This window comes from Rhizobium sp. 42MFCr.1 (genome assembly GCF_000377185.1).
Lineage (GTDB): Bacteria > Pseudomonadota > Alphaproteobacteria > Rhizobiales > Rhizobiaceae > Rhizobium > Rhizobium altiplani.
Map to the genome: position 1 here is coordinate 1 of NZ_KB897840.1, position 57,095 is coordinate 57,095.

Genomic DNA, 57,095 nt, shown 5'->3' on the forward strand with positions numbered 1-57,095 from the left:
AATGTCGTCGAGCCAGTCGTAGATCACCATCCAGTTGCGGGTCGCCTCGACAACCGCATGCGAGTTCTGACGGTAGCGTTCGAGAAACCCGCCAAGCGACTGGCGGTCGTTCTTCACGCGGCCGGAGCGCAGCGTCTTGCCACCGCTCTCCTGGACCACCAGGTGGCTGTAGGATTTGTGATAGTCGACGCCGATATGATAATCATAAGAGGCAGTCATGCTTCCAACTCCCTTGTTGAGATCCGCAAAACCCCAACAGGATAAGCCGAAAGGCCGGAAGTGTGACTGTCCCTCAATCATTCGCAGTGATCCGTTCTCTCCGGAGGCGACCTCTTTCATGTCACCTCCCTTCGATGCTGACTTTATAGCGCGGCTCTCCGCAAACGCACAGATCGAGGCCGGCGAGCCGGCCTCTTAAAAGTCAGCCTGCCTCAAGCACAGCCGGGGACATCCTCGATCCGGTGCCAGACCGGGATGCCGCGTTCGCGCGCGATGCGAACATCATTGTCGGCGCCTTTCGATTCGCCCTCAAGCCGCAGCACGCCATCGCAAAGCTGCAGCAGGCGGCCGGCAACGGGGTGGAAGATTTCCTCGTAGAGATCATCGCCGACAGCCTTGCCGCCGGCCGCGTTCCACACGGGGAGCGCCACCCATTCTCCAATCATCGGTACATGGCCCGCCTGGAACAGCCTGTGCGAGGGCTGCTCCAGCCGCTGCAGATTGGCAGCCATTTTTTCCGGGTCATCACCGGTTCCGGACCTGTAGGGACCAGCAATCAAGATCAACATCATCAAGCTCCATTTCCCTCGGCTTCATGCACGAGATGGCCGATAACTGCACGATATTTCTTGATTGTCGATTCATTTCGTGCAATTTCACGATAGTTCGTGCTAATACGGGATGAAGGCATGCTTACGACCCAGCGCAGATCGTTGATCCTCGATATTCTCAGGCGAGACGGCCAGGTGATTGCCAAACGTGTCGCCGAAGACTTCTCGCTTTCGGAGGACACGATCCGCCGCGACCTCAGGGAGATGGCGGCGGAAGGTTTGCTGAAGCGTGTTCACGGCGGGGCGATGCCTGTTGCGCCCGAGCTGCCGGATTTCTCGACGCGAAAGAGTGTTTCGTCCGAGGCGAAGGCGCGGTTGGGACGAAAGGCCGCCTCGCTCGTGCAACCCGGGCAGCTGATCTTTCTGGATGGCGGGACGACGACGGCGGAGATTGCCCGGCAACTGCCGCGCGACTTTGCGTTCTCGGTCGCGACGCACAGTCCGACGATCGCTGCGGAGCTGGAACACCACCCGACGGCGAGCGTCATCCTGATCGGCGGCAAGCTCTACAAGCACTCGATGGTCGCGGTCGGCGCCGTTGCGATGGCCGCGATCTCGCAGCTTCGGCCGGGTATGTTCTTTCTCGGCGTGACGGCTGTGCATCCCGTACACGGGCTGTCGACAGGCGACTTCGAGGAGGCGGCCATCAAGCGGCACATCGCATCCTGCGCGGCCGAAACCTACGTGCCGCTAACGGAGGAGAAGTTCGACCACGTCTCTCCCTGCCAGGTCCTTCCGATCTCAGGCGTATCGGGGCTGATCGTCGCCTCTGATATCCCAGCGGCAGCCATAGAGCCCTATCGCAATCTTACTGCCGAGATCCTCGAAGCATGAACGGCGGGACGAAGCGCGCCCTGAGTTCCTCGAGGTTCTGTGGCAACAGGCTCGCAGCGAGACCGACGACAAAGACAGCGAAGACGATATAGGCGAACGTGTCGCGGCCGGCCCAGAGGGTCAGGACGTCATGCAATCCGGGCTGTAGCGCAGCAATTGACGTCGAAAGCCGCATCTCGCCAAGCACACGACCCGGGATGGTCGCGAAGGCGGGTGCTTCCGACAGCGCCAATAGCGCGCCATAGACGGCGGTGACGGAAATGATTGCGCGCAGCGCAGGCCACGCACCAAACGGCCGCCCGCCACTCTCTTCAAACGACCAGCCGATATAGGCGCAGAAGATCACAAAAAACAGGAACGCCACCGGCAGCCCATCCAGCACGGCCTCCGGCTTCAACTGGCCGGTCCAGCCGTTGGCGAGGAGCAGCGGAAACGGCGCCGATGCAACGAACCAGATTGCGACAATCACGCCCCAGATCCAGTTCATCGACAGATAGTGGATGCGGGCAAGCGTCATGACGAGGATGATGCCCCCCGCTAGGTAGACGCCCGACGGTTTCATGGAACCGGTCATGGTGACGATGATCGGCCCGCAGGAGCCGGCGATCCGCGCGCAGCCGGACAAAACGACCGTCAGCCAGGTCACGTAGTCAAAACACATGGTGAAGAAGAGGAAGATCGCGATGGCGATCAACATCCACCAAAGATAGCGGCCCGCAAACATATCCTGCCCTCATGGCGTTCGATGTACTGGGCAAAAGGGTAACTCAGCCCACAAAAACCGCATCCGTTCTCGTGGGCTGTAGTTTCACATACATTAGCAACTTCTATTTTCGCAGCGAGACTGTCCCGTTCCGGAACGGCTTATGCAGTCAACGCAGCCGTCGCGCGAATATCACCAACATGCATACCGTTCCAATTGTGCATCTGGACGGTCGCCATGGCGGCCAGGCGCGCGCGAATCGCATCCTCCTTGCCGAAGAAGCGGCTGAGGGCGGCGGCAACCATTGCCTCGGAGGCACGCGAATGGCCGTCGTCGCATTTGACTGTTATCGCGACTCCCTGCTCGGGGATCGCCGCGCAGAAGACACCCTCGGCCCCCGTCTTGGCGAAGATGCGACCAGGTGCAGCCTCCATCAGCGCGGTGCAGGCGCGGCCCGTTCCGGCCACATAGAAGGGCTCGGCCATGCAGGCATCGAACAGCCGGCGGGAAGCCTTGGCGCGGAGCGGCTCGAGGCCATTGCCGGTCGCCATCTTGGCAAAGCCCTGCGCCAGGCCGCGCAAGGGAACCGCGTAGGTCGGGATGGAGCAGCCGTCCGTGCCGCAGTTGTCACGGCCGAGCGCCGCACCCGTCAGGCTTTCCATGACGCCGCGAATTTCGGCCTGCAGCGGATGGTCGTAGCCGACATATCCCTTCGGATCGATGTCCTGATGGCAGCAAGCGCAGATGAAGCCGGCATGCTTGCCGGAGCAGTTGTTGTGCAATGCCGTCGGCTTGTCGATCGTGCGCGCCTGGTGGATCAGCACCTTCTGGCTCGAGGACCAATGAGCGCCGCATTCCAGCGTTTCGACATCGCGACCGGCTTTCGCCAGCATGGCGGCGGCGAGCGCCACATGCTCGTCCTCGCCATTGTGCGAGGAGCAGGCCAGCGCCAGTTCCTTGTCGCCGAAGCCATAGGCGTCCGCAGCACCGCTTTCCATCAGCGGCAGCGCCTGCATCGCCTTGCAGGCAGAACGCGGGAAGGTTGGCGCGTCGATGTCGCCGATCGAGAACACGATCTTTCCATCACCATCCACGGCAACGACGGCGCCGCGATGGCGGCTTTCAACGAGCGAGCCTCGGGTGACTTCGACGGTGACGGGATTGGTCATGGCTTGGTCCTGATCATGTAGGCAGATGCGTCACGCATAGCGAGTCGCGTCGATAAAGCAATTGCCTTTCGTCGACTCCTGTACCGCGGCGCCGCTCAAAGCGGCGTGACGCGATAGGCGCAACGGCGGGCGCCGAGCAGGATATGTTCCTCGCGCTCGACCTTGGCGCCGAGGACGGCGCGAAAGGTCTCCAGCTCGGAGCGGCAAAAACCGGCACAGACGCTTGCGGCGGCGCAGATCGGGCAGTGGTTTTCGACAAGCAGAAGCGAACCGTCCGCCTCTTCCCAGCTGTCGGCCATGTATCCTTCGCTAGTGCGTATGGCGGCGAGCTGCCGCACACGCGATCCCGTGTCGGCAGCGTCGACTTCCTTGCGGTAGCGCTTGAGGGTATCCGCTTCGCGGGCGGAAATGACCGCATCCAGGGCCGGCGTCCCCAGCTGCGCGACCAGCGTGCTCAGGATCGTGGCGGTGAGTTCCGCATGGCCATCGGGAAAGGTCTGGTTGCCGGCAGTGGTCAGGTTCCAGAGCTGTCTCGGTCTCCCCCTGCCGGTCGCACTTTCGTTCACTGCTTCGACCAGCCCATCCTCCGCCATCTTCGTCAATTGCTGACGGGCGGCTTCCGACGATATGCCGAGCTTTGAGCCGAGTGTCGCGGCAAGTTGAGGTCCTTCCGTTTTGATTAGCAGCAGGATTCGGTTGGCCGGGGATTGTCTCATCTATTTTTCCAAGCTTGCACTTGCTTTAATAACATGGCGGTGTATTTTTTCCAAATAATAACTTGCAAAAATAATGCATATCCCGGGAAGCACACAAGGCATTAGACATGACCGGCATTGAAGAGATTTCCGCAGACAGGCCATCCGTCTTTCACCTGTTTTCCGCGCCGCTTTTGCCCGCGACACTCATGCTCGGCGGTGGCGTCACCCTCTACGCGGTTGAGACCTACATCACCGCGACAATCGCGCCGTCGATCGTGCGCGACATCGGCGGGCTAGAACTGCTGTCATGGATGACGACGCTCTTCGTTGCCGCTGCGGTCCTGGGGTCGATCTTTGTCGCGACGCGTCCTCGAGGCATCGGCTTGCGCAGTGTCTACGTCGCAGGCGCGCTCATCTTCGGCACCGGCAGCCTGGTCTGCGCGCTTGCCCCGGCAATGCCATTTGTGCTGGCCGGGCGTACGGTACAGGGATTCGGCGCCGGTATTCTTGCCGGGCTTGCCTATGCTTTCATTCGCTTCGCCTACCCAGAGCCGCTGTGGCAGAAGGCATCAACCCTCTATGCCGCCATCTGGGGTGTCTCGACCCTGGTCGGACCCAGCCTCGGCGGCTTGTTTTCCGAAGGCAACGCGTGGCGCCACGCCTTCATGGTGCTCGTCCCGCTCTGCGTGCTGATGGCGTCGCTTGCGCCCTGGCTGCTGCCACGCGCCGAGGATGACCGCGCCCATGGCAAGACCCCGATCCTGCAGATTGCCTTGCTGCTTGCCGCCGTGATGCTGGTCAGCATTGCCGGAACGATCGATGTGACAAGCTTCAAAGCATTGTTGATTGCAGCATCGATTGTCGCGATCGTCTCCATGCTATCGGTCGAACGTCGCGGCAGGAACCGTCTCCTCCCGACAGGCGCGGTCACGCTCGCAAAGCCTGTGGCACGTGTCTACCTGACGATGTTCGTGCTACTGCTGGTGCTCACAAGCGACATCTACATACCCTATTTCCTGCAGGCCCTGCATGGCGTGACGCCGCTGGTGTCAGGCTATCTGACCGCCCTTGTCGCGCTCGGCTGGACCTTTGCCGCCTTCTTCAGCGCAACGCTGTCCGAAAAGCGTGCCAGCGCGGCGATCGCCGCCGGCTGCGTGATCGAGATGATTGCGGTTGCCTCGCTGACCATCTTCCTCGCAGCGGATAACCAATCGGGCAACCTGGCCATTCTCGGCCCGGCTGTCATCGGCATGTTCCTGATGGGTTTCGGTGTTGGCCTTGGCTGGGCGCATCTGGTGACCAAGGTCCTGAGCCTTGTCGATAACTCCGAACAGGACAAGGCTTCGGCCGCGATCTCGACGGTACAGTCCCTCGGCAGCGCCTTCGGCGCCGCCGTCGCCGGTGTGATCGTCAACAGCACCGGACTGGTGAACCCTGGCGGGGTTGCCGGCAGCGTCTCGGCTGCCCACTGGCTCTACGTCCTGATGGCCCTTCCAGGCCTGATCGCGGTCGCAACGTCTCTGACCCTCTCGTCGCCCGCCGAACGGCAGGCCCGGTGAGCGACGTGCGAGCGGTCACAGACGCAGCATGATCTGCCGATGTGACCGCTCGTTTCCATCCCAGCGATTGGGCGGATCGGCTCTTGTCGACCGGCCGCGATCACGGCATGGGACCACCCATCACGTGATTTGACCGCTGCCATCACAAACTCTGGTTATTCGAAAGCACACTACTGGTTTATATCAGGGGCATCGGGAATCACGCCATGCCATCCGCTTTTTCGTCCATCCTCCGCGATCGTCAAATCCGTGTCCCAGCGCTGACGCTGGTTGCGCTCGCCTTCACCTATGCCTCGACGATGCCTTATCAATCGATCATCGGCATCAACGAACTCGGCCTGTCCGACCGCAGCTATTCCGGGCTGATCTTCCTTGCGGCGCTGGTCAACGTCTCTACCAGCCTGACGCTCGGCATCTGGTCCGACGGGCTCAGCGATCGGCGCCCGCTGGTGCTGGCGCTGTCGGTGTGCGGCATGCTCGGCTTCGGAATGATCTACGAATTCCGCACCGCCGCAGTCTTCATGTTCGGCATATTGGTGCTGATCCCCATCAGCAATTCCACCTATTCGATCCTGTTGGCCAGTATCCGCGCGACGACGAACACGATGGACCGCGGAAAGGCTGCAGCGATCACGTCCACGGTTCGCGCGCTGTTCTCGGGCTCCTGGGCGCTGGCGCCTGGCCTGATCGGCCTGTACCTCATCAATTCGCAATCGATGACACCGGCCTATGGCATTGCGGCTCTCGCGAGCCTGACCTGCTTTTGCCTCTACCTGTTCGTGGCCAAGCCTGCGCCGGCGGGCGCAGCCTCCCCTTCCCTGAATATCGGCTTTTTCTCGTCGCTCGGCAGGATTTTTTCCCCTCATGTGCTGGTGAGGGTCTGCCTCATGGCGCTGCTGCTCGGCTTGCAGCGGTTGAACAGTGTCGTTTCGCCGTTGATCATTACCGATGCCGCAGGCGGCACGGTGGTCGATGTCGGTTTCATGGCCGGCCTCGTCGCCTTCCTGGAAATGCCGTTCATGCTGATGTGGGGCGCGCTGCAGCGGCGCTTCCGCAACGTGCATGTGCTTGCGCTCGGAGCGCTCATCTATTGTCTGTATCTGATATTGCTGAGCTTTGCCTCGGCGCCCTGGCAGATCTATGCCCTCGTGCTGGTCAACGCCTGCGGTGCTGCAGCCATCCTCAGCGTACCGATCACCTACCTGCAGGACCTGATTGCCGATCGCCCGGGACTCGGCAGTTCGCTGGTCTCGGTCAACACGTTCATCGCAAACGGCATCAGTGCGTCGATCTTCGCCGCCGGGACCGGCTTCACAGGATATTCAGGCACAGCACTGCTTGCCGCCGTGGTCGGTCTCGCTTCGGTTGGCCTACTGCTGTTCCTTGAAAGAGCCCCCCGACCGGTCCCGCGACCGGCCTAGATCCGCAGCATGATCTTTCCGATGTGACCGCTCGTTTCCATCAGCCGATGCGCCTTGGCGGCGTCCTCGAAAGGAACGACGGTATCGATAATAGGCGCAAGCTTGCCTTCATCGAGAAGCGGCCAGACCTGGGAAAGGAGATCGTCCCGGATCGCGCGCTTTTCCTCAGGCGTGCGCGGGCGCAGCGTCGAGCCGGTGATCGTCAGCCGTTTGACCATGATCGGCGCTAGATTGACCTTTTCCACGACAGCGCCGCCGAGAAAGGCGATGATCGAGAGGCAGCCGTCCTTCGCAAGCGATGCCACGTTCCGCTCAAAATAGGCAGCACCAATCATATCGAGGATGATATCGACACCGTGGCCCGTCTCGGTCTTGATGACCTCTGCAAAATCGTCGGTCTTATAGTTGATGGCCCGCTTTGCGCCGAGCCTGACGCAGGCGTCGCATTTCTCCTGCGAACCGGCGGTCGCGTAGACCTCAGCGCCGAAGGCCCGCGCAAGCTGGATGGCGGTCGTTCCGATACCACTCGAGCCGCCGTGCACGAGGACCTTCTCGCCTTCTGTCAGCCCGGCCATCTGGAACATGTTGGCCCAGACGGTGAAGTAGTTCTCCGGGAGGGCGGCCGCCTTGACCGCATCGTAGCCTTTCGGGAAACGGAGCGCCTGGCCGGCGGGCAGCAGGCAATATTCGGCATAGGCGCCGCCGTTCGTCAGGCCGCAGACTTTGTCGCCGACGGCAAAATCTCTGACGCCAGCGCCAACGCCAACGATCTCGCCCGCCATCTCAAGTCCGAGGATCGGGCTTGCGTCCTTGGGCGGGGGATAGGTGCCCTGACGCTGAGCGACGTCGGGCCGGTTGACGCCGATCGCCTCGGTGCGAATGAGAAGCTGCCCCTCGCCCGGTATCGGCAAGGGTCCGGTGGCAATCCGCATCACTTCAGGCGCGCCGAAGCTCGGCAGGTCGATGAAGCGCATCTGCGTGGGCAAAGACATGGTCCGGTCTCCTCGTTCCGAAAGCACGTGAGATAGTCCAGCGCTTCGGATTTGAGAAGGCAGGAAGAACGGATGGCGTCAATTCGTCTCGACCAGGAGGTGGAAGACGAGCCCCTCCTCGCTTTCCTTAGCCTCGGCCTTAATGTGAGCAATTTCGGCGCTGACGCGATTGGTGTCGTCGATGACAAGACCTTCCGGTAGCTCCAGCACGCCGATCGAGCAGCGCATCAGCGGGAACAGTGCCTCGACGCCTGCGCGGTCATGGCCGCGAATGCTGCCAGCGGCGCGATCCGTATCGGAATAGAGGCCGAGCACATCGTCGTGAAAATCGCTGATCAGGCGGTCGAGAATTTCTGTCAGCTCTTCCTTGGCCCAGCCGCGGACGCCGATGAAGAAATCGTCGCCGCCGACATGCCCGAGGAAATGACGTTCGGCGAAAAAATAGCGGCGCATGAGGGCGGCAAAGAGCGAAATCGCGTGGTCGCCGAGATGGAAGCCATAGGCATCGTTGAACGGCTTGAAGTTGTCGAAATCACAGTAGCAGAAGTGACGCTTCTCGTCGCCATCGAGGCTGGACTCGCGCATGAAGTCGCGGATCGCCCTGTTGCCCGGCAGTCCGGTCAGAGGGTTCTGGTCCTGGGCCGTCTTCAGCTTCTTCTCATTCATGACCTTGATGAGCGAGGCGGCTGACACGACACCCGCATAGCGCATGTTGTCGGTCAAAAGCAGGCAGTTCGTGCCTTCCATGTTGGCGAAGATCGCCATTAGCTGTTCGGTATCGGAATCAAGCCCGACGATCGGCGCCATCTCGACGAAGTGGGAGATCGTTCGCTCGTAGACCTTGTTCTTCAGGAGGTCGCGACCGAAAGGCTGGTAGATGTATTCCTTCAGATGGCGTTCGTGCAGGATACCGCGCGGCTCGCCGTTCGCATTCAGCACCGGGAAAAACGCCTGCTGCGGATTGCGGCGGAACAGCTCGAAGACACTGTCGATCGTGTCGTTTTCATAGACTGTCGGCAGCATCTCGATCTGCTTGCGGATCAGGATCTCGTCGAGCGATTGCGGATTTCGCTTGCTCTTGCCGAGGTCCAACAGGTGCGGAAACGACGGCTGCAACTCGGTGACATGGGTGGTCGGGCGGGAGACGAACCAGCCTTGGACGAGATCGACGCCGAACTCGCGGCAGGCGACGAATTCCGCCTCCGTCTCGATGCCCTCGGCGATGACGCGAGTGCCGAGCACATGGGCGATGTGGACGATGTTTTTCAGAAGATGGCGCTTGCGCGGGCTGCTGTCGATGTCGGCGATGAAATGGCGGTCGATCTTCAGGTAATCGACCGGGTGGTCGCAGAGCAGCTTCATCTCGCCGTGGCCGACACCGAAATCGTCGATCGCGAGCTTGAAGCCGGCCTTGCGGAGAAGCGATACGAGCGCCGCAAATTCGGGCACGCTAGTATTGTCGAAGCGTTCGGAAAACTCGAAACAGATGGAAGACGGAGGAATATTGGCGAGCTTCAGGTGCTGCAGCAGGCCTTCCACCAGGCGCTCACCATGCGGGATCAGCCGAACATCGAGATTGAGGAACAGTGTCGAACTGGAAAAGTGCGGCAGCGTTGCGAACTTCGCAAGCGCACGGCTTGCCACCATCTGCTCCAGTTGCAGAAGCTGCTGGTTCTTGTGAGCCTCGTCGAGGATTTCGATCGGGGAGTTGAAGCCGATGCGTTCCTGCCCGCGCATCAGCGATTCATAGCCGAACGCCACTCCCGTCCCTGCTTCCACGATGGGCTGGAACGCGTTCTCGATGACGAGTTTCGCAAGGGTCACGATCTGATCGCTGGCGTAGCGACGAACAAGCGCCGGATCGACGGTGGCAGCCAAAGACATGCCAATCTCCACTGTGTCTTATTGTTTTGCGCAGGGAAACTGGCGGAGAAGGATCAACGAACCCTTTCCCGAATATGAAACTTTTGTGAAACCACGTCCATTTTCGAATCGAATTTTATCGATCAATCAATGGCTTGGTCAGGCTGTATGCCTGTTCTCAGCCTCATGATCGGCGAACATGTCAGCGACGCATTTGGCACCCCGGGAGACGCCGCTCTGATCGAAGGCGCCTTCGGGGCATCCGCCGAGTTTGCGGGCGGCCTCCCACATGCGCAGGGCCTCGCGCACAACCTCGCTGCTTGACGCATAGGTGCCATTGTCGACAGCGGCGCGGATATCCGCAGCCTGCAGCGGCGAAATGGATACGGTAACCATCGGCATGAGATTCCTCCCTTTGCCTCGTCGGACACTGCCTGTCCTCTGGGAGACGGATTAACCCGTCCGCGGCATTGCCGACGCCGCCGCCTCGGCTGCCTCTTATTGGGCGAAATTTTAGACCCCACTCACATACTTGTCAAAAAGGAAACAGTCCGTGATGTCTGCCTGTGAATTGCGGGCATAAGTCAGCGACGGACCGCAAGACCGAAAGCGAGCATCGACCAACCCTGCAGCAGAAGGTCACAGGCGAGGAAAAGTCCCAGGATCCAAAGGCTGTTGACCGGCCATCCGAGCGCAATAACCACGCCAGCCAGCGCCGTGATGATACCGCTCACAAGGACCCAGCCCCATCCTTTCACGGGGCGCATGCGCCAGCCGACCCAGATTCGGAACACGCCAGCAACGAGCAAGGCGATCGCCAGAAACAGCGTCAACACGGCCGATGCCAGAAGGGGATTCTCGAAGGCAAAGAAACCGGCCAACAGATAGAGAACGCCGCTCAAGGCCCAAACCAGCGCCTGCTCCCAGCTTCTCACCTGAAAGGCGTGGATCAGGTAGACCACGCCGCCGACCAGCATCAGGATTCCGACATAGTAGACGGAGACAACGGTTGCGAGCGCGACGTTTGCCAACGCGATAAAGCCGCAGACGATCAGCAGCACGCCAAGTGCCGCGAACCAACCCCATTTCGATTGCAGTGACGAAAAACCCAGTCGATCAGAAATATCTGCCATGGCACACCTCCTGGTTGGTAAAAGAATATGCCGCAAAATCGCGGAATTGGAAGAGGTTAGCCTTCTGGAAGTGTTGCCAGATTTTTATTGATTGATCAGTCAATCAAAATTATGCTGGATGGCATCTTCATGGAGTGATGCGATGCCCAAGGTCGGAATGGAGCCGGTTCGCCGCAAGGCGCTTGTCGATGCCGCGCTGCGCGTGATCGGCGATCACGGCTCGCTGACTGTCACCATGTCCGAAATTGCCCGGCAGGCCGGTGTGTCGCCGGCGCTGGCGCATCATTACTTCGGCAGCAAGGAACAACTGCTGATCGAGACTGTCCGCTCTCTCCTCAAGCAGCTGCGCGACGACGTCGTGACTGCGCTGAAGGCGGTTGACGCACCGCGCGAGAAGCTCTCCGCCGTCATCCGCGTCAGCTTCCAGGCAGACCAGTTCGCGCCGGCAACTATCGCCGCCTGGCTGGCCTTCTATGCCGAGGCGCAGCGCTCCGAGGAAACCCGGCGCTTCCTTGTCATCTATGCCCGCCGTCTGCAGTCGAACCTCATCGCCAACCTGAAAGCGCTCTGCCCTTACGATGCCGCAGAACGCATTGCCGAAGGCGCGGCTGCGATGATCGACGGGCTCTACATCCGCCAAAGTCTGAGGTCGGCGCCTGTCAGCATCGAGGCATCGATCGCGCTTACCGAAGACTATATCAATTCACAGCTTGCCGCCCTTGCGAAAGGACAGATTCAGTGACCCTCAGAGCCCAGCCGAAAGCCTCCCATTTCATCGACGGCGAATATGTCGAGGATGACGCGGGCAGCGTCATCGAAAGCATCTATCCGGCGACCGGCGAAGTCATCGCCCGGCTGCACGCGGCAACCCCTGCTATCGTCGAAAAGGCGATCGCATCGGCCAAGCGCGCCCAGCCGGAATGGGCTGCGATGAGCCCGACGGCGCGCGGCCGTATCCTGAAGCGCGCCGCTGACCTCATTCGCGAACGCAATCGCGAGCTGTCCGAACTGGAGACGCTGGATACTGGTAAGCCGATCCAGGAAACGATCGTCGCCGACCCGACATCAGGCGCCGACAGCTTCGAGTTCTTCGGCGGCATTGCAGCTGCCGGCCTCAATGGCTCCTACATCCCGCTCGGTGGCGATTTCGCCTACACCAAGCGTGTTCCGCTTGGCGTCTGCGTGGGCATCGGCGCCTGGAACTATCCGCAGCAGATCGCCTGCTGGAAGGGTGCACCGGCGCTCGCCGCCGGCAATGCCATGGTCTTCAAGCCGTCGGAAAACACACCGCTTGGGGCCCTTGCCATTGCCGAGATCCTTAATAAGGCGGGCCTGCCGAAGGGGCTCTACAATGTCATCCAGGGGGATCGCGAGACGGGACCGCTGCTGGTCAACCATCCTGATGTCGCCAAGGTGTCGCTGACGGGCTCGGTTCCGACCGGCCGCAAGGTCGCCGCGGCCGCTGCCGGCAGCCTCAAGCACGTCACCATGGAGCTCGGCGGCAAGTCGCCTCTAATCGTCTTCGACGATGCCGATATCGACAGCGCCGTCGGCGGCGCCATGCTCGGCAACTTCTATTCGACCGGCCAGGTCTGCTCGAACGGCACACGCGTCTTCGTGCAGCGGAAGATCAAGGCGGAATTCCTCAAGCGGTTGAAAGCCCGCACCGAGGCGATCGCCATCGGCGATCCGATGGACGAGGCGACGCAGCTCGGGCCGATGGTGTCCTGGGCGCAGCGCGACAAGGTTCTCTCCTACATCGAGAAGGGCAAGGCCGAGGGTGCGACCCTCGTCACCGGTGGCGGCATCCCCAACAACGTCTCCGGCGAAGGCTACTACGTGCAGCCGACGGTCTTTGCCGACGTCACCGACGAGATGACGATCGCCCGCGAGGAGATCTTCGGCCCCGTCATGTGCGTGCTTGACTTCGACGACGAGGCCGAGGTGATCGCTCGCGGCAATGCGACGGAATTCGGCCTCTCCGCCGGCGTCTTCACATCAGACCTGACGCGCGCCCATCGCGTCGTCGACCAGCTCGAGGCGGGCACGCTGTGGATCAACACCTACAATCTCTGCCCTGTCGAAATCCCGTTCGGCGGCTCCAAGCAATCCGGCTTCGGACGCGAAAATTCGCTGGCCGCGCTGGAGCACTATTCGGAGCTGAAGACGGTTTATGTCGGCATGGGGCCGGTGCAGGCGCCCTATTGAGGCAGCAGGCGGCCGGTCCCGGCAGGTAGCATTCAATTTCGCTTCGTCCCGATCGGCTCACCAGCGGGCCCGAGGACGAGGTGGTGAATCGGAAAAGAAGCACATCATGCAGCAGGCAGATTTCGTCATCATCGGCTCCGGCTCGGCGGGTTCCGCCCTCGCCTACCGGCTTTCGGAAGACGGCAAGACTACCGTCATCGTCATCGAGGCGGGCGGCTCCGATTTCGGGCCGTTCATCCAGATGCCGGCCGCCCTTGCCTGGCCGATGAGCATGAAGCGCTACAACTGGGGCTATCTCTCCGAGCCCGAGCCGAACCTGAACAACCGGCGGATCACCGCGCCGCGCGGCAAGGTGATCGGCGGCTCCTCCTCGATCAACGGCATGGTCTATGTGCGCGGCCACGCCGAGGACTATAACCGCTGGGAAGAGCTCGGCGCGCAAGGCTGGGCCTATGCCGACGTCCTCCCCTACTTCAAGCGGATGGAGCACAGCCACGGCGGCGAGGAAGGCTGGCGCGGCAAGGACGGACCGCTGCACGTCCAGCGCGGTGTCTTCCGCAACCCGCTGTTTCGCGCCTTCATCGAGGCCGGCAAGCAGGCAGGCTTCGAGGCGACCGAGGACTACAACGGCTCGAAGCAGGAAGGCTTCGGACTGATGGAGCAGACGATTTTCGGCGGTCGCCGCTGGTCGGCCGCGTCAGCCTATCTGAAACCGGCGCTGAAACGACCGAACGTGGAGGTCGTCTACGGCCACGCCCACAAGGTGGTGATCGAGAACGGCCGGGCAACCGGCGTCGAAATCGAGCGGGGCGGCAAGATCGAGATCGTCAAGGCGAACCGCGAGGTCATTGTCTCGGCCTCCTCCTTCAATTCGCCGAAGCTCCTGATGCTGTCGGGCATCGGGCCCGGCGCGCATCTGCAGGAAATGGGGATCGAGGTAAAGGCAGACCGGCCGGGCGTCGGCGCCAACCTGCAGGACCACATGGAATTCTATTTCCAACAGGTTAGCACCAAGCCGGTTTCACTCTATTCCTGGCTGCCCTGGTTCTGGCAGGGGGTCGCGGGCGCGCAATGGATGTTCACCAAGTCGGGGCTTGGCACCTCGAACCAGTTCGAGGCCTGCGCCTTCCTGCGCTCGGCGGCTGGCGTCAAGCAGCCCGATATCCAGTACCACTTCCTGCCGGTCGCGATCAGCTATGACGGCAAGGCGGCGGCCAAGAGCCACGGCTTCCAGGTGCATGTCGGCTACAACCTGTCGAAGTCGCGCGGCAACGTCACGCTCGGCTCCTCGGACCCGAAGACCGATCCTGTCATTCGCTTCAACTACATGAGCCATCCCGAGGACTGGGAAAAATTCCGCCATTGCGTGCGGCTGACCCGCGAGATCTTCGGCCAGAAGGCCTTCGACCAGTATCGCGGCCCGGAGATCCAGCCGGGCGAGGCCGTCCAGACCGACGAACAGATCGACGCCTTCCTGCGCGAGCACCTGGAAAGCGCCTATCACCCCTGCGGCACCTGCAAGATGGGCGCGAAAACCGACCCGATGGCGGTCGTAGATCCCGAAACGCGCGTCATCGGCGTCGACGGGCTGCGCGTCGCGGACAGCTCGATCTTCCCGCACGTCACCTACGGCAATCTCAACGGCCCGTCGATCATGACCGGCGAGAAGGCTGCCGACCACATCCTCGGCAAGCAGCCGCTGCCGCGCTCCAACCAGGAGCCGTGGATCAATCCGCGCTGGGAAACGAGCGATCGGTAAATCTGCCGATCGCCATCAGACAAAGCCGATCCAGCGGCCGGCAAGGAGCGCGGATATCCATACGGCCGCGGAAAGGCCCGCCTGCAGGCGCAAGCTGAACGCGGGCGCAGAGCCTGACACGGCCCGCCGCCAGGCAGCCTGGGCATGGACCACGGCCGCGTTCACGATGCCGAGCACCAGCAGCCCCAGCTTTGCGAGGAAGGCCAGATTTCCGGCGTATTCCACCGGCTTGACGCTGAAAAGGGCAAAGCCGGTGATAGCAGCTCCCACGAGCCCGACAGCCGCGGCCCGCGACAGGAACGGGCCAAGCACCGCCAGCGGCACCGAGCCGAAGCAGCCCATCAGCCGCAGATCCAGCGGCAGGATCGCCCCGATCAGTAGGCCGATCGAAAGGATATGGGCGGCGTTGACGGCCATGTAGACAAGCGCCGAGCGCCGCAGCCCTGACGACAGCGGGGTTGCGGCGAGCCATTCCAGGAACTCGATCGCCATCGCCTAGAGCCTTTCGGGGTTAAATTGAAAGGTTCTAGTTCGTCTGGATCCGTTCCGGATAGATGTCGTAGCGCTTGTCGGCGACCGTGATGCGCACGGCCTTCATCCGTTTCTCGTCGGCCTTCAGCGAACGGTTTCCGAGGACGACAATCGGATCCCCCTTCTTCGCGGAGCCTTCGACAAAGCCCGAGCGTTCGGTCTGCCTGGGATTGCCGAGTTCGACGAGCCAGACGCCGTCGGCGGCGGTCGCAACGTCGAGCGTCGGGTGCGGCCCACCCATCGTGACCTTTTCGATCGTGCCATGCAATTCCGTCTGCTCTCCCTCGGCCCACGACCAGCCGTGGTGCGCCGCGGCTCCCGACGCCAAGGTCAGCGCGAGGACCGCACCAATTGCCATCCGTTTCGAGTTCATGAGACGCATGTTCGTTTCTCCCTACCTCAGGACAGGGGCGAATTGGCGTAGCACCAAGCAATGGAAAGCTATCTCACCGAATCTTGAAGCGACCTTTATCCGCCTGATGGTCTCAAGCAACATGCAGCAGCATGGACGATGATTAGGCCTAGGCGAGTAAACGGGTGACTTCCGCGACCTTTGCCGGCGCGACAGCATCTGCGATCGTCGTGGAGAACAGCACCTTGCGGGTCGCATCCGCCACCTTGGCGAAGACATGGCGGATCTCGCAGTTCTGCTCTCCATCGCAATCATCGCATTTGCGATAAGCGGTGATCGAGAGGCAGGGAAGCGGTGCGATCGGCCCGTCGATGATGCGCAGCACCTCGCCGAAGGTGATCATGTCGGCCGGCTTCAGCAGCAGATACCCGCCCGTCTTGCCGCGGCGACTGACGACGATGCCCTGGTGCTTCAGGTCGAGAAGGATCTGTTCAAGGAACTTCTTTGGGATCTTCTGCTGGGCCGCAATGTCTGAGATCATCACCGGCTCGCCGTCATCGGCTGCCGCCAATACCGTCAGCGCCCTCAGCGCATATTTTGCCTTTTGCGTAATCATTTTTGACCGTCGACACACACATGGCGGGCGGAATCACAGACCCGCCGCAAGCAGGATCCTGTCTCTATGGCATGCGCAGCATGAACGGAATTTGAACAAGCCGGCGAAACCCTTGAGAGACAAGGTTTTTGGCCTTGTTTTTTCACCCTCGGCCAATACCGCAAATCTACGTCAAAATGCACTTGCGATGTCATCAATTCACATTTCCGATTGACAGGCAACGTGTTACTCTACTAAATCAATAGACAATTGGGCTGACCGTCGACAAACCATCGCGGTGCGGCTGCTTTTCCGCATTGCAGTGGCCGGGGAGAGATATTTGCTCCTATCGCGCCTGCTTTCGAAATCCGTTTTTCTGTCCGATCCAAGCCCGACCTGCGATACTCCGGCCAACATCAAGGACAGGATCCCCATGACTGTTGCTGCCAATCCGAACGCTGAAGCGGAAACGCTGAACGCGAACCTCGCGAGCCTTGACCTTGCGGAGCGTCTGTCGCTCGTCGCCGGCCTTGGCGGCCGCGTCGTCTTCACCACCTCCCTCGGCATCGAGGACCAAGTCATCACCGCCGAAATCGGCAACCACCGCCTTCCGATCGACGTCGTGACGCTGCAGACCGGACGGTTGTTTCCGGAAACGCTGGCGCTGATCGACGAGACCGAGAAGCAATACGATCTTCACATCAGCCGTTACGAGCCCGAACAGGCAGATATCGATGCCTATGCCGCCAAGTACGGCCTCAACGGCTTCTATGAGAGCGTCGAAGCCAGGCATGCCTGTTGTGGCATGCGCAAGTTGAAGCCGCTTGCGCGAGCCCTGGCAGGGGCGACGATCTGGATCACCGGCCTGCGCCGTGGCCAATCGGCCAACCGCGCTGAGACGCCGTTTGCGGAATATGACGCGGAGCGTCATCTCCTGAAGGTGAACCCGCTCGCCGACTGGGACCTCGACGTTATCAAGGCCTATGTCGCCGACAACGGCGTGCCGATCAATCCGCTGCACGCCCGCGGCTATCCCTCGATCGGCTGCGAACCCTGCACCCGGGCGATCAAGCCGGGCGAGCCGGAACGCGCCGGCCGCTGGTGGTGGGAACAGGACGAAAAGCGCGAATGCGGCCTGCACGTGGCTGAAGAGGCCTCGGCGATTGCCGCACAACAGTAACCCGTCGACTTCGGGATCGGAGCGCGGCCCGTCGCCTGCGCTCCTCGAAGTCTGAAATGCACCCATTCCGGATGCCTCCCTTCCGAGAATGATTGAAGCCTGGAGTCAGAAATGCCCGATAGCCGTCCGGATACGGAACTCAACAATCCCCGGAGCGCGAAGCCGCCGCTCGACCCGCATTTGAAGGCTCTCGAAAACGAAGCGATCCACATTTTCCGTGAGGTCGCCGCCGAATTCGAGCGTCCCGTCATGCTCTACTCGATCGGCAAGGATTCGTCGGTCCTGCTGCATCTGGCCCGTAAGGCCTTCTACCCCGGTCGCGTCCCCTTCCCGCTGCTGCATGTCAACACCGGCTGGAAATTCCGCGAGATGATTGCCTTTCGCGATGAAACCGCGAAGAAATACGACCTCGACCTGATCGAGCACATCAATCCGCGCGGTGCGGCCGAAAACATCACGCCGTTCACGCATGGCTCGGCCGCCTTTACCGACATCATGAAGACCGAAGGGCTGCGCCAGGCCCTCGACGCCGGCCAATTCGATGCCGCCTTCGGTGGCGCGCGCCGCGACGAGGAAGCCAGCCGCGCCAAGGAACGCATCTATTCCTTCCGCACACCAGACCATCGCTGGGATCCGCGCAACCAGCGCCCGGAACTCTGGAACATCTATAATGGCCAGATCCGCAAGGGCGAAAGCGTTCGCGTCTTCCCGCTGTCAAACTGGACCGAAGTCGATATCTGGCGCTACATCCAGGCCGAAGACATTCCGCTCGTGCCGCTCTACTACGCCAAGAAGCGCCCCTATGTTGAGCGCGACGGCATGATGATCCTTGCCGAAGATCCGCGGCTGGAACTGTTGCCCGGCGAAGTGCGCCAGGAAGGCATGATCCGTTTCCGCACCCTGGGCGATTTTCCGCTGACAGGCGCCATCCCATCGAAGGCGACCACGCTCGAAGAGGTGATTGCCGAACTCGAAATTGCCACTGTCTCCGAACGACAGGGCCGCGCCATCGACCGCGACCAGTCCGGTTCCATGGAAAAGAAGAAGCGTGAAGGATATTTCTGAGATGACCGCAGCCGTAACCGCCGCACACGCCCTTGCCGTGCCCGCCGCAGATCCTGCGACGGCAACGCGCGACTCGCGACCGCTGCGCCTCATCACCTGCGGCAGCGTCGATGATGGCAAGTCCACCCTGATCGGCCGCCTGCTCTGGGATACCAAGGCCGTCAAGGAAGACCAGGCCGCCACGCTGCAGCGCGATTCCACCGGCAAGCAGAACGATCTCGGCCTGCCCGACTTCGCACTGCTGCTCGACGGCCTGCAGGCCGAGCGCGAACAGGGCATCACCATCGATGTCGCCTATCGCTACTTCTCGACCGACAAGCGCTCCTTCATCGTTGCCGACACGCCCGGCCACGAGCAGTACACCCGCAACATGGCAACCGGCGCCTCCACCGCCGATCTCGCCGTGCTCCTGGTCGACGCGCGCGCCGGCATTCTGGAGCAGACGCGTCGCCACGCAACGATCGCCTCGCTGCTCGGCATCAAGCAGTTCGTGCTTGCCATCAACAAGATCGACCTGACGAACTACGATCGCGCCGGCTTCGAGAAGATTACGCACGAGTTCCGCGAATTCGCGCTGTCGCTCGGCGTCAAGCAGATCACCGCGATCCCGATGTCGGCCTTGAAGGGCGAGAACGTCGTTTATTCCGGTGAGGCATCGATGCCGTGGTACGCCGGCCCGACGCTGGTCGAGACGCTCGAGCTTGCGACCGTCCGCTCCTCGCAGGCGACAGGCTTCCGCTTCTCGGTGCAGCGCGTCTCGCGTCCGGGGGAAAGCTTCCGCGGCTACCAGGGCACCGTTGCCGGCGGGTCCGTCAAGCCGGGTGATAGCGTCATGATCCTGCCGTCCGGCATGGTCGCCAACGTCTCCAAGATCGTCACCTTCGATCTGGTGCGCAACGCGGCAGTCGCCGGCGATGCGATCACGCTGGTCCTCGACCGGCAGGTCGACGTCGCGCGCGGCGACATGATCGTCTCGATCGACAGCCAGCCGCAGGTCGGCCTCTCCTTCGACGCGCAGATCGTCGCACTGCAGCCGGAGGGTATCGAAGCCGGCAAGCGCTACTGGCTGAAGAGCGGCAGCCGCCGCCAGCGCGTGCAGGTACAGCCGTTGGCGCAGCTTGAACTGAAGACCGGCGCCTGGGCTCCTGTCGATACGCTCTACATGAATGCGATCGGCAAGGTGCGCCTCGCCTTCGACGAACAAGCGATCTTCGACCCCTACGAGCAGAACCGGGCGACCGGCTCCTTTATCCTGATCGACCCCGACACCAACAATACGGTGGCCGGCGGCATGGTCAGCGGAAAGCGGAGCGAGCTCGGCGGCATCCACGGCGGCGATGCCCGCGTGATCCTGTCGCTGCCGGCCGACCTCGCCGACCAGATCATGGCGAGCGAACTCTTCGCCAACCGCCGCCATGAGGCGGAGGTGCGGCGCATGACCGCCGCTGAGGCGGCCGACCTCTGGTCGAACGCGGCAAGCGACATCTAGGCAAACGAAAACGGGGCCACATCGGCCCCGTTTCTCATTCTAAACTCGCCGCGTGACCCCTACCACAGTGGCATGTGGCGATTGACGTCCTTGTAGAGCAGGTAGCGGAAGCGTCCGGGACCGCCGGCATAGCAGGCCTGCGGGCAGAAGGCGCGCAGCCACATGAAGTCACCGGCTTCGACTTCGACCCAATCCTTGTTGAGACGATAGACGGCCCTGCCCTCGAGCACGTAGAGGCCGTGCTCCATCACGTGCGTTTCCATGAACGGGATCACGCCGCCGGGCTCGAAGGTGACGATGGTGACGTGCATGTCGTAGCGAAGATCGGCCGGGGCGATGAAGCGCGTCGTGGCCCAGGCGCCGTCCGTATCCGGCATCGGCTGCGGCGGGTGATTTTCCTCATGCGTGAAGATCGCCGGCGGCGGCTCCTGCCCCTCGACCTCTTGGAACGCCTTGCGGATCCAGTGAAACTTCACGGGTGCAGCACTCTTGTTCCACAGCGCCCAACGGGAGCCGGCGGGCAGGAAGGCGAAGGAGCCGGGGCGCATTTGGTGTGCCTTTCCGTCGAACTCGACGGTCATCTCACCGTCGACGACGAAGAGCACGCCTTCGGCGCGCTTCTCCGGTTCCGGCCGGTCGCTGCCGCCACCCGGCTGCACTTCCATGATGTACTGCGAAAACGTCTCGGAAAAACCGGTCAGCGGGCGGGAGATCACCCAGGCACGTGTCCCTTCCCAGTGCGGGAAGTAGCTGGTGACGATGTCAGTCATGACGCTGCGGGGGATGACGGCATAGGCCGTCGTGAACACCGCCTTGCTGGAGAGGAGTTCGGTCTGCGGCGGCAGGCCGCCCATGCTGGAGTAGAAGTTCGAGCTGCTCATTGGTTCACTTTTCACGGGCCGGGATTGTCAATCTGGTTTAAGCGCCGCATCTCTTCTAGGCAACCTTTAGATTGCCGTCGCCGCGGCAGACTGTCCGCGGTGCCTCGCTAGCTCAGGAGGGATCGATGAGTCTGGAAAAACTTCGGGAAGACTATGTTCAGAGGGTCAAGGAATACGAGGACAATCTCAAATCCATGTCCGAGAACGACGTCAAACACTTCCGCGCGGAGGGTGGCGGGCCGCTCTCCGATATCACCGAGCAGATCCGCAACGAGTATTATCGGCATATCGAGACCTATGCGACCCTGATTGCCGAAATCGATGCCATTCTCGGAGCTTAGCGCGCTCGAAGCCGGAACAGCCGCTGCACCAGCGGTGCCGGATCGAAGCAAAGGGGGCTGTGCGTCCGTAGCCGGGCCCGAGGGTCGGGGACCCTGGCCACTACGGGTGCTGCATCCGATTGCTGAAATGATTGGGCAAGCCGTCTTACGCGATCCTGGCAAGCCTGACATCGGTGTCATCGGCCAAGATCTCAGCCTGCGCGACGGACACGTTTGCCGACGCCATCAACAGCAGGCACAGGCCGACCGCGCGCGGTACTTCGGTTTCACCCGACGCCCAGCGACGTGTCGTCGTCTGATCGACACCAAAGAGCTTTTGGACACCAGCGGCGCTCAGTCCCGTGACGGCAACCGCAGCTTTGTATTCTGAGGTCTTCATGCACTGTTCCCCGCCCGCCGAAGCGCGCTTGTCTGATATATCTTTATGTGAAGCTGTGTACTTTAGTTCTCGCTTATTTTTATGGATACCGAAATACGACATCTAAGCCTCCGTTTGCGACAGCGACGCCGATGCGACCTTTCGGCTGAATGTTCCAGAGGCTGTAGTTGTGTTGTTCACAGCAAGGAAGCTAAATGGCGGCGTAAGAAAAAAGCCCGCCTCCGCGGCTTTTCGGCTGGACATCGAAAACCTCCCGCCCGACCCGGCCCTTAGTGACAGCCAAGTCAATTCCTTTTGATGGCGGATCCGGTGTTTGCCGTAGACCGCTCTAGGACTCCCAGGCTCGTCCCGAGAAATCCCGAGATATCGTGGATCTTCACGAGCCGTAAATTTACTGTTGCGTACTTAACCGTTGGTCTCGTTTGTGGTCCGCTCCACCCAGAAGACATGTTCTCTACCGACTATTGCGGCTACTGTTCCAGGCACCCGCTTGACCGCGGATGGCAAAGCGATGGTCTTCAGAGGCTCGTTTCAAGGAGGATTTCGTGAAGAGGATAGTCGGCCTTGCGGCCATCTTTTGCTCGTTTTCTATTTTTGCTTTCGCCGCCGCGCCCAGTGATATCGTCGATCTCGTCGGTACTCGCGCGACGGACGCTGCGTCCAAGATGCAAGCCCGTGGCTACCGACACGTCAGGAGCAGCACTTGGTGGAACGACAAGACGGGCACGTGTGTCGATGTACGCGTGTCGTTTGGCCGCTACTCGCGTATCGATCAATTGAAGCCGTCTGCATGCGGCGAAGCTTCCGCCGGATCGCCGGACTTGAGCAACGTTCCGGCTCGCGCTTTGCGCGCGTGCAGCCGACGGGCCGATCGATATCAGAGCCCTCGAGAGGGAACGAACGTCGTCAAGGCAGCCGAGCGGACCGGTCCCACCTGGCTTCTGACGATCGCCACCCGACATTACACTCTAGAATGCACAGTTACGGCTTCCGGACGCGTAATTCGGATGGACACAAAGTAAAGAGCCAAGATCCACTGGAGATGCACCCCACATTTCCACAGCTCGTACAACGGAGCTTCGGCATCAGCGTTTCAATTATCACTCGTCCCCAAATCGCCGCCCAACCTCCCACCTGTCCAGCCAACAGAGATGACGGCATTTCGAGTTGCTCTTTCCGCGAGTCGGCGGCGGCGGCGCGTTTGTCTTCGCCGTCGGCTTAAGCGAACCACAGTCGAGAATTTGTAGCCGCCGACGGCTTTCCGACGGATTGGAATTCCAATCAATTGCTGAATCTGTCGGTGAGGTTTTTGTGCGTCCATTGGCACAAATGAAAAACCCCTGCAGAGCAGGGGTTTCGGCTGGTCGGAGTGGAGTGATTCGAACACTCGACCCCCACGTCCCGAACGTGGTGGCCGAACTAGCTACGCCGCCTGTTTCAGCCCATTGATAATTGACCTCATTACGTTTTTTCCGTTTTCGGGCGATTCCAAGGCAAACGGAGCAATTTGGTTTCTGTCCGTTTCTGTCAGTTCCTGTCCGATGGCTTCGCCCCATTTCACGGTGAAATCTCCCATACCGGCGAAGGCGTCCGTGACCGTCTTGAGGTCCTTCTCCTCGACCTTGGCATAGGTGTTTACCAGCGTCTCGACGGTCATCCCCAGATAGCCCGCGATCGCGATTAGGGTCAGCTTAGGCTGCCTGACCAACATGGTCGCCGCTGTGTGCCGGAAGGTATGGATAACCGCATCGGTATCCTCGCCCAGTACCTCACGGAAGCATTTGCGCATCGCCCGTGCGATCTCGCCCGGCTCCTCCTTGTCGTTGCTGCTGTAGGGATACATGCAGGGATAGATGATCCCCTGCTTTTTCCACTTCACGCAGAAACGAGTTAGGATCGGAGGAAGCTCGATCTTTGGAGCCTTTTTGTTATCGTACTCGACCTCGTCCTCACCAAGCCTGTGGAGCCACGCTTTCCATTCCATGCGCCTCGTGGCTGGGTTCATCACCTTCCGCACCTCAATCCACGGCCGGTCGCCTTCGTTCCGGAAGCTGGCCAGAGATACCTTCGTCTTTCGCGAACCCGTGAAAAACGCGAGCAGAATGAACCTCGCCAGATGACGCCAGATAAACACTTCCTTTTTCGGCTTCCCGTCCACCCAGCCCTGTCCACGTTTGAAGTGGGCATGGAGATAGAGCCTGGCTACCTGTTTCTCATCGAATACAGTCGTGCGCGCCTCGTACTTGCCAGTCAGCGGGATTTTCACGTGCACTTTTGTGAGCCGGCGCTCGTGCGCGCAGGTTAGCGCGGCATTCAAATCCTGGAGATATCGCCGCGCTGACTGTGCGGCAAACTCGACGCTATTTACGTCGAAGGTGCCGGGATTGTCGGGAAGCTTCCGCTTGATCTCCCGATAAGTGCGGCCGCTGGCGACTCGAGCGGCTTCGGCAGCATCCCATTTCTTCTTCGCCTCCAAATATGCCGCTAGCTTTTTGGCGTGAGCCTCTCGAGCGCGCTGTCGCGTCCGATCTCTCAGGAAACGGACAAACTCGTCACGAGCCCCGATGTCGAGGTCGTCCAGTGACATCTCACCGAAATGCTCAACAATCGTCCGCAGGCGGCTCAGCGTCTCATGAGGTCTCGCGACCTCCTTCTTCTTGATGTCGATGCCCGGAACGAAGTTCTCGATCCTGACATCGACATACAGATTGACGACGTCGGCTACGAGGACGTCCGCCGTATCCTGGTTCTTGATTTTGACCTTTTCGTTGGTCTTTGCGTGCTTCTCGCTGATGTACCGAGACAGGGCAACTTCGATCTTTGCTCGGTGATCAGGGTCCTTCTTGCCAAAACCGAGCGAGAACTTGACTTCGTTTCCTTCGGAGTCGATGTCTCGGATGAAGTACTTGTCCGTAGATTTGTCATGCCACTCTCTGGCACCTTTGCGCGGCCTTCCCACGTTCGATCTCCTACTTCTTCTTCGCTTTGGTCTTGTTCATCAGTGCGTCGATCTTTGACATGGCAGTCTGCGCGGCACCGATCTTCCGTTCATTGTCACGGGCACTGATGGCTGCCTCCGTACGGGGCTGACTAACCTTCCTGATTGGCTCAGAGGAAGCGCCCAGAGATAGCCAATCCGCAAGTTCACGAATCGATACCGTCCATTTGTTGGCCTCCTTCCTGCCGGCCAGATGTCCACATCTGATTGCGCGCTCCAGAGTGCTAACCTTGAACGTCGGACTTGCGAGCCGCTGCCCATTGCGAAGCACCTCCCCACCGACAATCGGCAGATAGATCGCATTGGCCAGGCTAAATCGGGTATCCTCGTCGAAAGGCCGGGGCATCATACCCATCGCCTCCATCAGCAGGTGATCCACAGCCGATGCGAGCTTGCGGCTCGCAGAGTCGCAGTACAGTTCGTGCTCCACAATGAGTTCGTCGATATCCGCCATCAGACGTCGGCTCATCTCGGCGTCACTCAGGTGATCCAGTTCGTTATTCTTTCCCAAATGCCGCGCTCCACGTCGTTTCTGTCAGCGCAAAAGCACGATCTCGTCGCATCATGTCAACAACTATTTTGCAACTTATACGCGGTGAATGCGAAACGTGATGAAGTGCTGCAATCGAGTTCTTTAATTAATTTATTCAGCACCTTAGTTATTGTTAAAATTTGACGTCTTTCATTAACCCGATGTCAAAACCCCAAAATATTGAAATTCACGAACTCAACCATGTCGAGCACGAGCACGAGTTCTTGCATTAAGCGTCGCGCTCGCGGGAATTTGTCATCAGGTCTTCAATTTCGTCTACCGCGACGCCGAGGATTTCGACAGCGCGTTCAGCGGACAGTCGGCCTTCCCCCACCCACTGACCAATCTCCAGCGGAGTGAAGCCCGGGAGCATGGAGTGACGTTGGAGAACATCGTAGAGCGCCTGGTAGCCTGACTCCCCGATGAAGCGCTGCGCGACCACCCTGGCAGCTCGTACGCCTCCCGACGTCGACGACAGGAACGCCGCTTCTGACGTCGTCGGCTAGCGCCCGCGTCATTACGCCGAGTTTAGCGGCTCCGTCACGGGGCCATCGCTGCCTAGTGAACTCGGCGAGGTCGACCACCTTGCCCCGACTGCTGCACTCGCGAACATACGCGAGCGCAGCCGATCTGATTTCTCCCGACCGTCGAGTTCGTTGGTCGTGATCGAGATCGCCTTCCACCATCTCAATGCATCCCTCTGCGGGCCGCGTCGCGCGCGTTCTGCACAATTTCCTCGATGCGCGCCATCCCGCCTTCGGGCATAGCACCCGGCACCGATGCGACTTCGACAAGCAGATGGCCGTTGGATTCGTAGATGCCGGTGACGATCACAAATGATCGGACTGACGCTGGAAGATCGCGGAACGACGCCAACGCGTCGTAGATCGCGGGCATCCAGGCGGCCGGTACAGTTACCCGGGCACCTGGGAAGATCACAGCTCCGTAGATGATATTGAGTTCGCCAGCCGTCATCAGATCATTCCTCCGGTCAACTCGGCAAACGTCCGCGGTTGAAATAGGACGTCAGGCATGTCGACGCCGACGTCGCGCGATCGCCCTACCCCCGGCAGCTTGCCGTGGGAGTGACCGTAAAAGTGAAAAGAGCCGTAGTGCTGGCTCGGCCATGATCGGGCAGCGTAATGCGAAAGCCATAGGTCGCGGCCGCCATCGCTCGTTCGCAGAGCATGCTCTGGCCGCGCCGCCCAGTCCAGCGACGCCAGAGTCGGATGAAGATCGCCCTTTTTGCCGACGTCATGGTTGCCGATGACAAGGTGCTTGCGCCCCTTGAGCCGCCCGAAAATGTCCTGGATACGGTCGGCGTCGCGGCTCAAATTGAATGCGAAGTCGCCCAAATGATAGACGAAATCGTCCTCGCCGACGACCGAGTTCCAAGCCGTCACCATGTATTCGTCATGCTCCTCGATCGACGCAAACGGTCTGGGCTGCATGCTGAGCATGCGCTCGTGACCCAGGTGAGTGTCAGCGACATAGAATTTTTTCACGAAGATCATCTGTCCCTCCTAGATCGCGAGCGAAAGCTGTTGAGGCTGCGGCCGGTAGGCATCGAGTGCTTCGTGAACCTCCGATCCATCGAGCTGACCGCGAAGTCGAAGGAGTTGGACCACCTCGTCAAACGCACAGTAATTCTCTTCGAGGATCGACCGCGCACGTTCGATCTGGTCTTGAAGCACATCTTCCACGCGTCGACGAAGCAGCGGATCGAAGCTGCGTGCTTGGGTCAGCGCGACGGGATCGCGATGTCCTTCGGAAACAAGTGTCCCACCCATGCCAACAGACGAGAGAATGAAAGTCGCCACGTTGGAGGCTTCGGCGAGGTCCGCGACGCAACCATCAGAATGGGAACCGAGGACCATGCGCTCGCCTGCCACCCCTGCGAGGAGCTGCGCGGTGCGGTCCATGTGCCATTGAATATCCCGGGGCCCTTCGCGGTGACGAAGGATTGCGACGCCGGCGATCTCCGCGTCGACGTTGCGTTCCTTATCGATCATAACTTCAAGGACCGTTGTGCCGAGTGCCGCGGCAACGATCGCATGCGCTGCCTCGTGGACGGCCAAGGTATGAATCTCGTTTCTCGACCGACGTTCGCGTTTCGGCAGCGTCCGCAGGACATGCTTGATGTTGACAGTGACACCGTCGCGACGAGCCAGCCGTCGGGCTTCCCGCGCTGCACGTTCGAGGTCAGCGCCGGACATGCCTGCCGAGCGATCGCGAACGACGCTCAAGGGCGGCAACTCGGTGCCCAAATGCTGCTCAAGGATCGAAACACGATCCCCGGCGTCGGGGAGTCCGAGTTCGATGTGTCGGTCGAGACGGCCTGAACGGCGCAGCGCCTGATCGACACCAGAAACGTCATTAGCGGCGGCGACGACGATGACGCCTTCGCGCTCCAGTGCGCCGTCCATGCATTCCAACAAGGCATTGACGACACCGCGCATCCACTCATCCGCTTTACCGTTGCCGATGGAACCGCGCTGGACAAAGGCGTCCGCTTCGTCAACGAGAATGACCGATGGCGCACAGGCGCGGGCTTCATCGAAAGATTGGCGCATCGCTTTGATGAGATCGCCTTGGTGTCCTTCCCCATGGGAAATCCAACTTGCATAACCACCGATAACAAGGTGCGCATCCAGCGACCGCGCGATAGCCGAAGCAAACGTCGTCTTTCCGACGCCTGGAGGGCCCGAGAGAAGAACTGCACCATCGACATCGGTCCACGCGATACGACCGGCGCGCCAGTCGTCGATATCGCGCTTGAGTTCCAAGCCCCAATCCTTGGCAGCGCCGTAGCCAACGAGTTCCTCGAGTGGGGTGACGTCAGGCACATTGCGCGGGAGAGTTTTAGTCTTGGCCTTGGCTTCCTTTTCGTCAGCCTCTGCTTCGGCGGCAGCGACTTCCATGTGCAGTCGACGGGTCTCTTTGATCGGCCGAGGCGACAGAAGGGCCAAGCGGCGGCGACGCCACGGCAATCCGATCAGCATCTCGGCCTCGACATGGCTGATCACACGTCCAAATCGCGCTGCCGCCTCGACAACGATGTCGCTCGCGAATTCAGCTTCGACAATGCCGTCAGCAAGCGCCCCTGTCGGGTGCGTAGCATCACTGGCGTTTGCGAAAATGAGGAGCGCCGCGGCCGGCGTTGAGCTAAGGCCGACGTCAATTCCGTGGCCCGGCTTCAATTTGGAGACGCTGATCAAGACTTCGCCGTCGGTGTCGTCAACGAAGTCTTGAACGTCAAGTTTGCGCGCGGATGCCAGGTCACGCACCGCGAGATAACCTTCGTCTTCCCAGATTGCGGCGTCGGTCGTCGCTGGCACGATGATGAGGTGAATGCCGCGCGGTCTGTCGCCCAGCGAGGCTACGATACGGTCGATGTGAAGACGAGCGACGATGCGCTCAAAGTCTGGCCGGCTTTTCTGAGCCATAGAGCCTCCTGCAAAAACCAATAGCTGTGCGCCCGGAATGGGCGCTCGTGGCGGCTATTGGCGTATTCGCAGTCGGCTCATTTCAGTCGGCTCCAGTTCGATCTGCGCAACCATGCCGGGCACGCATCTCATTGTCAACGCGGGAAGGAATGCTTACGCTCGATTTCGAAAATCGAGCGTATCGCGTCATGAAAGCGCGGTTTCTGGGTGGACGATCATCACGGTTAAGAAAGGCGGCCGCCGTCGTGGGAGCTTCCATCTCTTCGTAGTGTCTGAAGGGATTTCCCGCACCTTTTGCGATCTCGTATAGGAGTTCGTTGGCCAGCTGCTTCCAGGATTTCACCCCGCCATGCCGCACCGATAGCCAGAACCGACGTAGTTCGAACGGTTTCTGATACGGGTGTTTTCCCAGCTCCCTGATGGCTTCCGTCAACGCCCCGTCGAGCGCCTTGTCGGCTTCCGCGAGGTAGGGATATCGATCGGCGAACTCGGCAACGAGTTTCTCCGACCATGCCTTCAGGTCGTCTCGGCAGAACCCGAAGAAGGGCCAGCGGTCGAAAACTTCGCCGAGCTTCCGGGCCTCCGTCATTGCCTCATCGCAAGCCATAAACCGAAGGTTAAGCGGCAAGCGGTTGGGGTCTGGGATTGCAATGCCCGAGGCTTTTGCGGCAGCTCCTTCTCCGTCGTTGCAACGCAGCGGTCTGCCTGTTGCCCTTTTTCTCTCTTTCTTCGGAAACTGGCGAGCTTTGTAGCTGAACGAGGACACCGTCATGTGCTTGTCGACACCATCGATCGCTAGGATGAGGCCGGTGAGGAAATCTCGATCCAGCGGTGCAAGGAACGGTTGAAGGTCAAAGATTTCTCGGTCCTCGAGATCGGCAAACCGAATCCAGACGGGCAGCAATTCACCGGCATCCAAAGCAGATTCGAGATAATCGGTGACCGCGCGGGTGACTTTCGCACCATCCGGGATAGTCAACCTCGCCTCTGCCGTCAGAACGATAGCACGGTGCGATTTGTCGTAGAGCCTATGATCTTCGGCGATTTTGCGCGTCATCTCAGGCAGCCTTCTTTTCTACGATCGTGTACGTGATGGGTTCGGCGATCCACTTGTCGATCTTCCTCAGCTCGTAGATCAATTCGTCCTCGTCGGCTGGGTCGACGGTGAACAGATAGTGCTGTCGGACGTTTTGACCGGGGACTGTGAAATATGCCCGCAGCTGGATGCGCCGTCCGCCGTTCCAACAACGGCTAGCGAGGTGCTGATAGATGACGTCGTCGAGATCACACAGGGTCGCGGCTTCGTCAATTTCCAGGTCGATGTGGGTGCATGTTTCGAACGTCGGATGCAGTTCGTCGTGAGCCTTCGGGGGTTCTACCGGGGTCTTCGCAACGGTTTCCGGACCAGCGGAAACGACGATCTGCACCTTCTTTTTCGACCTGCCCTTTTTCTTGTTTTTGGTGAGCCGCTTGATGCGGTTACGCTCGGCATTACTAAGCTTCTTCACAACGTGGACGGAATTGCAGATGTCCGATCCCCGTTCCGACTCTTCGGCGAAGAAACACCATGCGGCCGCCTCCGGGCCGTTGGCGTCGATGGCTCCGAGCAGCTCGGTTCCGCGATAACGGCGCGTTGAGTACTCAGGCGTCAACGGAGATTGTTCGAGAGCCTCGTCCAAGGCGACCTGCCAAGCCCAGTGCGCCGAGAAGTGCGTCAGCCCGAGAGAATGGAACTTCTTCACGACCGAGAGCCAGAAAACCGAGTTGATGCGGTACCTGGCAACATCAGGTTTTCCGATCTTGTGACCCAGCGCCTGGAGAGGCCGCGTGTCGCTTTTAACCGTGTGATGCGAGTCAGGGTAGACTTTGACGTGAAACTGGATCAGTGACGTCGTCTTTCCCTGTCCACGAGCCGGCGCGGCCAAACCGTCGTACGTAATGCTAAATTCGAACTTCCGGACGTTGAGGAAATCCCACGGGAACTTCGAGATGACACGCTCCTGAAGCTTCGAAAAGAAACCCTTGACCGGTGCTTTGAACCCGACGATCTCCGCGAGTTCGGCGGGCGTGAATTCGAGAGTGAAGGTGTTGGCGCTTCCCTCCTGCCATGGCCGATGGCTGACTTCGTGCGCCAGGCGCTTGTAGAGCATCTGGGAATATTTCGACCGCATGGAGCCTTGGCCGATGGCCGCCAACTCGACATAGCCGTACTTGGGCATGGAGCGCATCAGCTGTCTGATCGGATCAGGAAACTGGTATCCAACGGCGACGCTATCTCCCGCGATCGCGGTCCACGACGTCAGCATCTGCACGTCTCGGAATGATCTTCCTGTTTCTCCTGAGAACGATAGCCGGACGGTTTCCATCCGTCTGAGCGACGCATTGACGTCCTCCTTCCGAGCATCGGCCCAGAGGAACTTGAGGCACTCTGCCATCGGAATCTCGTACGACGTCGCCTCCATCGATCGATCCGACTCGTATGCTTTCGTAATCAAGAGATCGTGCAGCGCGAGGTCGGTAGACGTCAGGTCTGCGGCCCCGCTCGTGAAGCTGACGCCAGCGAGCATTTCCGCTGGCCTCGGCGACTGTGGAGCGATGATCGACAGAGACTTCCTGGTTTCAAGCGCGGCCGAAACCATGCCACGGTTCGACGGCTGGAATGGGGCTGACGGCTTTGCGTACATGGCGTCCTCTACTTTTGGTGTATAAGTAGATTTCCCCTCGGCGACACAATAGTCAATGCTAAAATCCGCCTATTACTTAGAAATGGGATTTTAAATATGATATTTACATGTATCTTTAATATTTAAACTTGCAGTCGAATGTTTTCATTGAGAAAATTTTAAGTCTGTCGATACAAGTTTTGCAGGATATAAACGATGAAATCCCAAGCCCTTTTAAAGGTGGGTTTTAAGGTCATTTTCCGGGGTTTATGAGATTTTAAGAATACGGCGCTGTGCACAGGTCCGGGGTTTATGGGACTTTAAGCTGTTGACAACACGACTGATCTCGGGGGTTTTGCTGTCACTTTTTTGGCGTTTTTTCGACGATTCTAAGTAGGTCTGCGCTTGGCGCGCAGGAACTAGGCTGGACTCGGATTATTTTGGAAGAACGTGCCGCTTCGCTCTTTTTTGCTGCTTTGACCTGAAATTGGGGATAGGTCGAGCAAAGCAACGGGCGATGTAAGAATCCAACGCCCTGAGCGTTTTACATGAAAAACACTTGCGCCGAGAAAAGCAGGCACACACGATAGTATCATTCCTCGCGCAAGAAGCTATCGCCCATGCCGAACCTTACCGTCCAACTCCTCGCCGAAATGATCGACGAACCGTACCGCCCGACCCCGATCCGGAAACTGCCGTCGAAGAAGCGCAAGCAGTACCAGGCCGATGCCGTGCGCTCGACACGGGCAAAGGTGGGGGCGGCGCTTGAAGGTGGCACCGTCCTGGCGACACGCCAGCACATTCGAGATGCCCTCACCGATGCCGCCCTGCACATCCTTCGAACCGGGGGCGACGACGCCGAGGTCGTGCGCCACGTCCTAGTTTCCGTGTTCGGAGACGCAGTCGAAGTCGCAATCGAGAAGATCGAGGCCGGAAAGATCGAGCCGAAGTTTTTCAAATCGGAATGATTTACAAATGGGACATCTGCGTCCCATTCCCAAGTTGAAAAGCTCGTCGACCTCGGCGGGGCTTTTGTTACTTGCGACGTCGCCGCCGATGATCAGCGCGTAGTGATGTGGTAGTGAGGAAATCGGGCTATGCCGAGAGCGAGGAATCCAGGGAACGAGGTGCAGCGGTCCGCTCAGGAGCGTTACCGTGAGCGCCTGCGCGGCCAGCAACGCCCTGAGGCGGATGCCGTAGACACAGCTCTGGCGGCGGCGCTTGCCGTATATCGGCACGCGGCGGAGCAGCGTGACTCCGAGAAAGACGTCCGCCGCTCGGACGGCTTTGAGCTCATGGCGATCAATTACCTTGTCTCCCGCGGCTACGCAACCAAGATGGCCGAGCGCCAGGTTCGTCGACGTGTGCGACGTCTTGATGTCGACGAACTGATCCCGATGGTCTCCAGCACTTCCCAACCGGCCGTCCCTAAGTCCGCACCCAAGCTGACCTGAACCTGTCGGATTTTGGCTGTCTTCTCCGCGTTACTTCCTTTTTTAGAATCGACGGACGGCAAAATCGCGTAGTGATGTAGTTCCTTGCATCGCCGGCACACACGATCCCCTCAACGACTGAGGGACGAACGATGGCAAAAATTTCCGGGATACACGAAAGTTTGGACGGTAAGCTCAAGAAGGCGGTCAAAACGCACGGCCTGAACGTCGACAAGGCGGCCGCCCGCGTTCTCGGCGACGCCATTCTCTCGGTCTGGGCCTACGGCATGGGGCCGGCTCCAATCGTGCTCAAAGGCGGATCGCTCTTCCCGCAGCCGATGCGCGAGACCGACGACGTCGATATCTTGACGATCCGCCGGTTCAGCAATGTCGAAATCCAAAACGGCTTCAAGGTCATAGCCCCGCTGCTCGAAGCTCGTGGCATTACGCTCGACTTCGTGTCGCCGGAGGCGCAGGAAATCGACGTCGGATACGGGGACCCGGTCACGAGATATAAAGTGCGCGGCAAGGTCGGCGGCGTCCGCGCGAATGCGGTGATCGACATGACGCTCGCCCGCGGCCGGCACGCGTTTCCGCCAAGGCTGATCGATTCATGCCTGCCCTCGTTCGTCGACGGCGTCGAGCCTCTGCGCATCAAGACCGTGCCGCTTGTCACTGTCGCAGCCGAAAAATGGCTTGCCGTTCTCACGCAGCCGGCGACGGACTACAGGGTCAAGCATCTTGCCGACCTGTTTCTCCTCGCCGAAGTTGCCAATCTCGATCTCTCCTGCCTAGCGCATGAAATAGAACGTGTTGCACGGTACCGCTCCGTAACGCTTTCGTACTGCACACCAGCGCCAGACGCACTGAGGTGGCCTTCGCTGGCGCTGCGCGAGCAGGCATGGGCCAAGCTGCCGGACAATCGAAGGCGTGGTCGCACGCTGTTTCAGGCGTTCGTCGACATCAATGCACATTGGTCGGAACTGCATCCGCAGCTTGTGGCAAAGGTCGTCCGCGACACTCGTGACGGCGAATACGAACAAATGCGCATCGATCGCGTGCTCGGCGATCGCGGCTACAAGCCACGCCTGAAGCCTGCGGGAGCGGCGTGATGGCAAAACGGCATAAACATCCGGAATACCGCGCTGCCGAGTGCGCACTCGTTGGGGAACTCGATCTCGGAGACAGAGTCATGGTTCCGATACGCAGTCTCGTCGAGTGCAGCCTGGTCCGCATCTTCTGGAACGAATTCCGCCGGTCAGATGCGAATGACCCAAAGTGGGTAACGACGCCTGGTGACCACGAAAAACCTACCGTTCACCGCGTCGACGGTTGGCCCGAGCATGGTGTCGGACACGAGGATCGCAAGTGGTCGCAACGAGCTCGATTGTGGATGTCCTGGTACTCAATAGATGCCTGGCATATAGCTGACTGGCTGGTCAACGCCGTGTCGGAGAGCGAACCGTGGCTCTGGAACCTTGATGAAGCCGGTTACCCCAAGAAACTCATGAAATGCGGGTCGCTCGACCGCTTGGTGGTCGAAGCCACGAAGGGCTTGCGGGATCGCAACGCCAGGATGGCGCGCGAGCTGGTCCTTGGTCCACAAGACGAACACTTTATGTACGAACTCGGTGCTGGCCACATAGTGGTGCGGCTCTGCTCACGCGCAGCCCTGCGCAAAGAGGGCAGCCTGATGCATCATTGCATTGGCAAAGGCAGCTACGACGACCTTCTCGATGATCCTGACGTCCAGTTTCTTTCCGTCCGCGATCCCGAGGGCCAGCCACTGGCTACCATGGAAATCCGGAACGGCTTCATCCGTCAATTTCAGGCAGTCGCCAACGCTGAGCCATCGCCGGAGATCAAAGACCTCGTCGCTGGCGCTGCCCACGCATTTGGGTGGCAGAACTGGCGGGATCGCCCAGGTTCACGCGATGACGATCCCGAGTACGGCGATGAGGCCGCCGTCATCCTTCGCGACCTGCCGCCGGCTCGCCGCCGCGGCTGACCTGGCCCCATTCCGCCGGTGGACACAATATCGTTCGGGGTCGAGGAGACCATGAGAGGGAGACGTCAATGCAGCTGTTTCGATCTATTCATAACGCCTTGGAGCGCCACCTTCCGGAGATCGTCGACGAGTCGGACCGACAGGAAGCGCTCCGATATCTGCGCGGTCTCAAATCGGTGCTTGCGACCACGCTCAACACCTCGACGTCATCGAGCGTCATTCAGTTCGAAAACCGTCTCATTCGTCGGCGGATTGAACGGTCGATCGCCCAAAGTCATCATAGACAGATAGCGGACGCACGCCGGGTGCACCAGAGGACAGTGGATGAGTTTGAGTGGGATATCTACGATGACATCGACTGATCAGCCTGCGACCGGGGCGAGTGGTGGTCCGAAGCTTGGGCACAGCGCGATCTCGACAATGCCTCGTCCGAAGCCTCGTCCGGCGTTCCAAGCGACTGGTGGTCAGCACCACGGCTGTCGTCGTCCCGTCCACGTCCGCGCAAGCCCTTCACTTACGAGGATATCGCCGAGGCTTCGGCCGTCGCGAACAAGGACTTTTAGTTTTCGCCCGTACTTGTCTTCATCACGGCCGGGCCACGCCTTGAGTTGGAACGGTCCCTCGTTGACAAGCTCAACGAGGCGAGCGGTCGCTTTGTTACCCAGTGCCAATTCCGACGCGCAGCGGGGCTCCGAAACTTCCGGTGTATCGATATCCGCGATTCTCACCTTCTGGCCGCCGATCCACATGGTGTCGCCGTCTACGACGCAGTGATACCGCACGCTTCCAGAACAGACGCCGTAAGCAGTCAAAGGCTTGGTAATCGTTGCGGCCGCCTTCGCGAGCGGGATATCGCCGAGCAGGTAGTAGCCCGCCGCTCCGCCGCCGAACGCGATGACTACCGCTGCGATCAGAGTCTTGCCGAAGCCGTCGGACGACTTCGCTTGCTGCACCACTGACTTATGGAATTTTACGACGTCGCCCATGATCACCCTCATTCTGGAGATTAATCGTACCCGGAAGGGTTGAATTCCAAGTTCATTAGATTGGTTGCATCTTAGACTTCAGGACCAGCCACCACATCGGGATCACTTGTTTGTCCCCGTCGCAGGGACAAACAAATTCTTCAAAGGAAAGCGGCCTGAAGGTCGACGGTCTTTTTCTTTAACATCATCCGCAAGGTTTGATTCCGAAACGATCGATACAAGGCGGGCTCAATATTTCGGAGAAGTCCAATGTCGACGTCGATCCTCATCCACAGCCTCATACGTAGCGAGTCTTCTTCTCGCTATTCGGCTTGCGGATGCCGGTTAAAAAACCCGTCGAGAGGACTACCGCATGACTCCTGGCTCTTCGGCACCGACGCCACAGCCACAAGCAACTGATCTCGAGATTGCCACCGCGCTGCTGCTGCGGCTTGCGCTGCGATTGCATCACCTGCGCGCCACTGCTGACGTAATCGACGGCCGCAGTCTAACGCTCGACGACGACGCTACATGCTGACGCCGAACGCTTTCCGCGAACCTGGCCCGTGCGCCGTGTCTGTCGCATTCCCGGATGGCGTCGGGATCGCCGTCGTGTTCGAGACGTTGGGCGTCCCGTTCTCACATCCCAGCCTGGAACAGGCGGTGACAATCGTCGCTAGAGCCGAGATGGAGTTGGAGACCGCTCGCGCGGAAGCGCAGCGTCTCCTGGATGTCTTCGTCGGTGAGTTCGCAATGGCGACATAAAGCCTTTACGACCTCTGCGGTCGCCCCGCGGAGGTAGTAAATTCCCGAATCTCGACAACCCAATAAAATGCCGAATAATCGAGGAATAGGTTTTTCAGAAACTGCCGCTAGATCGGAAATCAGAGACAATAGAAGGAGGCGCACTCAAGGCTACGATAGAACCCCGATCGCAAAGAAAGAGCGGCAACAACTCTCATTGTGACCAAATCCGTTCCAATGCGGGCTCCGGCTTACCGTTCTGCCGGTTGTGAAGGAGTTCGACGATGTCGACGCCATATCACCAGCGCCCGGCCGGTCCGGCGCTTCCGTCCCCTCGCCGCGAAGTGGCTCGTCTTCCTGACGGTCAGTGGCCCGGTGAAGAGAAATATCAGGTCTGGCGTACCGCCGGTCCTGACACCATCGATCGCGATCGCGGTGTTATCCGCGAATATTCGGTCTACGGTCTGCTGGACTGGCATTCCGGTCCGCGCGCGGCTCCGCTCAAGCTGTCTCGCGCATGGATGCTCCGCCTCCTTCTCGTCGACGACAAATTGACGGCGGAGGCGGAAGTGCTGCTCTATCCGCGTGCTGCGATGCAGGTGGGTTCCGAGGAGCCGGAACGCGGTGTGGTAATCACGTTCCCGATCTCGACGTCCGATGAGGACGCTGAGGTTCGCGAACTGACGCGCTACGTGCTGCGCTTGGCTGCCTGGGCGAGCAAGCGCCTCGGCCTTGCCTTTGAGGCCTATCTCGAAGGTCAGGGTCTCTAAGTCTCTATCAGCCCCCGTCGCCTAATCGCGCCGGGGGCTTTTTCTTGACAGTGGCTCCCGCTCGACGGATAAAATTTGGACGGATGCAGCTCGTCTGTATTCTAGCCTGAGAGGCGCACGGGGGTTCCAATGCGCAGTTTTCGCAAGCGACGTCAGCTTCCTAATCGCCGAACTCAGTAACATTTCGTATACAAAGAATAAAATACCCCACACCTCAAAATATTGTTCATTTCTCTTCTTGTTTTTCGTGAAAAACTACTTGTGCCCCTCGAGGTTACGCACAATCATTTCCCCATAGCGGCAACAAGACCATCACCGCCCATCGTCGATTGACCCGACCGACGTCAGGAGAGAATGAAATGCTTCAGCGTTACAAGACAGAAAACACCAAAATCATTGACGTGGCCGCACTGGTCGGCTCGAAGTACGGCGCACCGAAAGTCGTTCCGCTTTGGGCCGTTGGTAACGCTTTGCTTCACGATCTCGCCCATTCTGGGATGATCCCGGATTTCATCGAAGCTCTCGACGTCGAGGATTTTCCTGGTCTCCAACCGCGACTCATCCCCGTCTTCGGGGAGGATGGCCTCCGCGCCGGCGATCTGTTCGCCGTGGTCGCCACTGAAAACGGTAGAGTCGGTCTCAGCGACAACGGCGATGCAGTTTGGGTTGATGCAGACACCGTTCAGGAAGCCCTTCTCATCTATGAAAGGGGTGGTGAATGAGCCTGACCGAAGCATCGCAGTCCGGACGGATCGACGATGACGTCGCAGGAGCAGCTGGCGTTCCTTCTCGACCTCGGTGACCTGGACTACAAAGCGGCCGCAGGCATTGCGGACGTGGCACACTTGACGATCAAGGCATACCGAAAGCCATCCTCGACGCGGAATGTGCCGGAGGCGGTACTACGGCCGCTAGAGCGTTGTCTTTGGGCGACTGGCCACTGTCATGGTGGCCGCTGGCCTCGAAGTAAGACTCGCTGCCTGACAACCGGTTCATGACACCCACCGGTGAGCGGAAGCTTATCGGGCGACCGCTTTCTACAAGCTTCGGGCCAAAGTCGACCAAGTAATTTTACGGCAGGATCACGCTGATCGCTGGATCAGTCAGATGCGTCAACTCGGCGGTGCTAGACCACAGGATTACTGCGTGGATGAAACAAACCTTCGCCCGCTGTCTTGAGGTCCTCGCCGAAACTCAAGGACGGCCCAGGCGGCGTCGATATGTGGAAGGGGACAGCCTTCGGGCAAAAATGGTCGCAGTTATCGGTGTTTGGACGTCCTGCAGCGACTGACCGTGTTGACAGTTCGGTTGCAGGCCTTGAAGGCTAAACGTATAAGGGCAATCGATTCCAAGGCAGATGACATTGAGCGGGTTCAAGAGGACAAACCAAACTGGGGTGTTCGTGCATGTTGGCGATCCCAGTTGCGACGCTGCCCACCAGAATTTGCTCATCAGGCTTCAGAAAATGGGAGCGCCATTTGACATCGCGGCGACCGAGGTGGGCAGCCGTATCAAAGGGAACCTTGGAGAGTTCATCGCTCTGCACGTCGCTCTCGGGGGCCCCTACGGAGCAATGCAAAAACATATCGGCAACGCACTCCAGCCACTATCGCGGATCAGTGGCCCGGGTCTTGACCTGATTTACGTCCATTTCGATGCATTTGATAGCTCGCTCGATCGACTTTATATCCAGGAAATAAAGACAACCGGCGATGTAGGACTGGGGTATCTCGACAACCTCAAGAGCGATTACAAAAAGCTTTTTGCACCTGACCCCCAATTCACTCTGCAAACCCGAATTAGCGCGTTGGCAAACAAGTTCGAACTTGAGCAGAATAACGCCGGATATGCGGAACGGGTAATCAAGCTCGGCGGCACTACTCCCCAAGAGAGTGTTCGCGTGCAACTTATGCCTACTGGAATTCATGATTTGGCGAGTTCCGATCCGGTAGCAAAGATGCTCATGATAAGGTCATCCATTATGGGTTTTGGATGGAATTCCGTGCAGATTGAACCTTGGTCAATCGGACTTTCGAGCCTTGAGAAACGTCTTCTCCGACTTCTGAAGGGCCAGCAATGACCCTTTCTGAAAAACTCAGACAAGCCGATTTAACAGCATTCGCGATGTCACGCGGCCTCGGCGTCGATCCGATGTCGTGGGGCTACCTCCTGGCAGTCGCGCAGCAAGAGATCAATCAGTTTCAAAGCAGGAAGTCATTAGAAAATAGTCGGGAACTGCTTGATGAGCAATCGGCGTCGCCTTTGATAGCCGCGGCGCGCCTCTGCTTCGAGGTGGCAAAGCGTCCAGTTACTAACGACGAGGAGTCCGAACCTGAACACCGGCTGGAGAGAACGCTGCTGCTTCTTCTAAGTGGTTGCGCCTATGCCATGTATGGAAATTTTCCCTCAGCCAACGCAGTACATAGGCTGATTGATACAAGCCTGTTGGGGTCGGACGGCCTTTGGTTGACGTTCGCAATCTGCAATCCCGCGAAAATCCATGAGGCTGTGTTGTCGCGCCACTTAACCCGGGAAAGCCGGGAGTTCTTGGAGCGATTGCATCACTTCCTGCATACTGGGGATGAGTCTGAAAATGAGAAGCTGATCCGACACCTCGAAGAGCTGATGGTGATGCAGCGGCCCGCTTCAGAAATAACCATGCTACGCTGCGCTAGATTGGCGCTGCAACAGATCGTCAACACAGCAACGTCCTCGCTTTATCGGCTGAAGCAAGAAAGGCCGTTCCACCAGTACATATCTCGACTGATAGACGACCGTCGGTTTTGTCTGCTTCCGCCGCAACGTAAACTTATCTTCGAAGACGACCTCTTGGACGATGACGAAAACTGCATAGTCACGCTGCCGACCAGCGCCGGCAAAACGCTTGTCGCGGAGCTGGTAATCGCTTCAAGAATGAAGCAATCAGGTCGGGTCGCCGTCTATGTAGTGCCGTACGTTGCCCTTGGGCGGCAAGTACTGGATACGTTGAGAAAGCACGCTCCTGCGGAAGTTACGGTGCATGGATATTTTGGTGTCTTCGATTCAAATGATTCCGTCCAGAAGGGCACCTATTCGATCGTTGTCGCCACACCTGAACGGCTGGATGGCTTGCTGCGGAACACCAATTTCTACGCCCGCTTGGACACAGTCGTCTTCGACGAAGCGCATGGTATTGAGAATGGCGTTCGCGGAGCGCGACTTGAATCTCTCATCGTGAGGATGCGGTTACAACAAAAAAAAGCAAATACCTTCCGCATTGTGCTGCTGTCAGCCGTTCTGACGGATGTAGGCTTGATCCAGAACTGGCTAGGGGCCGAAGCGAAGCATTACAACGACAGCTGGCGGCCGACTTCGCGCCGCATTGGCATTTGGACATCAGACGGCATTCTGGCGTGGATTTTTGGCGGCGACCCGCTAAGGCCAACCGGCAGGCGCGCAGTTGATCTGATTGGGCAGAAGCAACTCCCTGTTCCTCAGCCGATCACGCCATCAGAACACTTTGGCGGCATCACGACAAGGAGGCCGGCCGCTTTCGGCAACGCCGCTTACTTGGCACGTTACATCGAAGCCACCATCGGCGGTCCGATCCTTCTCGCATGTAGCTCCAAAGCGAACACTAGAGGGCTGGCCGCAAAAATAGCTGAAAACGAGCTCCCCATCCCGCGCCTGGAAGCCTCTCTCGCGGTACTCAATCTAATCCACTCCCAATACCCGCATCTCAAACCGCTCGCCGCCATGCTTGTCCGGGGTGTGGCGTACCACAATGCTTCCCTACCTCCTGACATACGGGCAGCGATCGAAGACGCGATCAAACGCCGGGACCTGAAGTACGTCGCTTCCACAACGACGCTCGCCGAGGGTGTCGACTTACCTTTTCGGTCGACCATTATTTTTGACTGGCTCACCGGTTACAAAGACTCGCAGGCACCGATGCAGTCGCTGCTGTTCCGTAACATCGCGGGACGATGTGGGCGTGCAGGCGAGTTCACTGAGGGAGACACTATTCTCTTTGATAACGTCTTGGGTAAGTTGTCCTTCACCGGCCATCAGACTAGGAGATACCATCAAACGACGCTGTTTGCCGACCCACCGCCTGTCGCCAGCGTGTTCGCTAACGACAACCTGAAGCCTGAGACCAGACGAGCGATCACCGCATTGGTTGCATCGCAACTCTTGGCAAGCATTCCAGAAAATCCGGAAATCGACGACTTGGAAGTGCACTGGGCGGAAAACAGTTATGCCGCACAGTATTCAGTATCCCCGAGAACGCTTCTATCGGAAGCTCGCGCCGAACTTCTAAGCGACGCCTACGGAGAGCCATTTGCTCGCGCCGCGAGTCCAATGAAACTGACGAGTCTCGGCGAAGCGGCTAATCGGAGCGGCTTCGGACCTGCGACGTGCCGCGCCCTGCTGGCCTTCATCGCACGGGAAGATCAATTTTCGAGCCCGCCCGACTTTGCGGCGGACGTAATTGACGCGCTCGGCACATGCGACGAACAAGAGAATGGGATTTTACGCGACATTGCGAATAGGAAGAAGACCACGTTCTTTTATAAGGCAAGTGACGTCAGTGCCGTCGCATCCAGCTGGTTGGAAGGCCGGAGCTTAGCCCAAGCCTTTTTGAATCTACCCAAGGCGAAGGAAAGTAAAGCGGCTGTTAGCCCGGCAGATTGGGCTCTTGGCGAGCGGGAGTCGGAACCGGTGAGCGCCCAGTACGACAAATTCGTCGACGTCACCCAGTACATGTTTGGAACGTTCGTCCCTTGGGTATGCAGAGCGATCCACTCATTCAAGGCTTATGGTACCCCGCGCGTACAAAAAATCGACTGGTTGAAGTTGGCGGAGATGTTTGAGAACAGCGGGGCAATTGATGCTATCGCGAGCGACATTTCAGACGTGGATAGCGACTGACCCAACGGTGGCATTTCAACAAGTGGCTCCATTTTGCTGACGAACAGAGGCAGCTTCTTTGCGCACCTTGCGCCAACGGAACCGAAGCATGCTTAGCTTCAAAACACTCCCAGCCGAGGTGGCGGCTAACTTCCGATAACATTATCGGAACATACAAAAGCTTCGAGTTTGGCATTTTCCTGCGCTCACCCCCTCGCAAAGCCAGATGACGAAAGTTTTCGCGGTTGATAGTGAGCACACGTTCTCCGAGCCACCTCTTTGGATCATTCGAACTCACAGCTTTCGATACTGGCCGCTCCGATCGTCTATATGGCTGATAACTCCTTTGACGATTTCCGGGTCAAACGAGGCAAAGCCGAGCGGAACAGGATAACCGGAAGCATCTCCGATTGGCGCGTGAACTAAGACGGCGCAGAATAGCCCCGACACAGCCAAGATTTCGAGGGAACGAGGAAATTGGGGAGTATCGGTGATCATAACTTCATCGAAAGTCCGCTCGACGTAGCGTGCCGGCTTCCCAGCTGACAGGCAGAGTGCGCGTGGCTCCTCGCCGTCCTGGCTTCCAAGTTTCCGCTTGAGCGCCGTAAGCAGATCGCGAGTTTCCGAAGTCGCTCCCCATTGAGCTACTTGTGGCGCGACCGATATGATCTGTCGGACGACAGGTTCACTTTCACGCATGGCGTAGTCGAGCACAGAGTAAAGTCGCCTGACATTCTCCTGAAGATGTAAAGCCCCGGTGATGGCGATTGTTTTTCGGTCAATTCGAGCTTCACCCGCTCGTGATGCCGCCTCACGCCAATACCGACGAACGGACAGGCCGTTGCGGATCGTGTATTCCTTTAAGAAATCTGGAGCGAATTCGATTAGCAACTCATAACCGATGAAGGCTTCCATAGCCGCGGGGGTCGTTTCGCTCCTTTTGACAAAGATCGCTGCGGCTCTCTCGATTTCACGGCGATCTGCGACCTCGTGTGCGTCGCGCCATGACGAAAGATCAATGTCGGCACCGTTCGGATTATCGACAGTTGAGTGAATGCGGATGCGGACCGGAGCGGAGAACCGCTGCTGAGGCGTTACGCGATCAATCGAGTACAGGTCGATTTGATCGCTCCTCTCTTTCTCTGACCGCTCCGCAAGCTGACGAAAGAACATCTTGAAACGATCTGGAATTCGACCTTTGACCCTGCCTGCGTCCGCACCATCCTCCATAAGAAGTTCCGGAAGGGCATTTTCAACGTCGTCCAATCGACGCATATGCTGAGGGGCGACCGACATTAAATCAAAGCCAATCACACGCCGCCTCTGCTCCACCGAGAAAATTGTGGGTTCTGCTTCGCCATCCCGAAAAAGCTTGTCGCCCGAGATAGTCAGCCAAACCCGTCCTTCCCTTCGTTCGACGTACCCCGGCTCGATAGCCTCGTTCATCACATAAGTGAGATCAGCCTGACTGAATCCAAAGAACGCACCGATCTTTTCTTCGTCAATTCCTGGTGTTGCTTTGACAAGCCTGAGCAGAAACTCAAGCGTGGGGGTCAACAGCCCCAGTGCCGCAACCTTGAAACTGACTTCGTAATTGCGGCACGGCAGAAGAGCGTCAATCGTTCCTAGTTCAACTCTCCTGTCATGATCAGAGGTATCGATCTGTGCCGGCTCACGCCCCGGCAAAAACAGTGTTTGTCTTTTTCCGGTGCTCATAGCAGGTCTTTCCTTACTTCTTTGCCACGCTTGCCTCCATCGCCCGCAGCGTTTGGTGTCTGCTGAAGCGACTCAAGGACGTCCTCCGCCTCTAACACTGTCGCAGCGCCCGCCTTTATCTGTTTCTCGAAGTTAGCCGAAAGGCTTCCCATCGAGCTGTCACGCCGCCAGGCTTTACGAGCACCAACCAGTACCAATCGATCCATGGCTCGGCTAGCGGCGACATTGATGCGATTTGGGACCGTCAAGAAGCCGTCCTTGATGGTTTTCCTGCCGGCCTCAACCGGGCCGTCCCGGTTGTTTCTGACCAAAGACACAATGACTATGGGGTTCTCTTTTCCCTGATAGCTATCGACTGTTCCGACCTTGATGTGACGGTCAAGAAGCGAGCCGATCGGCGACTGGCGTAGCCGAGTTTCGACCAGGTTTCGCTGCGCCGCGTACATGCATATTATGCCGATGCCGATTGGATGGATGGACTGGGTCGTGAGCCAGTCCTTGAATGGAGTGTGGGACAACCAGCTCTCGAGCATTGCAACGATCGTGTCAGCCTCCCCGCGGTTTTGTTTACTGTTGCTGATCGATTTTTCGAAAGCGCTCTCGCCTAGACCGTCCGTAGCCACCCATACGAGCGGATCAGACATACCCGGCGGCAGCACCTCTGGATCGATCTCGCTCCTGCTTCTCCCGGGCAGCAAGGTTAGGTCGCCGTAAAATGTTTCCGAGACCAGTTCGCCGATAGGAGGGAGCATTCGGTATTGGGTCTGAAGCTTCGCTCCTGCCATCTTGCCATAGTCGGATTCGAAAACCCGCTCGAAATCACTACGCTTGATCTCCCCCTTCTGGATGGATGTCCGGTTGGATACCATCGTGACGACTTCGCCATCCACCTGGGGTTCAAGCTGCGCTTGGTCGCCAACCATCACAGCCCACCGCGCCGCCTGCAGAGGAACCAATAGTTCGCCGGCGGTGCAACGCGCCGCCTCGTCGACAATCACGAGATCAAACGGGGTCGTTGTGAGGCCCAACGAGCTTCGCCCCAGACCGACGCAAGTGCCAGCAACGATCTGCCTCGTTCCCGCCAAAAAGGTATCGAAGCTCCGGTTCGCTCTGGAGACACTCGAAATAAAGTCCTTTGCGATTGCGGCGACAGAGCGCAGATTATTGACGCGGTCGGGGCTCACGCCGAAGTTTTTTCCTGCTCGCCGAGTAATATGAAGGGCAACGCGCTCAGTCACATTGCGCCATTCAAGCTCGGTACCATCGTTGTTTGGAAGTTCCGTCTCCACGTCGATGGATTTTAGATGGTCTCTAATTGTTTCGATCAAACCGTTGACGCGCTGGCTGTCGATTTCTGGATTGGCCACCATGTCCGCGATCCGATCGATGACGGGCCTGACACGGCTTTCGAGTGCCACAATATCGGAAATCAATTCCGTAGGCAGCCCTAACGAGAGACCCGCCACGGCCATCCGCTCGGCGAACATAGCGGCGAAACGGTCTTTATAGCCCTGCTCAACGTGTGCTGTGTGATAGGGCCGGAGGGCTTCAGAAACCTGCCCGTCATTCATCCCCACACGCAATAAATCTGGCGGCACGCCGGTCTTTCGAAAAAGCTTCAAAACAGCTTCGGCTGCAGTGTTGACCGCCTCGTGGGATTGACTAGAGATAAGGACATTGCGTGCCAAGCCTTTTGTCAGCGCATAGTGAGCCAGTGCGGCGATGAAGCGTGTCTTACCTGTTCCAGGCGGCCCCTGAAGTATTCCAACCGGCCGCACGGACACGATCTGCCGGAAAGCGGCAAGCTGGTCGGAGTTGAAGCCGTAGATTTCCAGTTCATCGTCCTTCACATCTACCTTGATGGAGGTCGACTCTATATTCGAGCGAGGATCAAAGACGGATAACAGGTTTGGTGCACGACCATGTCCGTCGAGGATGCGCCCGACGGCACTGGACCGCCGCTTCAGGCTCTGCACCTCGAAATGGCTCACGAACCTGAGTCGTTGGCCTTCATCGACAAGGTTAGCACCATAGAAGGAGAATCCCGCATCAGGGATGATGACGACGAGATCAGGTTTCGATCGGTCCAAATCCAAACGCCCTATACGCCGCCAAGCGCCCTTCTTGTCGAGCCGTTCGACCCCCACGGTGTCGTCGCGAGAAAACTCAAAATCTCCGGAATCAAGTTCGATGACGACGCTGTGGCGGCCGGTCGTTTTGTCGAAACTGCTATCCAGTCTGGCTTCGCCCTCGGTCGTCAGTTCGTGCTCGGCATCCATTAGCGCGCGCCATAGACTAGGAACATCGACGTTCGCCGGCCTTTGTAAGGCGAGATATTCCTGGGTCTCCTCGGCAAGCTGGTCCTCCGCCTCGTCTTCCACAGCGGGCAATTCCACGCTGTCCGCCGCCACCTGAACCTGAGAAATTGAGTGGTCGCTGCTGCTCAGCTCGCGGTTGAGGCGCTCATGGACAACGGGATCGGCAAGGAGCGCGGCAATCGCAGATAGATCGGACACACTCTCGCCCGATACTTCGAGCGCGTTGTCGATCATATGAAACTCGAATTTCGCGGATCGTGCGATCCAACCCTGCTCGAGCTGTGTTCGCCGCCCGCTTACAGGCTTGCCTGTACCATCGAGGCGGAATGAGGCTTCTTCACATGCACCGCGGATCACAAAAAACAAACTGTTCGCGGGGTCACGCCGGAATCGGAGGAAAAGATAGCCTTCGTCCGACTCGAGTTTCCCGGATTTCGCACCGACAAGAGAGATGCGAAGGGTGGGGCGTTCACTGTCACTGTTCGCATGGAGCCTCTCGAGTTTATCGAGCGCGACGAGGACACTTTCCAACAGCGGGGCAAGTGTCGCCAATGCAGGCGTCTTTTCGCGAACGACCTTGATAGCGAGTACGATGTCAGCCGCGATCTCGGGTTGGATATCAGTGTTCGTCAGTATTTCTTCCGTGATCTTTGTCAGCGCGTAACGATCACGTTCATAGGCTGTGCCCACTTCTGGCGCGTATAGTGAAGATGTGATTTCTCCGTCGCTGGACGGAGAATAATCAAGTGCGTCGATGAAGATCGGCTCCGCCTCTGCACGAAGGACGATATTGCTCGGCTTGAGATCGCCGTGGGCGAACGCCCGGTCATGCAAGTTCTGAGCGTTGCGGATAAGGCCCGCCGCCAAAGAAAGCCCCTCCTCTGCCGTCCAGTTTGCGCTTTCAACGTCAGCAATCTCTTCTGCCAACGTGCGGCCGTCGATCCAGTCTTGCACCAGCCCCACCGCGTCGCCAAGCCACAATGCTTCCCTGACCGGCGCGAGACCTGGCAACGCATCTGCTTTTAGCTCACGTGCCCTATCGAGGAATGCAAGTACAGAGCCAGCCTCCTTCGTAATGTCGCCCCAAGCTGCCTGCTTCCAGAGCTTGACGATTGCGGTGCCATGGGAAGTAGTGGTTTGCCAGACGTCCAGCCTGTCAGTTTCAACAATAAGACTACCAATCTCTGGGTGCGCAGCGTTGAACTGTCGTTGCGATTTGAGTTCGCCTCGATACTGATCGAGCCTACCGAGCAACTTTCCGCCGCTCGGCTTGGCCGAGGTCAGCGAATTGAACGCTGATAAAGCCGCCGTCGCGTCGGCGAAGCGACCCGCCGGGTCCATGTCAAGCATCACGGAAAACCAAGGATGAAGGAGTACCAGCTCTCCGTCCTTGTCCACTTCGGGGTTCCATTCAGGCGGCTCGCCTGCAGGAGCAACGCCGAAAAGAAGCTTGTGGACTGTCACTCCGAGCAAGTAGACATCTTTTCTCTTTGGTCCTTGGTCCAAGCCGAACACGTCTTCCGGTACCATCGAACTGGATAAGAATTGATATCTCGACTGACCAAGAGACTTAGCGTCCGGGAACCGCGCCGACATCAGATGTGAAAGCCTGACCGAGGTTGGGGTCTCCAACCATATGCTGTGGTCTCCGAGATCAAGGTGCGAACTCTCTTGGCCATGCATTGTCGCAACCGCGTAGAGCAGCTGTCGTGCTAACTCCAGCCGCTCTTCCACCAAAAGCCTTGGAGCCTCTGTTGTAGCAAACTCGCCTAGCCGCTTCATCCTGCGCCGGCGATCATACACCTCCCAGTAATCCACACCGCGATCGGGATCATCTACTCTCGGGGTGAGCAATGAGCGCTCGATGGTCTCACTTCTGTCTTTCAGCCAGTGGTAAACCTGTTGCTCACGACCTGCGATTTCCAGTCGACCTTCCTGAGTCTGGAACCTACCATCTGGCGATTTCGTAAAGTCCCATAGACGGAGAACGCCAAGGCTCGCTCGATTTCCCTCCTCCTCCGCATTATACTCTCGATAAATGTCCGTTGGATGGACGAAGGTTGCACTATCCTCCGCGAGAAACCGCTGAAACCGACGCCGGCCGCCTTTGAATGGGGAATTTGCACCCGCATTAAAAAAACGACTGAGTTTGTCCTTCCAAAACGGTTCGGTCAGTGGCCTTACCAAAAACGCGGCGGCCACATCCCCAAACGTCTCGCGTTGCTTTGCGTCCGACTTCACCTGCTTGATAAAGTCGTCGAGATGGAAGACTTTTTCCCTATCCAAGCCTTGGATTCCGGAAATATCCGGTCCAGCTGTCAAGAGAACCAAACCCGTTATTGAGGGGGTAGGTTCGCTTTTTGTCTCGGGTCGCTTCTTCAACTCATGAGCGAGTCGAATCGACACTTCTCGCGCTATCCCGTTTATTTTTTGAACAGGTGAGCTGTCCCGATCTTGGCCGTTTTGACGCCATCGGCCATCGCGTTCCTCGATTTTTCCGTGCCAGTCCTTAATGTCGACCAGGAAAACTCGTCGATCCGCCACGATTATCATATCGATCTCACGTGCCTTGCCCGGGCCCAGAACCAGATCAAGGTTAGTAAACGCGAACCAAGGACCCGGCAGTTCTTTTTTAAGCCGCTCGACCCCCTTCACTTCTCTCGGGTGCACTCCGTTGCCGCAATTTCGGATGTCCATGCTGTTTGATTCCCTCGTCCTCAGCGTGCAATATAACGGGGCCGAGAATTTTGCGTAAAGCGTGCTTCCAAAAATACTGTGTTGACTACGGTGACTTTTGATCAGTGTTTTTACTTTCCCACAATCGGGAGAGTTTGGTGTCTGTTTGCCGCTCAACGAGCTGGACTAGCGTATCAATAATGAGTTTCCCCGGCGACGCTTCGGTTGGCTGGTCGAGGTCAGGAGATCGAGGGGAGTTGATCGGCTAAGCAACTAAAGTGCCTAGAATGCGCTCCGCCTCCAGTATAGCACTGGGGAATGACGAGAACTCGTTGAAGCGTAGGGGAGGTTTGGCTATCACCAATCAAACGCGCGAAAGTTTTTGGGAGGTCTTCCCACACCAGCTATCATTTTTGAACAGCAACGGGTGTTTTGAACTGCCCGCTGGGTGAAGATCGCCTAGCGGGCCAGCGCAGGGAGGGTGTCATGCCACGGGGGAAACCGCAGCCACGCCGTGCAGTTGCCTGGCCGGAAATTGAGGTCGGTGACTGGCATGGCGAGTTCGCTGGTGCCCCCTCGGGCAACATCGGTCAGCAGGTTCGGCCGGGGCCGCCAATCATGGTCGTAGAATTTACCTATTTGATCCTGGGAGCGGTGGTCATTTCGCCGATCAGCAAAGTCCGATGGCCAGCCGTGATCTCCTTCTGGGTTCCAACGGCGTTGACTCCCAACAGGGAGGAGGCTGGCTTCATGTTTAAATCTGATCAGATTCCGTCCGTGAATATCAGCTTCGAGGTCACCCGGCAGCAGTTCACCGAGACTTGCTGGCTTTTCAGAGAAAAATTGCTCAAGGACTTTCATTTCCGCCTTGCGCCTGGGACAGATAATCATTGGCCGCTGGAGAGCTGGGGAGCGAGTTTTCGGGTTGATTGACGCAACGGCAGATGGCTCGCCAATGGTGTTGCCGCTCGCCCCAGATGCCAAACCAACATTTACACTAGACGAGGTTCATGACGGGTCTCGGAAGTAGAGCTCGTCGTCACGGGAAATGGCTTGTGCTGGCTGCGGAGCAAGCTTCGGTCCCTCGCCAAAAAAATATGCCCGCCCCGCCAGCAAAGATCGCTATGCGTCACGATTGCTTGTATGTGTCCGCGGGCACGATCCTGCGCAATATCACACCAATGTTCATCCGCTGCTGACCCGGGTTTAGATGGTCGTACCGTTTCGTGATGCCGTAGCTTTGTGCAACCGCGTATAGTCGATCCAAATCGAGCTTGCCCTGGACTTTAACTTGGCCATTTAGCCAAACATTGAAATCATCGTTTGCGGTGCGAGCGAGCCAAGCTTCGCGTTGCTCTTTCGAAACCCGCATAGTGCTGCGCTCTTCACCTTCGCGCCGATACCCACTGCCGCTGCTAAACAGACTAGGCCGCGTTATCTGCAGGTTTTTACGATCGTGAGCAAATCGGACAAACTCCAACACTTGGCGGACGGCATGGCCGATAAATTGCTTGAATCGCTCGTCGGCAGCCTCGTCGCCAAATTCTTTGACAAGGAAGGGGGCTAAAGGCTCTACAGCGACGCGATCGAGATCACTGGCGGTGATCATGCGTATCACGTTGTAGGGGTGGGTAACAAACTCAAGCGCAGATTGCCCAAGTTCGCTCTCTGCCAGTTCACGGAAATGTTGAGGGTCATATGTGAAGGCAGTGAGATCAAAGTCCAGATATTTCTCAAAATTGAATGGGCATTCCATGTGTGATTTTCCCTGCACGGTTAATTCATAGCCTTGATATGTACATCAGTTTATACCAAATCCAAGGGCCTTTTTTGGTTTTTTTGTGAGAGCCCCCAACCGTTCACGAAGAGCGTCGATCCGATCAGCCGGCTTGGAGATCGTCAATCAGCTCGTCAATTTTTGCACGAATGTCATGTTCGACCGAATTTAGCGCCATGGCTTTCAGTAGATAGTCAAGCACGTTTTGTCGGTCGCTAGAGGCGATGTCGGATGCGTTCTTCGCCGCTAGCTCCCGGTTAAGTGCGGCAGCATCATCGGCCGAAAAGCTAACTCCGCCGTCGAGGTTGAGAAATTCCTGAAGGGTCATGGCGCGTTTCCTTCGCAGAGAGTTCGGATTTCATATTGGAGTTTATAGTCTGTGCTAGGCGTTCCGAACCTGTGGCTGGTCGTAAACTGGCGGTTATAGACAGTTTGACGCCGCGCCGGTGCGGCTGTTCGAGGGATTGCCGTGGTAGGCGAGTTCCTTGGCCTCCTGCAGCGCCAAGATGAAGCAGACGGGCGCGCTGGTTTTGGGCTTTGATCGCGGTAATCCACGAATCCGACCTCAGGTTGGCATCTGGACGAGCAGCAAGGTTGTTCAGGATTGCCGCGCCTGCACCAGTTCGATGAAATCTGATACCTTCATCAGAGAACCGCGCTGCACGGCCTGATAGCTGCCATGCACCCGCTCAGGTAAAACGAGTTGCAGCTTTGCCCGTTTCATCTCGTCGGTTTGGGCAACGGAGATTCCCGGCTCAAGGGTAAGCAGGTGTTTCTCTTCGATCCGGTCCGCTTCGCTCAATACCTGCCGCCAGCGGTCCTTACAGCTTGTTTTCGCGCCAAGCATCGTTAGCTTTGAAACGGGCCAGGACGGGTCATGATAGGCGGCTTCATCCGGGAACAGGAAGTCCGGTCCATTGCGTTTTTCAGTCGTGGCCTCACGCTTGTAGATGACGCCGTTCTGCTTCAGAAGGGCTTCGATATGGTTGCCGAGTGCCCATCCAGCGCGGGATTTGCGCCTGTTCTGGACGCTAAGTGAGAATTTCACGAAGTCCTCAACGTCCGCTTTGCCGTCGGTGATGAAACCTCGTTGAAGCCGGTTAGCGACGATATGGCGTTCAAGTGTCATGAAAAGCCGCTCTTCGAGGTCCATCCATTCCAGCAGCGCCAGATCAGGGTCGGCTTTGGCATCGACCTCTTTGGCAAGTCGGCGCGTATATTCAGAGAATTCCCGAGTTCCAGGAAAATTGGCTCCGAATTTTGCCAGTAGCTGGTCCAGCCACTGATCTTCAGTCGCGATGACCTCAATATCAATCAGTTCCAGAATATAGCGGCTGACAAGGTCAAGGCCACGCCCGCCGTCCTGGCGATAGTCGCGCTGCGAAATAGAATTGTCCGCTGTCAGACCGAGGCCGAAAAGCCAGAGAAGCTGCTGCTCGATTGAGCTGCCCTGAGCGCAGAAGAGGGCAACAAGCGCCCCTTCGCGCGGCATGCAAAGAAAGAGCGTATCACCTGCCTTGGCGCGATAGACGACATCTTCGGACGCCGCCGGATAATAAAGCCGGTATTCCGGCTCGCGGTGTGTCTGCCCCTTGCGGCTGTCGTACCACGTCCCGGTCAGGGGAAGGCTGACGGGCGGCTCCTCGTCGCTAAGCCAGACATAGGTGACATCGATCCTTGTTTTTTCAGATGGGGAGCCGAGAAAGGCCCTGAAGTCATTGATACCCTGAAGCTCATGCCCGCGAGAGACCTTCGGATCGACTTCGGTGCCTTTCAGCGTCTTTGCGCCAACGCCCACAAAATAATCTGACAGGGCACCCTGTTTCATAATGTCTCCGAGCGTATTTCTAAACTTGTAAAGTCCGACCTGATCCATTGGACTGTGCGGGCAATTGTCTCATCGAGGCCGATTTGACCGGGCCCACGGAACGCGCATTCCCAGATTGAAAGCTGTCGCCAACCCTGATCAGCCAGCTGGACCGCTACTTCCGCATCACGGTTGCGGTTACGATCTATTTTTGCCTGCCAGAACTCGGTTCTTGTTCCCGGCACGCGGAAAAGCGAGCAGTCATGACCATGCCAGAAGCAGCCGTGAACGAAGATTGCTGCGCGATATTTTGGCAGCAGCAGGTCGGGGCGACCCGGAACATCGTGGGCATGCAGCCTGAAGCGAAAGCCCTGCCTATGCAGAGCCTTTCGAATAACCAGCTCGGGCTTTGTGTTCACGCCCCTGATACCGGACATCATCCGGCTCCGCGTCTGCTGGTCTACGACATCAGGCAACTTCTCTGATTTCCTCTTCGGCGATGACTGGAGCGTCGCTTTCATTTCCGAGAATAAAAGGCACCATATGAGCGGCAATGGACTGAACTACCGGCGCAACGACGGCATTGCCGAACTGGCGATAGGCCTGCGTATCAGATACGACAATTTCGAACGGCTTCCCGCCAGGCTTTTCAAAGCCCATCAGACGCGCGCATTCGCGCGGCGTTAGACGGCGGGGGTTTCTGTCCTTCTGATGGATGAGGATTTCGGAGCCGTCCTTGTGGTAGCGAGCCGAAAGGGTGCGGGCGACGTCTCCCGGTCCGAACAGACCAAAGCCGAACCCATTTCCGGCAAGCCGGTGCTTTTCGGCGTAGTTCTGGAGATAGGTCCAGAGATGATTAGACAGCGTGTAACGGTCGAGTACCTTGCCATCGAGGCCGCTAGTAAAGCGCTCATCGGCTTCTTCGCTGCCGTCTTCCGGATGCAGGATTGATCGTAGGGACGGATTACTGTCAGCGGCTGGCAGCCTCATCGCGTCGAAATCAAAATCATTGTCATCGAGGAACCCGACGATGAAAATGCGCTCGCGATGCTGCGGAACCCACGCGCGCGCATCAATGATGCGCGTCTGCACGTTGTAGCCGAGGTCGTCCCGCAGCGTCCGCATGATGATGTCAAAGGTCCGGCCTTTGTCATGACTCTTCAGATTCTTGACATTCTCAAGCAGGAAGGCCTTCGGCCTGTGATGCTGAATAATGCGGGCGACATCAAAGAACAGGGTGCCCTGTACATCGCATTGGAAGCCGTGAGGACGATTGAGCGAGTTTTTCTTAGAAACGCCCGCAAGCGAAAATGGCTGACATGGAAAGCCCGCCAGCAGCACATCATGGGCCGGGACATCTGCGGCTGGAATGGCCGTGATGTCGCCAGCCAGCTCATGATCGATTGCGTAATTTGCGCGGTATGTCTTCTGCGAAAAGACATCCCATTCCGAGGTGAAAACGCATTTCCCGCCCATCGGTTCGAATGCGCGCCTGAAGCCACCTATGCCCGCAAACAGATCGACAAACCGAAACGCACCCGATCCAGCAGAGGTTTTGTCGGCCACCTTCTTTCGCAAAAGCTCCATGACCGGCTTTCGCGGAGACGTGTCTCCGCTTTCCCAGCGGTAGACCGTCCGTTCGTCGTACCCCATCTCGCGGGCTACATCCTGGATGGAAAGGCCCGCCTGCTGTCTGAGTTCGGAAAACGGTGTCATGAGTGTCCTTTCGGCGTGAATCGCTGGGAATCTTTATGACATATTGACACGAGAACATATGGAGAACAAGATTTTTTGGAGGAAAGAATCCACATCTATTTCAGTCGGTTGAGGATCACTCTGCAAAGCCAGCGCAGAACGAGCACTCTAGTGCAAAGTAGGCCTAGCAGCGTAAACATTCGGAAATTATACCGCGCACATTTACGAAATGTATAGCGAGTATTGAAAACGCAATTTTTCTCTATATATTCTTCGCATATTCGCGAAAGGTACACGGAATATGCGAGACAAAAGAGACAAATTTGTTGAATTGGCGGAGGCGCGCGTCAACCGCGCGATCAAGGATGTCAGGCTTATCGGCAACCTCGCCAATCGTGGCGCTTACGCCTATGACGATGAAGACGTGAAAAAAATCTTCCGTGTGCTGCAGAAGGAACTGGATGCGGCAAAGGCACGCTTTAGCGGTGACGCTGGCGGCAAAGATAACGAATTCAAGTTGGGATGATTGAGGTTGAGGGGAAGGGCCACTATGTGGAAATGGATATGGCCGAGTGTTGGGCCTACACCGAGCTCGCAGAGCACTGACAGCGAAATATACGACCGGGCGGATTATCCGTACACGGAAACTTTCGTGCGCGAGGCGATCCAGAACACGCTGGATGCGCTCCTTGACCCGAATGCCCCCGCCATAATCAGCTTTCGCTTTCATCAGGGAGACCTGTTGAAGCGACGTGAATACCTCGCAGAGACTGTCAAATTCCGTGGGCAGGCCGAATTTCCGGTCATCGAAGAGTGGAACCAGGACAAAATCGACTGGGTCACGATTGAGGATTTCAATACGCGCGGCCTCGGCGGTGATCTGGATGACCGCTTGGGTGACTTCTGGAATTATTGGCTCAATTTCGGCGTATCGAACAAGGAGGGCGCGAAACGGGGCGGCCGTGGTATTGGCCGCGTCACCTTTCTCATCGCGTCACGCATGCAGACAGTCATTGGCCTCACCCGCCGCCATGTCGACAAACTGCGCGCCTCGTGCGGCATGACCCTGCTGAAGACAATGCGGGTTGAACCCGGCGGGCCGGTGCGCACCACCCACGCCTACTTGGCGAACGATGTAAAGGGCGACATTTTCGATCTTCACGAAGCAGAGGAGTTTGACGACGGACTGGCACAGGCATTTTGCCTGGACGGATATGGCTCTGATCCCTATCGAAGTGGTCTGGCGCTCGTCATTCCCTACCCGCATGCTGATCTGACGGCGGATAAGGTGATTGCCGCATCGATAGAGCATTTCGCGCCTGCCATCATAAATGGCTCGCTGGTCGTCAAAGTCGACAATGTTACGATTGACGCCATCTCGATCGACGGCGTTGCGTCGGAGCATAGTGACAGCATCCACGCGCCTGCGATCCGGCAGGATGCGCAGCGCTATCTTGATCTGATCCGTGCAGCCGGCACGAGCAGCTTCACGCTCGATGTTGATCTTGCGAAAGGTGTTGGTGCACTTCGCGAGAGTGACACTGTGAAGAAGATGCAGGAAGCGTGTGAGGAAGGATCGCCGGTCCCGCTGACACTGAACTTCCTGCTGAAAAAAGGAAGCGCTTCGCTGCATGTCACGTTGAAAACAGTGATTGCGAAGACGCCCGAGAAAGCACTGCCGATTGATCGCCTGTTTCGCGAAGGCATGAGTCTGCCGGATGTGAAATCATCTGCGCCGGGAGAGCTTGACGTTGTCCTGCTCATCGATGACGAAAATCTCGCGACATTCCTCAATCTTTGTGAGGGCAAGGCGCACCTCGATCTGCTGGAGTCGAAGGAGGTCATAGCGAAGCTGGAGAAGAAGGGATATCACCGCCCCCTTCAGGTGAAGCGGTTCATCAAGGGACTGCCTTCCGAACTGCGCACATTGTTGACCGCCGACGTGACAGAGCCTGACATCGACGTTTTTGATGCCTTCTTCTCACTGCCGGATGAAACCTCTCAGACGAAGAAACCCCGTGGTGGAAAGCCTGAGGTCAATCCACCGCCACCACCTCCTCCGCCGCCACCCCGTATCTCCCCGTTGGTTGTGGAGACACTCGACGACGGATTCCGTATCACAGCCAATCCCGAGTTTGCCGAATGGCCAGTCAATCTCTCGATAACTATGGCGTATGCTGACGGTTCACGCAAACCTGCTTGGAGCGTCTACGATTTTTCGCCGAACGATCTGGAGACAGAGACGCAGGGCTGCAATCCTGCGTTTGTGAATAACAAATTTACAGCACAGGATTGCAATGCCTCGCTGAAGGTTGCGATCACTGGCTTCGACGCCCGGCGGGAGCTTGATACTCATATAAAGGTCTGGAAGCATGCGCAGAACGATTAGACTGACAGGGCGGCGACAATTACCCCGCAACAGCGTGAACGTTGCCATGCGTGAAATTGGTCGCAAGAAAGTCCTGACGCTCGCCATCCGTGAGCCGAAGGTATTCAAAGGCTTTCCGGCAAATGCGCGACTGATGGTCAAGCTGATTGAAAACAAGCAGATGGAACTTGTCGATTTCGGCACTCTTAGCGAGCCAAAAGCAGCGGTCGATCTCGAAAACCAGGGCTATCTCGATCCCGGATGCCAACTCCGAGTTGCCAATGCTGAAGGCGAGCGATTTGGCGTG

At 58.3% G+C, this 57,095-nt stretch carries 54 protein-coding genes and 1 pseudogene (1 of these 55 running past the window's edge); 25 read left to right on the forward strand and 30 right to left on the reverse strand.

Annotation, left to right across the window (positions count from 1 at the left end):
* Positions 1-219, reverse strand: a pseudogene (locus tag C934_RS0120280) (IS110 family transposase); the annotation flags it as partial.
* Positions 220-431: 212 nt separating this feature from the next.
* Positions 432-788, reverse strand: a complete 357-nt coding sequence (locus C934_RS0120285) for a hypothetical protein (RefSeq protein ID WP_026371959.1) — start codon at positions 786-788, stop codon at positions 432-434.
* A gap of 120 nt (positions 789-908) precedes the next feature.
* On the opposite strand from C934_RS0120285, the gene C934_RS0120290 reads away from it, so the two are divergent.
* Entirely contained in the window at positions 909-1,664 is a 756-nt protein-coding gene (locus tag C934_RS0120290; protein ID WP_018858459.1) for a DeoR/GlpR family DNA-binding transcription regulator, read from the forward strand.
* Here C934_RS0120290 and C934_RS0120295 read toward each other — a convergent pair.
* The 3 genes from C934_RS0120295 to C934_RS0120305 all read right to left on the reverse strand — a co-directional run bounded on the left by C934_RS0120295 (position 1,639) and on the right by C934_RS0120305 (position 4,252).
* Complete coding sequence (locus C934_RS0120295) at positions 1,639-2,388, reverse strand: hypothetical protein (protein WP_018858460.1); 750 nt, start codon at positions 2,386-2,388, stop codon at positions 1,639-1,641. The genes C934_RS0120290 and C934_RS0120295 overlap by 26 nt on opposite strands.
* 140 nt (positions 2,389-2,528) lie before the next feature.
* Positions 2,529-3,536, reverse strand: coding sequence for an asparaginase (locus C934_RS0120300; protein ID WP_018858461.1), 1,008 nt, complete (start codon positions 3,534-3,536; stop codon positions 2,529-2,531).
* Positions 3,537-3,631: 95 nt separating this feature from the next.
* A complete protein-coding gene (locus tag C934_RS0120305; RefSeq protein WP_018858462.1) occupies positions 3,632-4,252 on the reverse strand; it encodes a helix-turn-helix transcriptional regulator in 621 nt (206 codons plus the stop codon).
* Positions 4,253-4,359: 107 nt separating this feature from the next.
* Here C934_RS0120305 and C934_RS0120310 point away from each other — a divergent pair, with 107 nt between their 5' ends.
* Together C934_RS0120310 and C934_RS0120315 are read left to right on the forward strand one after the other, a co-directional pair.
* A complete protein-coding gene (locus C934_RS0120310) occupies positions 4,360-5,793 on the forward strand; it encodes an MFS transporter (RefSeq protein WP_018858463.1) in 1,434 nt (477 codons plus the stop codon).
* 206 nt (positions 5,794-5,999) lie between these two features.
* Positions 6,000-7,214 carry an MFS transporter gene (locus C934_RS0120315; RefSeq protein ID WP_018858464.1) on the forward strand — a complete coding sequence of 405 codons (1,215 nt, stop codon included), beginning with the start codon at positions 6,000-6,002 and terminating at the stop codon, positions 7,212-7,214.
* Here C934_RS0120315 and C934_RS0120320 read toward each other — a convergent pair.
* From C934_RS0120320 to C934_RS0120335, 4 genes are all read right to left on the reverse strand, one after another.
* Entirely contained in the window at positions 7,211-8,206 is a 996-nt protein-coding gene (locus C934_RS0120320; protein ID WP_018858465.1) for an NAD(P)H-quinone oxidoreductase, read from the reverse strand. The two genes, C934_RS0120315 and C934_RS0120320, sit on opposite strands and share 4 nt — an antisense overlap.
* 78 nt (positions 8,207-8,284) lie before the next feature.
* Positions 8,285-10,090 (reverse strand): GGDEF domain-containing protein, encoded by a 1,806-nt coding sequence (locus tag C934_RS0120325; protein WP_018858466.1) that lies wholly within the window; start codon positions 10,088-10,090, stop codon positions 8,285-8,287.
* A 138-nt stretch (positions 10,091-10,228) separates the two neighbouring features.
* Positions 10,229-10,471 carry a ribbon-helix-helix domain-containing protein gene (locus tag C934_RS0120330; RefSeq protein ID WP_018858467.1) on the reverse strand — a complete coding sequence of 81 codons (243 nt, stop codon included), beginning with the start codon at positions 10,469-10,471 and terminating at the stop codon, positions 10,229-10,231.
* A 182-nt stretch (positions 10,472-10,653) separates the two neighbouring features.
* On the reverse strand, positions 10,654-11,202 hold the full coding sequence (locus C934_RS0120335) for an HdeD family acid-resistance protein (RefSeq protein ID WP_018858468.1): 549 nt from the start codon (positions 11,200-11,202) through the stop codon (positions 10,654-10,656).
* Positions 11,203-11,344: 142 nt separating this feature from the next.
* On the opposite strand from C934_RS0120335, the gene betI reads away from it, so the two are divergent.
* From betI to betA, 3 genes are all read left to right on the forward strand, one after another.
* Positions 11,345-11,944, forward strand: coding sequence for a transcriptional regulator BetI (betI, locus tag C934_RS0120340; protein ID WP_018116475.1), 600 nt, complete (start codon positions 11,345-11,347; stop codon positions 11,942-11,944).
* The gene (betB, locus tag C934_RS0120345; protein ID WP_018858469.1) at positions 11,941-13,410 is read left to right on the forward strand and encodes a betaine-aldehyde dehydrogenase; all 1,470 of its coding nucleotides are present in this window, start codon (positions 11,941-11,943) and stop codon (positions 13,408-13,410) included. Before betI ends, betB begins: the two co-directional genes overlap by 4 nt.
* 106 nt (positions 13,411-13,516) lie before the next feature.
* Entirely contained in the window at positions 13,517-15,169 is a 1,653-nt protein-coding gene (gene betA / locus C934_RS0120350; RefSeq protein ID WP_018858470.1) for a choline dehydrogenase, read from the forward strand.
* Positions 15,170-15,184: 15 nt separating this feature from the next.
* Here the strand turns inward: betA and C934_RS0120355 are convergent, their stop codons facing one another.
* The 3 genes from C934_RS0120355 to C934_RS0120365 all read right to left on the reverse strand — a co-directional run bounded on the left by C934_RS0120355 (position 15,185) and on the right by C934_RS0120365 (position 16,668).
* Positions 15,185-15,661 carry a DUF6644 family protein gene (locus C934_RS0120355; protein WP_018858471.1) on the reverse strand — a complete coding sequence of 159 codons (477 nt, stop codon included), beginning with the start codon at positions 15,659-15,661 and terminating at the stop codon, positions 15,185-15,187.
* A 34-nt stretch (positions 15,662-15,695) separates the two neighbouring features.
* The gene (locus C934_RS0120360) at positions 15,696-16,082 is read right to left on the reverse strand and encodes a DUF6152 family protein (protein ID WP_018858472.1); all 387 of its coding nucleotides are present in this window, start codon (positions 16,080-16,082) and stop codon (positions 15,696-15,698) included.
* 139 nt (positions 16,083-16,221) lie between these two features.
* Positions 16,222-16,668 carry an RrF2 family transcriptional regulator gene (locus tag C934_RS0120365; RefSeq protein ID WP_018858473.1) on the reverse strand — a complete coding sequence of 149 codons (447 nt, stop codon included), beginning with the start codon at positions 16,666-16,668 and terminating at the stop codon, positions 16,222-16,224.
* 412 nt (positions 16,669-17,080) lie between these two features.
* Here C934_RS0120365 and C934_RS0120370 point away from each other — a divergent pair, with 412 nt between their 5' ends.
* The 3 genes from C934_RS0120370 (at position 17,081) to cysN (ending at position 20,381) form a co-directional block, all read left to right on the forward strand.
* Positions 17,081-17,827, forward strand: a complete 747-nt coding sequence (locus C934_RS0120370) for a phosphoadenylyl-sulfate reductase (protein WP_026371960.1) — start codon at positions 17,081-17,083, stop codon at positions 17,825-17,827.
* Between the two features lie 111 nt (positions 17,828-17,938).
* Positions 17,939-18,892, forward strand: coding sequence for a sulfate adenylyltransferase subunit CysD (gene cysD, locus C934_RS0120375; RefSeq protein WP_018116469.1), 954 nt, complete (start codon positions 17,939-17,941; stop codon positions 18,890-18,892).
* A gap of 1 nt (position 18,893) precedes the next feature.
* Positions 18,894-20,381, forward strand: coding sequence for a sulfate adenylyltransferase subunit CysN (cysN, locus tag C934_RS0120380; RefSeq protein WP_018858475.1), 1,488 nt, complete (start codon positions 18,894-18,896; stop codon positions 20,379-20,381).
* A gap of 59 nt (positions 20,382-20,440) precedes the next feature.
* Here cysN and C934_RS0120385 read toward each other — a convergent pair whose 3' ends face one another.
* Positions 20,441-21,262 (reverse strand): bifunctional allantoicase/(S)-ureidoglycine aminohydrolase, encoded by an 822-nt coding sequence (locus C934_RS0120385; RefSeq protein ID WP_018858476.1) that lies wholly within the window; start codon positions 21,260-21,262, stop codon positions 20,441-20,443.
* 125 nt (positions 21,263-21,387) lie between these two features.
* Between C934_RS0120385 and C934_RS0120390 the strand changes: the two genes are divergently transcribed.
* Entirely contained in the window at positions 21,388-21,603 is a 216-nt protein-coding gene (locus C934_RS0120390) for a hypothetical protein (protein WP_018116466.1), read from the forward strand.
* 145 nt (positions 21,604-21,748) lie between these two features.
* On the opposite strand, the gene C934_RS0120395 is transcribed toward C934_RS0120390, so the two are convergent.
* From C934_RS0120395 to C934_RS0120445, 9 genes are all read right to left on the reverse strand, one after another.
* Positions 21,749-21,982 carry a hypothetical protein gene (locus C934_RS0120395; RefSeq protein ID WP_018858477.1) on the reverse strand — a complete coding sequence of 78 codons (234 nt, stop codon included), beginning with the start codon at positions 21,980-21,982 and terminating at the stop codon, positions 21,749-21,751.
* Positions 21,983-23,405: 1,423 nt separating this feature from the next.
* Positions 23,406-24,941 carry a hypothetical protein gene (locus C934_RS33840; RefSeq protein WP_026371961.1) on the reverse strand — a complete coding sequence of 512 codons (1,536 nt, stop codon included), beginning with the start codon at positions 24,939-24,941 and terminating at the stop codon, positions 23,406-23,408.
* Positions 24,942-24,951: 10 nt separating this feature from the next.
* Positions 24,952-25,491: a hypothetical protein gene (locus C934_RS0120415; protein WP_018858479.1), complete on the reverse strand. Its 540-nt coding sequence runs from the start codon at positions 25,489-25,491 to the stop codon at positions 24,952-24,954.
* Between the two features lie 250 nt (positions 25,492-25,741).
* Positions 25,742-25,954: a hypothetical protein gene (locus C934_RS35225; protein WP_018858480.1), complete on the reverse strand. Its 213-nt coding sequence runs from the start codon at positions 25,952-25,954 to the stop codon at positions 25,742-25,744.
* Between the two features lie 245 nt (positions 25,955-26,199).
* Positions 26,200-26,487, reverse strand: coding sequence for a hypothetical protein (locus C934_RS0120425; RefSeq protein WP_018858481.1), 288 nt, complete (start codon positions 26,485-26,487; stop codon positions 26,200-26,202).
* Positions 26,487-27,026 (reverse strand): hypothetical protein, encoded by a 540-nt coding sequence (locus tag C934_RS0120430; protein ID WP_018858482.1) that lies wholly within the window; start codon positions 27,024-27,026, stop codon positions 26,487-26,489. The genes C934_RS0120425 and C934_RS0120430 overlap by 1 nt, the downstream gene beginning before the upstream one ends.
* 9 nt (positions 27,027-27,035) lie before the next feature.
* Entirely contained in the window at positions 27,036-28,958 is a 1,923-nt protein-coding gene (locus C934_RS0120435; RefSeq protein ID WP_018858483.1) for an AAA family ATPase, read from the reverse strand.
* Between the two features lie 82 nt (positions 28,959-29,040).
* The gene (locus tag C934_RS0120440; RefSeq protein WP_018858484.1) at positions 29,041-30,015 is read right to left on the reverse strand and encodes a hypothetical protein; all 975 of its coding nucleotides are present in this window, start codon (positions 30,013-30,015) and stop codon (positions 29,041-29,043) included.
* Between the two features lies 1 nt (position 30,016).
* Positions 30,017-31,642, reverse strand: a complete 1,626-nt coding sequence (locus tag C934_RS0120445; protein ID WP_018858485.1) for a RepB family plasmid replication initiator protein — start codon at positions 31,640-31,642, stop codon at positions 30,017-30,019.
* A 599-nt stretch (positions 31,643-32,241) separates the two neighbouring features.
* Here C934_RS0120445 and C934_RS0120450 point away from each other — a divergent pair.
* From C934_RS0120450 to C934_RS0120470, 5 genes are all read left to right on the forward strand, one after another.
* On the forward strand, positions 32,242-32,589 hold the full coding sequence (locus C934_RS0120450) for a hypothetical protein (protein ID WP_018858486.1): 348 nt from the start codon (positions 32,242-32,244) through the stop codon (positions 32,587-32,589).
* A gap of 129 nt (positions 32,590-32,718) precedes the next feature.
* Positions 32,719-33,075, forward strand: a complete 357-nt coding sequence (locus C934_RS0120455; protein WP_018858487.1) for a hypothetical protein — start codon at positions 32,719-32,721, stop codon at positions 33,073-33,075.
* A gap of 131 nt (positions 33,076-33,206) precedes the next feature.
* Positions 33,207-34,166 (forward strand): nucleotidyl transferase AbiEii/AbiGii toxin family protein, encoded by a 960-nt coding sequence (locus C934_RS0120460; RefSeq protein ID WP_018858488.1) that lies wholly within the window; start codon positions 33,207-33,209, stop codon positions 34,164-34,166.
* Positions 34,166-35,062, forward strand: coding sequence for a PcfJ domain-containing protein (locus tag C934_RS0120465; RefSeq protein ID WP_037090095.1), 897 nt, complete (start codon positions 34,166-34,168; stop codon positions 35,060-35,062). Before C934_RS0120460 ends, C934_RS0120465 begins: the two co-directional genes overlap by 1 nt.
* 68 nt (positions 35,063-35,130) lie before the next feature.
* The gene (locus C934_RS0120470; RefSeq protein WP_018858490.1) at positions 35,131-35,424 is read left to right on the forward strand and encodes a hypothetical protein; all 294 of its coding nucleotides are present in this window, start codon (positions 35,131-35,133) and stop codon (positions 35,422-35,424) included.
* Positions 35,425-35,526: 102 nt separating this feature from the next.
* Here the strand turns inward: C934_RS0120470 and C934_RS0120475 are convergent, their stop codons facing one another.
* Positions 35,527-36,048 (reverse strand): thermonuclease family protein, encoded by a 522-nt coding sequence (locus C934_RS0120475; RefSeq protein WP_198011826.1) that lies wholly within the window; start codon positions 36,046-36,048, stop codon positions 35,527-35,529.
* A 352-nt stretch (positions 36,049-36,400) separates the two neighbouring features.
* On the opposite strand from C934_RS0120475, the gene C934_RS34740 reads away from it, so the two are divergent.
* The 6 genes from C934_RS34740 to C934_RS0120505 all read left to right on the forward strand — a co-directional run bounded on the left by C934_RS34740 (position 36,401) and on the right by C934_RS0120505 (position 42,452).
* On the forward strand, positions 36,401-36,565 hold the full coding sequence (locus tag C934_RS34740; RefSeq protein ID WP_018858493.1) for a hypothetical protein: 165 nt from the start codon (positions 36,401-36,403) through the stop codon (positions 36,563-36,565).
* Complete coding sequence (locus C934_RS0120485; RefSeq protein WP_018858494.1) at positions 36,559-36,792, forward strand: hypothetical protein; 234 nt, start codon at positions 36,559-36,561, stop codon at positions 36,790-36,792. The genes C934_RS34740 and C934_RS0120485 overlap by 7 nt, the downstream gene beginning before the upstream one ends.
* A 263-nt stretch (positions 36,793-37,055) precedes the next feature.
* Entirely contained in the window at positions 37,056-37,541 is a 486-nt protein-coding gene (locus tag C934_RS0120490; protein ID WP_018858495.1) for a hypothetical protein, read from the forward strand.
* Between the two features lie 359 nt (positions 37,542-37,900).
* Complete coding sequence (locus C934_RS35735; RefSeq protein WP_018858496.1) at positions 37,901-38,263, forward strand: hypothetical protein; 363 nt, start codon at positions 37,901-37,903, stop codon at positions 38,261-38,263.
* Positions 38,264-38,904: 641 nt separating this feature from the next.
* Positions 38,905-39,621, forward strand: coding sequence for a hypothetical protein (locus C934_RS0120500; protein ID WP_156828773.1), 717 nt, complete (start codon positions 38,905-38,907; stop codon positions 39,619-39,621).
* Complete coding sequence (locus C934_RS0120505) at positions 39,618-42,452, forward strand: DEAD/DEAH box helicase (protein ID WP_018858498.1); 2,835 nt, start codon at positions 39,618-39,620, stop codon at positions 42,450-42,452. Before C934_RS0120500 ends, C934_RS0120505 begins: the two co-directional genes overlap by 4 nt.
* A gap of 273 nt (positions 42,453-42,725) precedes the next feature.
* Here C934_RS0120505 and C934_RS0120510 read toward each other — a convergent pair whose 3' ends face one another.
* Together C934_RS0120510 and C934_RS0120515 are read right to left on the reverse strand one after the other, a co-directional pair.
* Entirely contained in the window at positions 42,726-44,147 is a 1,422-nt protein-coding gene (locus tag C934_RS0120510) for a hypothetical protein (RefSeq protein WP_018858499.1), read from the reverse strand.
* Positions 44,144-49,162, reverse strand: a complete 5,019-nt coding sequence (locus C934_RS0120515; protein ID WP_018858500.1) for an AAA domain-containing protein — start codon at positions 49,160-49,162, stop codon at positions 44,144-44,146. The genes C934_RS0120510 and C934_RS0120515 overlap by 4 nt, the downstream gene beginning before the upstream one ends.
* Positions 49,163-49,759: 597 nt before the next feature.
* On the opposite strand from C934_RS0120515, the gene C934_RS0120520 reads away from it, so the two are divergent.
* Positions 49,760-50,074, forward strand: coding sequence for a hypothetical protein (locus C934_RS0120520; protein ID WP_245267981.1), 315 nt, complete (start codon positions 49,760-49,762; stop codon positions 50,072-50,074).
* 196 nt (positions 50,075-50,270) lie between these two features.
* Here C934_RS0120520 and C934_RS0120525 read toward each other — a convergent pair whose 3' ends face one another.
* The 5 genes from C934_RS0120525 to dcm form a co-directional block, all read right to left on the reverse strand.
* Positions 50,271-50,897 (reverse strand): hypothetical protein, encoded by a 627-nt coding sequence (locus C934_RS0120525; RefSeq protein ID WP_018858502.1) that lies wholly within the window; start codon positions 50,895-50,897, stop codon positions 50,271-50,273.
* A gap of 124 nt (positions 50,898-51,021) precedes the next feature.
* Positions 51,022-51,246: a hypothetical protein gene (locus tag C934_RS0120530; RefSeq protein ID WP_018858503.1), complete on the reverse strand. Its 225-nt coding sequence runs from the start codon at positions 51,244-51,246 to the stop codon at positions 51,022-51,024.
* A 270-nt stretch (positions 51,247-51,516) separates the two neighbouring features.
* The gene (locus tag C934_RS0120535; protein ID WP_018858504.1) at positions 51,517-52,746 is read right to left on the reverse strand and encodes a type II restriction endonuclease; all 1,230 of its coding nucleotides are present in this window, start codon (positions 52,744-52,746) and stop codon (positions 51,517-51,519) included.
* Entirely contained in the window at positions 52,743-53,246 is a 504-nt protein-coding gene (locus C934_RS32235; RefSeq protein ID WP_335327686.1) for a very short patch repair endonuclease, read from the reverse strand. Before C934_RS32235 ends, C934_RS0120535 begins: the two co-directional genes overlap by 4 nt.
* The gene (gene dcm / locus C934_RS0120545; protein ID WP_018858506.1) at positions 53,194-54,441 is read right to left on the reverse strand and encodes a DNA (cytosine-5-)-methyltransferase; all 1,248 of its coding nucleotides are present in this window, start codon (positions 54,439-54,441) and stop codon (positions 53,194-53,196) included. Before dcm ends, C934_RS32235 begins: the two co-directional genes overlap by 53 nt.
* Positions 54,442-54,751: 310 nt before the next feature.
* Between dcm and C934_RS0120550 the strand changes: the two genes are divergently transcribed.
* From C934_RS0120550 to C934_RS0120565, 3 genes are all read left to right on the forward strand, one after another.
* Complete coding sequence (locus C934_RS0120550) at positions 54,752-54,946, forward strand: hypothetical protein (RefSeq protein WP_245267983.1); 195 nt, start codon at positions 54,752-54,754, stop codon at positions 54,944-54,946.
* 126 nt (positions 54,947-55,072) lie between these two features.
* Entirely contained in the window at positions 55,073-56,809 is a 1,737-nt protein-coding gene (locus C934_RS0120560; protein WP_018858508.1) for a hypothetical protein, read from the forward strand.
* Positions 56,810-56,942: 133 nt separating this feature from the next.
* On the forward strand, positions 56,943-57,095 hold the 5' portion of the coding sequence (locus tag C934_RS0120565; RefSeq protein WP_156828774.1) for a hypothetical protein. 462 nt of this gene lie beyond the right edge of the window; 153 of the gene's 615 nt are visible here — the first part of the coding sequence; its start codon is at positions 56,943-56,945; the stop codon falls past the right edge of the window.

Bases quoted from the DNA above. Each gene is read 5' to 3' on its own strand.
- C934_RS0120285 (WP_026371959.1), bottom strand. From the start codon at position 788: ATGTTGATCTTGATTGCTGGTCCCTACAGGTCCGGAACCGGTGATGAC.
- C934_RS0120290 (WP_018858459.1), top strand. From the start codon at position 909: ATGCTTACGACCCAGCGCAGATCGTTGATCCTCGATATTCTCAGGCGA.
- C934_RS0120295 (WP_018858460.1), bottom strand. From the start codon at position 2,388: ATGTTTGCGGGCCGCTATCTTTGGTGGATGTTGATCGCCATCGCGATC.
- C934_RS0120300 (WP_018858461.1), bottom strand. From the start codon at position 3,536: ATGACCAATCCCGTCACCGTCGAAGTCACCCGAGGCTCGCTCGTTGAA.
- C934_RS0120305 (WP_018858462.1), bottom strand. From the start codon at position 4,252: ATGAGACAATCCCCGGCCAACCGAATCCTGCTGCTAATCAAAACGGAA.
- C934_RS0120310 (WP_018858463.1), top strand. From the start codon at position 4,360: ATGACCGGCATTGAAGAGATTTCCGCAGACAGGCCATCCGTCTTTCAC.
- C934_RS0120315 (WP_018858464.1), top strand. From the start codon at position 6,000: ATGCCATCCGCTTTTTCGTCCATCCTCCGCGATCGTCAAATCCGTGTC.
- C934_RS0120320 (WP_018858465.1), bottom strand. From the start codon at position 8,206: ATGTCTTTGCCCACGCAGATGCGCTTCATCGACCTGCCGAGCTTCGGC.
- C934_RS0120325 (WP_018858466.1), bottom strand. From the start codon at position 10,090: ATGTCTTTGGCTGCCACCGTCGATCCGGCGCTTGTTCGTCGCTACGCC.
- C934_RS0120330 (WP_018858467.1), bottom strand. From the start codon at position 10,471: ATGCCGATGGTTACCGTATCCATTTCGCCGCTGCAGGCTGCGGATATC.
- C934_RS0120335 (WP_018858468.1), bottom strand. From the start codon at position 11,202: ATGGCAGATATTTCTGATCGACTGGGTTTTTCGTCACTGCAATCGAAA.
- betI (WP_018116475.1), top strand. From the start codon at position 11,345: ATGCCCAAGGTCGGAATGGAGCCGGTTCGCCGCAAGGCGCTTGTCGAT.
- betA (WP_018858470.1), top strand. From the start codon at position 13,517: ATGCAGCAGGCAGATTTCGTCATCATCGGCTCCGGCTCGGCGGGTTCC.
- C934_RS0120355 (WP_018858471.1), bottom strand. From the start codon at position 15,661: ATGGCGATCGAGTTCCTGGAATGGCTCGCCGCAACCCCGCTGTCGTCA.
- C934_RS0120360 (WP_018858472.1), bottom strand. From the start codon at position 16,082: ATGCGTCTCATGAACTCGAAACGGATGGCAATTGGTGCGGTCCTCGCG.
- C934_RS0120365 (WP_018858473.1), bottom strand. From the start codon at position 16,668: ATGATTACGCAAAAGGCAAAATATGCGCTGAGGGCGCTGACGGTATTG.
- C934_RS0120370 (WP_026371960.1), top strand. From the start codon at position 17,081: ATGACTGTTGCTGCCAATCCGAACGCTGAAGCGGAAACGCTGAACGCG.
- cysD (WP_018116469.1), top strand. From the start codon at position 17,939: ATGCCCGATAGCCGTCCGGATACGGAACTCAACAATCCCCGGAGCGCG.
- cysN (WP_018858475.1), top strand. From the start codon at position 18,894: ATGACCGCAGCCGTAACCGCCGCACACGCCCTTGCCGTGCCCGCCGCA.
- C934_RS0120385 (WP_018858476.1), bottom strand. From the start codon at position 21,262: ATGAGCAGCTCGAACTTCTACTCCAGCATGGGCGGCCTGCCGCCGCAG.
- C934_RS0120390 (WP_018116466.1), top strand. From the start codon at position 21,388: ATGAGTCTGGAAAAACTTCGGGAAGACTATGTTCAGAGGGTCAAGGAA.
- C934_RS0120395 (WP_018858477.1), bottom strand. From the start codon at position 21,982: ATGAAGACCTCAGAATACAAAGCTGCGGTTGCCGTCACGGGACTGAGC.
- C934_RS0120425 (WP_018858481.1), bottom strand. From the start codon at position 26,487: ATGACGGCTGGCGAACTCAATATCATCTACGGAGCTGTGATCTTCCCA.
- C934_RS0120430 (WP_018858482.1), bottom strand. From the start codon at position 27,026: ATGATCTTCGTGAAAAAATTCTATGTCGCTGACACTCACCTGGGTCAC.
- C934_RS0120435 (WP_018858483.1), bottom strand. From the start codon at position 28,958: ATGGCTCAGAAAAGCCGGCCAGACTTTGAGCGCATCGTCGCTCGTCTT.
- C934_RS0120440 (WP_018858484.1), bottom strand. From the start codon at position 30,015: ATGACGCGCAAAATCGCCGAAGATCATAGGCTCTACGACAAATCGCAC.
- C934_RS0120445 (WP_018858485.1), bottom strand. From the start codon at position 31,642: ATGTACGCAAAGCCGTCAGCCCCATTCCAGCCGTCGAACCGTGGCATG.
- C934_RS0120450 (WP_018858486.1), top strand. From the start codon at position 32,242: ATGCCGAACCTTACCGTCCAACTCCTCGCCGAAATGATCGACGAACCG.
- C934_RS0120455 (WP_018858487.1), top strand. From the start codon at position 32,719: ATGCCGAGAGCGAGGAATCCAGGGAACGAGGTGCAGCGGTCCGCTCAG.
- C934_RS0120460 (WP_018858488.1), top strand. From the start codon at position 33,207: ATGGCAAAAATTTCCGGGATACACGAAAGTTTGGACGGTAAGCTCAAG.
- C934_RS0120465 (WP_037090095.1), top strand. From the start codon at position 34,166: ATGGCAAAACGGCATAAACATCCGGAATACCGCGCTGCCGAGTGCGCA.
- C934_RS0120470 (WP_018858490.1), top strand. From the start codon at position 35,131: ATGCAGCTGTTTCGATCTATTCATAACGCCTTGGAGCGCCACCTTCCG.
- C934_RS0120475 (WP_198011826.1), bottom strand. From the start codon at position 36,048: ATGGGCGACGTCGTAAAATTCCATAAGTCAGTGGTGCAGCAAGCGAAG.
- C934_RS34740 (WP_018858493.1), top strand. From the start codon at position 36,401: ATGACTCCTGGCTCTTCGGCACCGACGCCACAGCCACAAGCAACTGAT.
- C934_RS0120485 (WP_018858494.1), top strand. From the start codon at position 36,559: ATGCTGACGCCGAACGCTTTCCGCGAACCTGGCCCGTGCGCCGTGTCT.
- C934_RS0120490 (WP_018858495.1), top strand. From the start codon at position 37,056: ATGTCGACGCCATATCACCAGCGCCCGGCCGGTCCGGCGCTTCCGTCC.
- C934_RS35735 (WP_018858496.1), top strand. From the start codon at position 37,901: ATGCTTCAGCGTTACAAGACAGAAAACACCAAAATCATTGACGTGGCC.
- C934_RS0120505 (WP_018858498.1), top strand. From the start codon at position 39,618: ATGACCCTTTCTGAAAAACTCAGACAAGCCGATTTAACAGCATTCGCG.
- C934_RS0120510 (WP_018858499.1), bottom strand. From the start codon at position 44,147: ATGAGCACCGGAAAAAGACAAACACTGTTTTTGCCGGGGCGTGAGCCG.
- C934_RS0120515 (WP_018858500.1), bottom strand. From the start codon at position 49,162: ATGGACATCCGAAATTGCGGCAACGGAGTGCACCCGAGAGAAGTGAAG.
- C934_RS0120520 (WP_245267981.1), top strand. From the start codon at position 49,760: ATGGTCGTAGAATTTACCTATTTGATCCTGGGAGCGGTGGTCATTTCG.
- C934_RS0120525 (WP_018858502.1), bottom strand. From the start codon at position 50,897: ATGGAATGCCCATTCAATTTTGAGAAATATCTGGACTTTGATCTCACT.
- C934_RS0120530 (WP_018858503.1), bottom strand. From the start codon at position 51,246: ATGACCCTTCAGGAATTTCTCAACCTCGACGGCGGAGTTAGCTTTTCG.
- C934_RS0120535 (WP_018858504.1), bottom strand. From the start codon at position 52,746: ATGAAACAGGGTGCCCTGTCAGATTATTTTGTGGGCGTTGGCGCAAAG.
- C934_RS32235 (WP_335327686.1), bottom strand. From the start codon at position 53,246: ATGAAAGCGACGCTCCAGTCATCGCCGAAGAGGAAATCAGAGAAGTTG.
- dcm (WP_018858506.1), bottom strand. From the start codon at position 54,441: ATGACACCGTTTTCCGAACTCAGACAGCAGGCGGGCCTTTCCATCCAG.